A 57671-nucleotide genomic window follows, 5' to 3' on the forward strand; every position below is an offset into this window, starting at 1 on the left:
ACCCGGCGCAGCCCCGCGTAGCCATTGGGATTGTCGGCAAGCCGTTTGCTGAAATCGCCGAACTCCCTGGAGTTGCCCAGGAGCCCCGGATTGATAAAATCGAACAGGCTCCAGAGGTCGGACAGCCTGTTTTCCACCGGGGTACCGGTCATGACGATCCGGTTGCGGGCGGAAATCTTTTTCACCGCCCTGGTCTGCCTGGCGCCGGGATTTTTGATGGCCTGGGCTTCATCGAGAATAACGTAATTCCAGGTATTCTGCTGAAGCCAATCAATCCTCTGCGCCAGGGCATAGGTGGTGATGACCAGATCCAGCCCGGCCAGCCGGTCCTGCGAGAGCGCCGGGACCGAGCCGGGTCGGTGAAAGTCGGGATGGGCGACAAAAAATGAAAGACCCGGGGCAAAATTCTCGATTTCGCCGACCCAGTTGGCAAGAAGCGAGGCCGGAATGATGAGAAGCGACGCGCCTGCCTTTTCGCCTTTTCTTTCTCCGGCCTTGAGCGCGTCAAGAAAGGCCAGGATCTGGACGGTCTTGCCCAGGCCCATGTCATCGGCGAGACAAGCGCCGAGTCCTATCCGGTGCAGATAAAAAAGCCAGTTCAGGCCATCCTGCTGATAATGCCGCAGTCTTGCCGCAAACGCCCGGCTGGTTTTGACCTTGGCCATTTTCCCGGGCCGCTCAAGTCGCGCGAACACCGTCCGCAGCCATTCACCGTGGGAGATGCCGGCAACAACCGCGGCCGCATTGCCGAGCAGTTTCTGCGGATTCATGGAAAAACGCAGGGCATCAAGAAGCGTGATCCCCTCTTCCGGGTTCAGTTCGCCGGCTTTTTCAAACGCCTCCAGGGTCTGCCGCAGTTTTTCCGGATCCACGGCCACCCACTTGTTTTTCAAAAAAGCCAGACCTTCCGATTCGCTCAGCAGCCGGCGGGCCTCTTCCGCCGATATTTCCGTGTCGCCGAGCATCAGCCGGGGCGAGAAATCGAGCAGGGCATCCATGCCGACCATGGAGGGAGGCTTTTCGCCGATGCGGACCTGGATGGTGATGGCGGCGGTCTTTTTCTTCCACCAGTTGGGGATGCGGCAGAGGATGCCGGCCTCTTCGTAAATCGGAATCTCCCGCAGAAAGACAAAGGCCTCCCGCGCGGACCAGGCCAGGGGGTAAAACAACTCGCCGCTGTCACGCAGAGAGGCCACCAGTTCGCTTTTCAGGGCCGCGTCATCAACGGTGACCAGAAGTTGCAAAAGTTTTTCGTTGTCGCCTTTATACTCCTCAAGCGCATACTTCAAAGGCAGGTGCCTGGATTCTCCCGCCTCGTTCAGCCGGGTGGAATAGGTGGCGAGAAAGGCAAACGGCGCTTCATGATCCTTGTTTTCAACCAGATGGAAGTAGATGCGGCCGGCGAGGTGGACATCGGGGCTGTATTGACTGAAAAAATCCGCGACCGATCCGGCAAAGGCCTCGATCTGCCCGTAAAAAATCTCGTGGAGCGCCGCCCACAGTTCCGTCAGCGTTTCCGCGGCGAGATATTCGCCGCCCGGCATCGGGGGAGCGGATTCCAGCAGTTGGGAACGCTCGTCGTCGGCAAAGGGGATGACAACATTGGCGCGCAGATTCTCCAACTCGGGAGTGAGTTTCAGTTTTTGAATAAAAAGAGTGGAAAATGCGCGCCAGAAGGTGAGCGATGGCGACAGGGGAACATTTTTTGCGCAGAACCCCAGAAAAAAGAGCCAGCCCTCCGGTTCCTCGGTGGAGCGCGCGAAGATTTCATCCTGCATCGCCTGGCTTGAACGATTGAGTCCATCGGCAAGAGGCGAAGTCCACTCAAGCTGAATGGAACCATCCGGCATCAATATGGCGGCAAGTTCGGCGTTCTGCTGCATTGTCAGTATCCTGGAGTCGATGCCGGGGCGGGTGACGGGCCGTTACGTACCACAAATCGATCCTGCTTCTGGCTCATCGGGTCAGGGCCTTCAAATTATTTGGATTATGCCGAACCTTACAGCACCTTGCTGTAATTTCTAGGTAAAAGTTTCACAAAAAGAAATAATAACGGCCGCCTGAAGGATCGTATATGGCCCTCAAGAAATCCGAACTCTATAGCTCCCTCTGGAAGTCCTGCGACGAGCTGCGGGGCGGCATGGACGCCAGTCAGTACAAGGACTACATCCTCGTCCTCCTGTTCGGCAAATATGTCTCCGACAAGTATGCCGGCGACCCTGACGCCTTGCTTGAAGTTCCCAAGGGCGGCAGTTTTGCCGACATGGTGGCGGTCAAGGGCGACAAGGAGATCGGCGACCGGCTCAACAAGATCATCGGCCGCCTGGCGGATGCCAACGTTACCCTTTTCACGCTATAAGTAGATGGAACTTCATAGAAACGAGGCGAGCATGGGTAAGCCCCCCGGGGGGGACGGAGCCGTACCATACCAGCGATATGGCAGAAACCTTGAGGGTGATCCTCGCGGGTGTGGAAAAGGTTGACACCTGATTATACAGAGTTTATCATAGATTAACAAATTTTGATAACCTATGAATATTTTGGTATAACCATGGACCCCAGAAACAATCCTTACGCCCCGGGCGCCGGCACCCCGCCCCCTGAACTCGCCGGCCGTGACGACATCATCGAACGGGCCAACGTGGCGCTCTACCGCATCGGCGCCGGCCGGGCGGCGCGTAGCGTCATTCTCTACGGCTTGCGCGGCGTCGGCAAGACCGTCCTCCTGCAACAGATCCGCCTGGCCGCCGAGGAGGAACATTTTTTCCCGGTGGTCGTCGAGGCACCTGAGGAGCGATCGCTGCCTGCCACCCTTGGCCCGGCCCTCAGGGCCACGCTCATCAGGATGAGCAAGGGGGAGGCGGCCAAGTCCGCGATGCGGAAGGCGCTGAGCGCCCTGGCCGGTTTTGCCCGGGCCGTCAAAATCAAATACGACGACGTGGAGTTCAGCGTCGATTACAGCCCTGAGCCGGGCGTGGCGGACAGCGGCGATCTGGAAACCGACATCACCGACCTCCTGGTCTGTGTCGGCGAGACAGCGGCCGAAAGCAAAACGGCGGTGGTCCTGTTCATCGACGAGCTGCAATATATCCCCGAGGCACAACTCGCCGCCCTCATCACCGCCCTGCACCGCGCAAGTCAGAAGCAGCTGCCCATCACCCTGGTGGCGGCAGGTCTGCCGCAGTTGCTGGGACAGATGGGCCGGGCCAAGTCCTATGCCGAACGGTTGTTCGAGTTCATTCCCATCGGCCCACTGGAGCAGGATGCCGCCCGCCAGGCGCTTTGTGTGCCGGCCGAACACGAGGGGGTGGAATATACTGCGGATGCAGTCGCGGAAATCCTCGCCCGTACGCAGGGCTATCCGTACTTTCTCCAGGAGTGGGGCAAGCACGCCTGGAGCGAGGCAACCGCCTCACCCATCACTTTGGCCGATGTGCAAAGGGCAAACGAGGTCGCTGTGGCGGAATTGGATGCGAGTTTCTTCAGGGTCCGCTTCGATCGCTTGACGCCGGCGGAAAAACGGTACATGCGGGCCATGGCGGAACTGGGACCAGGCCCCCACCGGTCCGGCGACATTGCCGACATCCTGGGCAGGAAAAACACGGCGGTCGCCCCGGTCCGTGCCCGCCTGATCGAAAAGGGCATGGTATACAGCCCTTCCCATGGCGACACAGCATTCACCGTGCCCTTGTTCGACGGTTTCATGAAACGGATCATGCCGGCACTCTCATAAGGCGGCAAGCAGATGACCGACAGATGGGGTTGCCGTCATTGCCGGTGAAACTTGGCGCAATCCTGGTCGCGACCCTTCCTGTCATAGGGATTTTTGGGGAGACTGAGGCCAAATGCCCCTATAGATACCCCCAAAAATTTCTCATTTCAATGCGCCAGGACAAACATTTCCGGACAAGCAAAAAAGAAAAAGCCTTGATTTCTCAAGGCTTTTCGGATGAAACCGGACGTTGCCGGATTATGATCTGGTGGCGATGCAGGGACTTGAACCCCGGACACTACGGATATGAGCCGTATGCTCTAACCAGCTGAGCTACATCGCCATGAAAAAGAAAGTCCTTATATTCAAGATTTTGCGGCAATTGTCAACTCAAAAATAAATGCCCCGGGTCTCACTTGCTGGAAACCCGGGGCAGATACCGTAAAATCGTGCGGTTCGGGCCGTATTACATCATGCCGCCCATGCCGCCCATGCCACCCATGCCGCCCATGCCCGCGGGCATGCCGCCGCCGGCCTTTTCCTCTTCAGGATGCTCGGCGATCATGCACTCGGTGGTGAGCAGAAGTCCGGAAACACTGGCCGCATTCTGCAAAGCAAAGCGGGTTACCTTGGCAGGATCGATAACACCGGCCTCAAGCAGGTCCTCGAACTTCTCGGTGTCGGCGTTGAAGCCCTTGGAGCCTTTCATGTTCTTCACATGCTCGACAATGACGGAGCCCTCAAGGCCGGCGTTATTGGCGATCTGACGAACCGGCTCTTCCAGGGCGCGGGCAACGATCTGTTTGCCGAGATCCAGCTCGGGGGTGAGCTTCAGGTTCTTCAAGGCGCCAAGGCAGCGCAGGTAAGCAACACCGCCGCCGGGAACAATGCCTTCCTCAACGGCCGCGCGGGTGGCGTTCAATGCATCTTCCACGCGCGCCTTCTTCTCCTTCATCTCGATCTCGGTGGCGGCACCGACGTTGATCACCGCCACGCCGCCGATCAGCTTGGCCAGGCGCTCCTGGAGCTTCTCGCGGTCGTAATCGGAGGTTGAGGCGTCGATCTGGGCACGGATCTGCTTGACACGGCCTTCGAGCTTGGCCTTGTCGCCGGCGCCGTCCACGATGGTGGTGTTGTCCTTGTCCATGACAATGCGCTTGGCAGAACCAAGATCATTGATGGTGACGTTCTCCAGCTTGATGCCGAGGTCTTCGGTGATCACCTGACCACCGGTGAGGGTGGCGATGTCTTCCAGCATTGCCTTGCGGCGGTCGCCGAAGCCGGGGGCCTTGACGGCGGCCACGCTCAGGGTGCCGCGCAGTTTGTTGACCACCAGGGTGGCCAGGGCCTCGCCGTCCACGTCCTCGGCGATGATGCACAGGGGCCGGCCCATCTTGGCGATCTGCTCAAGGATGGGAAGCAGGTCCTTCATGTTGCTGACCTTTTTCTCGTTGATCAGGATGAAGGGCTCTTCCAGGTTTACTTCCATCTTCTCGGCATCGGTGACAAAGTACGGGGAGAGATAGCCGCGGTCGAACTGCATGCCCTCGACCACGTCCAGGGTGGTCTCCATGCCCTTGGCCTCTTCCACGGTGATAACGCCTTCCTTGCCGACCTTGTCCATGGCCTCGGCAATGATGTTGCCGATGGTGGCGTCGTTGTTGGCGGAGATGGTGCCGACCTGGGCGATTTCCTTCTGCTCCTTGGTGGGCTTGGCGATGTTCTTGAGCTCGGCCACGACCGCCTCAACTGCCTTGTCGATACCGCGCTTGATGTCCATGGGATTGTTGCCGGCGGCAACCAGCTTGGAGCCTTCGGAGTAGATGGCCTGGGCGAGGATGGTGGCGGTGGTGGTGCCGTCGCCGGCCACGTCGGAAGTCTTGGAGGCAACCTCCTTGACCATCTGGGCGCCCATGTTCTCGAACTTGTCCTTGACCTCGATCTCCTTGGCCACGGAAACGCCGTCCTTGGTGATGATGGGCGCGCCGAAGGATTTCTCGATCAGCACATTGCGGCCCTTGGGGCCGAGGGTAACCTTTACGGCATTGGCCAGAGTGTTTACGCCATTGAGAATGGACTCCCGGGCTTTTACGCCATATTTGATATCTTTCGCAGCCATAGTGATAATTCTCCTTTCCGTCTTATCAGAAAAAATTACAAACCATTGCGGAATTACAAATCAAGAAACCGACTTCGCGTCAATCAGCCTTCAACAACGCCAAGAACGTCGTCTTCGCGCATGATCAGGTAGTCTTCGCCATCGATCTTGACATCGGTCCCGCCATACTTGGAAAAGAGCACGCGATCGCCAGCCTTGAGCTCCACCGGCACCCGCTCGCCTTTGTCGTTATGACGGCCCTTGCCAACGGCAATGACCTTGCCCTCGGCCGGTTTTTCCTTGGCGCTGTCGGGAATGATGATGCCTCCCTTGGTTTTTTCCTCTTCCTCCAGTCTTTTGACCAGGATGCGATCATTCAACGGACGAATCTTCATGTAATGCCTCCATCTCGTTTGATAATTATTTTTGATTCACTGACAAGGGGTGAGCAACAGTTGCTCGAAGCGTTTCCCAAATCCTTAAATGAAGCGGCAGGGAAGGCCGTGAATCACGGCACTTTCCTGCCTTGTGCGCCAAACAATATGTATCTGGGTTTAAAAAATCAAGAGAGGACCATGATTTTTTTTATTTATAAAAATCAGGATGTTACAAAAAAAATGATTCTGAAAAATCTTTTTCCGGACCATCCCCTGGCCCGGAACGCATCACAACTTCAGCACCCAGCCGTGGGGATCCGCTTTCTGGCCGTACTGGATGGCCTGAATCTCGTCGAAAAGCTGCTGGGAAAGCGCGCCGGTCCTGCCGCCGTTGATCAGGCAGTCCTGCCCCTTGTAGTGCAAGGAACCGACAGGGGAGATCACCGCGGCAGTGCCGGTGCCGAAGATCTCGGCAAGCGTACCCGCTTCCTTGGCCGCCAGAACCTCATCGATGGAGATCCTGCGCTCCACCACCTTCCGCCCCATGTCCCTGGCGACCCGGATCACCGAATCCCGGGTGACTCCGGGGAGGATGCTGCCGGAAAGCGGCGGGGTGATCACCTCATCGCCAATGACGAAGAAGATGTTCATGGTGCCGACTTCTTCCACATACTTCCGCTCAACCCCATCGAGCCAGAGCACCTGGGTGAACCCTGCCCGTTGCGCTTCCACGGCGGCCATGATGCTCGCCGCATAGTTGCCGGCGGTTTTCGCCTCCCCGACTCCGCCGGGAACCGCGCGGACATACTTGTCGGTGACGTAGATTCTGACCGGGTTGAAGCCTTCCGGATAATAGGCGCCAACCGGGCTCAGGATGACAAAGAAAAGGTACTCCTTGGCCGGACGCACTCCCAAGGCCGCCTCGGTGGCGATCATGGTCGGTCGGATATAGAGGCTTGCGCCCTTGGCGGAAGGAATCCAATCCTGATCGACGAGGATGAGCTGCCTGAGGGCCTCAAGGACATCCGCCTCCGGCAGTTGCGGCATGCACAACCGGGCGGCGGAACGGTTTAGCCGCTCGATATTGGCCGTGGGCCGGAAGAGGTAGATTCCGTTGTCCTTGCCCCGGTACGCCTTGAGCCCTTCGAAGATGGCCTGGCCGTAATGCAGAACCATGGCCGCCGGATCGAGGGAAAAATTCCGGTATTTGGAGATCGAGGCATCATGCCAGCCCTTGCCCTCGGTGTAAGGGATGACCAGCATATGATCGGTGAAATATCTGCCAAATCCCAGGGCGTTTTCGTCGGGTTTGGGTTTTGCCTCATTGCCGCTTATTTTTTCCAGCCGGATATCCATGCGCGTTCCTCGGATAAGGACCCTGTTCTTTACCTTACACTTATGCATCTGCCGAAATCAGCCGCGGCCTTTTGCCATCTCCGCCAAAAACCGCTTGTTTTCACAACAGTAAAGCCAAACACTATAAATGATAATGCGCATATTTCAAACAACTTATTGCCGGCAGCGCAAAAAGCCACCCTGCCCAGAGGGCGATGGTCCGGCGTTATCCCCTTTCCATTGAACCAGCAACTTCTTGATGCCGACATGGGCAACTTGTGTATATTATGAAAAAAAGTCATGCCGCAATCCGCGGCAAGCAGCGCTCCCTGGTGAACCCATGCAAGAAGCCCCGCCCAGCCCCATGGTATTACGTTACTTCCTGGTCATCTTTCTTGTGGTTATCCTGTTGCTGGGCCGGCTGCTCTGGCCGTTTCTCGCCATCCTCATCCTTTCCTACCTCCTGGCCTCTCTTTTTCGGCCGGTATACACCTTTTTCAACAAAAAAATCTCCGCCAGTCTCGCCTCGCTCCTGACCTGCACCCTCATCGTCCTGCTGGTCTTCGTTCCCCTGGTCTTTTTTGTGCTCTCCCTCTCCCAGGAGGCGCTCAACCTTTACCAGTCAGGCAAGGCAGCGAGCCTGGCCATGAAGATCAAGGATCTGCAGAACAGCGACGCCATGGCGCGCCTCCTGGATATTCTCGCCTCCTTCGGCATCGCCCTGGAGCCGGAGTCGGTCAGCAACACGGCCTCCGAACTCATCAAGATGACCGGCCTTTATCTGTACAACCAGATCAGCGGCTGGGCCGCCAATATCCTGCTCTTTATCTTCAACTTTTTCATGATGATCCTCACCATCTTCTTCCTGCTCATCGACAGCGACAAGCTGGTCTCCTACGTCCTCACCCTTTCACCCCTTCCCGATGATCAGGAACGCCGCCTGATAAAAAAATTCGAGGAGATCGCCGGCGCCATCCTCATCGGCAACGGGATCTGCGGCCTGATCCAGGGGGTGCTGGGCGGAGCGCTCTTTGCCATCCTGGAACTGGGGCCGGCCGTGCTCTGGGGCGGGGTGATGGGAGTGCTCGCCTTTCTGCCGATCTTCGGCATCGGCCTGGTCCTGATCCCCACCGGCCTCATCCTGCTCATCAAGGGCGACATGTCGACCGGCATGGCGGTGCTGCTCTTTTACCTGCTGCTCTCCTTTTCAGTGGAATACATCCTCAAACCCAAAATGGTCGGCAAGCAGGTGCACATGCACACCCTGCTCGTCTTCCTCGGGATCATGGGGGGATTGAGCGTTTTCGGCTTCATGGGGATTATCTACGGACCGCTCGTTGTCACGGCCTTTCTGACCATGGCGGACATCTACATGACCAGCTACGACAAATACGTCAAGGTGGGATTCGACAAGTAGAAAAAGCAGCGGCTAACGAGAAGAAACCTCCTGCCCCTCGCCTCACCTGGCCACCGCATCATCAGCGGTCCGGCCGCCGTCGTTACGGCCCGACGCCGCCGCCAAGAACCTTATACAAGGTCACCAGATTCAGCAGCCGGGTCAAACGGGTGGCGATCAGCTCCTGTTGGGCGGCATAGAGCGCACGCTGGGAGTCGAGCACGGCCAGATAGCTGTCCACCCCCTTTTCGTACCGGACCCGGGAGAGCCGGTGGCTGGTGGCGGTGGCCTCGGTGAGCGACTGCTGCGCCACCAGCTGCCCATCGATGGTTCCCTGCTGGGCCAGGGCGTCTGCCACCTCCCTAAAGGCGGTCTGGATCGCCTTTTCATAACGGGCCAGGGCGATATCCCGGTCCGCCTCGGCCACCTTCAGGCTGGCCCAACGTGAACCAGCGTCAAAGATCGGCAGCACAATTTCCGGGGCAAAGGCCCAGGCGCCCGAGCCGGAGGTAAAGAGACCGGAAAGCTCGTCGCTGCCGAAACCCACTGAGCCGGTGAGGGTGATGCGCGGAAAAAAGGCGGCCCGGGCCGCGCCGATATTGGCGTTCATGCCCTTGAGCTGATTCTCGGCCGCCAGGATATCGGGGCGCCTGAGCAGCACCTCGGAAGACAGGCCGGAGGAGAGGGCCCGTACCGTGGTCAAGGTCGCGGCAAGATCCCTGGGGAGCAACTCGGCCGGCACCGTGGCGCCGACCACCAGATTGAGTGCGTTTTCATCCTGGGCCGCCAGGGTGGTGTAGCGGGCGATGTCCACCCGTGCCGCATCCAGCCGGGTTTGCGCCTGCCGGAGATCGAGCTCGGAGGAAGCCCCCAGCTCGAAGCGGCGCTGAATCAGCGCATGGGTGGCCTGCTGGGATGCGAGGGTATCCTGGGCCAGGCGCAGCCGCTCGCGATCGGCGGCCAGAGTCAGGAAATTGGTCGCCACCTCGGCCACCAGACTGATCTGCACCGTGCTGCGCGCCTGTTCGCTGGCGAGATACTGCGCCAGGGCCTGCTCCTTCAGGCTTTGCACCCGGCCGAAGAGGTCGAGCTCATAGGCGCTGACACCGAGGCCGACGCTGTACTGCTCCACGGTTTCGGCCTGTCCGCTGGAGGAGAGGGTTTCCGGAATTCGCTGCTTGCTGCCGCTGCCGCTGGCGTCGAGCTGCGGAAAGAGCTTGGCGCGCTCTATCCGATACTGGGCCCGGGACCGCTCGATGTTCAAGGCGGCGATGCGCAGGTCACGGTTATTGGTGAGGGCCAGGGCGATCAGCTTCCGCAATTGCTGATCGGCAAAAAACTCCTGCCAGGGCGGAGCGGCAGCCTCCTGCCCGGCTTGGCCGCCCGTCTGCTCCTGATAGGCAGGACCGCTCGGCCAGGCGACCGGCACCGGCGCCTCGGGCCGGCTGTAGCTGGGGGCCATGGTGCAGCCGGCCAGAAAAAGCACTGCCGCTCCGGACAGCCACAGGGCTGGACTCTTCCGTTTCATCTCAGCGCACCTCCGGAAGGTTGACGGCCGGGCTCTGTCCCGCCGGCCGCCTCTTGACAAAATACCTGGACACCAGAACAAAGAAAAACGGGATGAAGATCAGATCGATGAAGGTGGCCGAGAGCAGGCCGCCGGTCACCGCGGTGCCGATGGCGTTCTGCGCCCCGGCGCCCGCCCCGCGGGTCAGGGCCATGGGCAGAGTGCCGAAAAAGAAGGCCAGGGAGGTCATGATGACCGGCCGCAGCCTGATCTTCACCGCCGCGAGCGTCGCCGCCACCAGTTCATGGCCCTGCTGCAGCTGCTCCTTGATGAACTGGATGATCAGGATGGCGTTTTTCGTCGAAAGCCCCACGGTGGTCAAAAGGCCGATCTGCAGATAGATGTCGTTGGGCAACCCCCGCATGGTGACCGCGGTCACCGCGCCCACCAGCCCCAGCGGCAGCATCAGCATGTTGACAAAGGGGATGGACCAGCTCTCGTAGAGGGCCGCCACGGCCAGAAAGACCACCAGCAGCGAGATGGCGTACAGGGCAGGGGCCTGGGCGCCGGCCTGTTTTTCCTCGTAGGAGAGACCGCTCCATTCAAAACCGAAGCCGGGTGGCAGCTGGGAGGCCATCTTCTCCATCTCGGCCATGGCCTCGCCGGTGCTCACCCCTGGAGCTGCCTGGCCCATGATCTGCACGGAGGGGATGCCGTTATAGCGCTCCAGGCGGGGCGAGCCATACTGCCAATGCGCGGTGGCAAAGGCCGAAAAGGGCACCATCGCGCCTTTGCCGTTGCGAACATGCCAACGGTTGATATCCTCCGGCAGCATCCGGTACCTGGCATCGGCCTGGACATAGACCTTCTTGACCCGGCCGTTCTCGATGAAGTCGTTCACATAGGAGCTGCTCCAGGCGGTGGCCAGCACGGAATTGATCTCCGCCAGCGGAATCCCCAGGGCTCCGGCCCGCACGTCATCGATGTCGAGCTTGAACTGCGGAGTGTCGTCCTGGCCGTTGGGGCGGACGGCAATGAGCCGGGGATTCTGCATGGCCATGCCCAGCAACTGGTTGCGCGCCTCCATCAATTTTTCGTGTCCCAGGCCGCCACGGTCCTGCAGCTGAAAGTCAAAACCGTTGGCCTGGCCCAGCTCGATCACCGCAGGCGGCGAAAAGGCAAAGGCCATGCCGTCCCTGATCTGGGAGAAAGCCCGCATGGCGCGGCCGGCCACGGCCGGCGCCTTCAGGTCCTTGCTCTTGCGCAGCTTCCAGTCCTTGAGCCGTACAAAGGCCAGGCCCATGTTCTGGCCGCGGCCGGCGAAACTGAAGCCGGTGATGGTGATGATCGCCTCCACCGCTTCTTTCTCGTTTTCGAGAAAATGGTGCTCCAGCTGCTCGATCACCTTCAGGGTCCGCGTCTGGGTGGCGCCGGCCGGCAGCTGCACCTGGCAGATGATGAAGCCCTGATCCTCATCGGGCAGAAAAGCGGTGGGCAGCCGCAGGAAAAGAAAAACCATGGCCGCGACAATGAGGCCGTACACCAGAAGATAGCGTACCGGCTTGCCGAAGGAGCGGCCGACCAGCCGTTCATACTGGGCCCGGCGGCGGTCGAACCACTTGTTGAACCAGCGGAAGAACGGGCAGTACCAGCCGCTTTCGCACGGCTCGTGCCCCTTGGTCACTGGTTTGAGCAGGGTGGCGCACAGGGCCGGGGTGAGGATCATGGCCACCAGCACCGAAAGGATCATGGAGGAGACGATGGTGATGGAGAACTGGCGGTAGATGACGCCGGTGGAGCCGCCGAAAAAGGCCATGGGCACGAAGACCGCGGTGAGCACGGTGGCGATGCCCCAGAGGGCGCCGGTGATCTGGCCCATGGATTTGATGGTCGCCTCACGGGGCGGCAGGCCCTCCTCGGCCATGATCCGCTCCACGTTCTCCACCACCACGATGGCGTCGTCCACCAGCAGGCCGATGGAGATGACCAGGGCGAACATGGTCAGGGTGTTGATGGAAAAACCGCTGGCCGCCAGAACCCCGAGGGTGCCCAGGAGCACCACCGGCACGGCGATGGTGGGAATCAGGGTTGCCCGGAAGTTCTGAAGGAAGAGGAACATGATGATGAAGACCAGGCAGACCGCCTCGATCAGGGTCTGGACCACCTCTTCCATGGAGATTTTGACAAAAGGGGTGGTGTCGTAGGGATAGACCACCTTCATGCCGGGGGGAAAAAACTTTTCCAGCTCCGCCATCTTGGCCTTGACCCGTTCCCCGGTATCCAGGGCGTTGGCCCCGGCGGCGAGCCGGATCGCCATGCCGCCAATGGGCTTGCCCTTGTAGCGCGACTGGATATCGTAATTTTCGGTGCCGATCCTGCATTCGGCCACATCCTTGAGCCGGACCGTGGAGCCGTCGGCATTGGTGCGCAGGACAATGGCCCCGAACTGTTCCGTGGTCTGCAGCAGGGTGCGGGCGGTGATGGTGGCGTTCAGCTGCTGCCCTTCCACGGCCGGCGCGGCGCCGAACTGGCCGGCCGAGACCTGGGCGTTCTGGGCCTGCAGCGCCGCGATGACGTCGGCCGGGGTCAGGCGGAAGTTTTTCAGCCTGTCCGGGTTGAGCCAGATGCGCATGGCGTTCTGGGAACCGAAGAGCTGCAGCTCGCCCACCCCTTCCAGCCGGCTGACGATGTCCTGGACATTGGAAACCATGTAGTCGCTCAGCGCATTGCGGTCCATGGAGCCGTCTTCCGAAACCAGACCGATGATGAGCAGGAAGTTCCTGGTGGATTTAACCACCGAGATCCCCTGGCGCTGCACCACCTGGGGCAGGAGCGGGGTAGCCAGCTGCAGCTTGTTCTGCACCTGCACCTGGGCGATGTTGGGATCGGTGCCTGCCCTGAAGGTGAGGTTGATGGCCACCGCCCCGGCGGAATCGCTGGTGGAGGACATGTAGATCAGGTTGTCGATGCCGTTCAGTTTCTGTTCGATGACCTGGGTGACGGTATCCTGCACGGTCCGGGCCGAAGCGCCCGGATACATGGCGTTGATCGTGATCTGGGGCGGCGCGATGGGCGGGTACTGCGAAACCGGCAGGGTCTTGATCGCGAGCAACCCGGCCAGCATGACCATGATCGCGATGACCCAGGCAAAGATCGGGCGGTTGATGAAAAAACGGGGCATGGGAAGACTCCTTTACTTTTTAACCGCCTGAGACTGCCCTTGACCGGCAGGGGAGGGTTCCGGCGCAGCCCCGAACGGTACCGCCTTGACCCGGGTGCCGGGACGCGCCTTCTGGATCCCCTCCAGGATCACCCTGTCGCCCGCCTTGAGCCCTTCGCTGACCAGCCAGTTGTCGCCAACCGTCCGCGAAACCTTGATGAGACGCGGCTCCACCTTTTCCTCGGCGCCGACCACCATGACCATGGCCTCGCCCTTGGGATTCCGGCTCACCCCGCGCTGCGGCACCAGAATCGCCTGTTCGCTGACCCCTTCCTGCACAATGGCGCGGACAAACATGCCCGGCAGCAGGAGCTGCTCCGGATTGGGAAAGAGCGCCCGCAGGGTCACCGAGCCGGTCGCCTCCTCCACGCTCACCTCGCTGAATTTCATGGTCCCGGCCAGGGGATAGGGGGTGCCGTCTTCCAGCAGCAGGGCGACCCGTGTCTGGCTGGCCGCATCCTCCCTGAGGGCGCCGGCGGCCAGGTCACGTTTCAGACGCAACAGTTCGGCGCTGGACTGGCTCACATCCACATAGACCGGATCGAGCTGCTGGATGGTGGCCAACGCCGGGGCCTGATTCGCGGTCACCAGGGCGCCGGGGGTCACGGCGGATCGGCCGATCCGCCCGGAGATCGGCGCGGTGATACGGGCATAGTCCAGATTGATGCGCGCGCTATCAACGGCCGCCCGGGCGGCAGCCACCTCAGCCTCGGCCTGCGCGGCCATGGCGCTGGCGTCATCGTATTCCTGCTGACTCACGGCCTTGACCGCCACCAGTTCCCGGAACCGCTCCTCCTTGAGCCGGGCCGGAACGAGATTGGCCTCGGCTTTGGCCAGAGCCGCCCCGGCGCTGGCATAAGCGGCCTGATAGGTGGCGGCGTCGATCTGGTAGAGCACCTGCCCCGCCTTCACCTCTGCCCCTTCGCTGAACAGCCGTTGCTGGACAATCCCCCCCACCTGGGGCCGCACTTCGGCGAGCAGGTACGCGTTGACCCGCCCCGGCAGCTCCATGCTGACCGGAACGCGCTGCGTATTCACCACCACCACCGCGACTTCCGGCGGCCCGCCCTGGGGAGATGCCTTGGCGCCCTGGTCTCTGCCGCAACCGGCCGCCAGCAGCCCGCAGGCCAGTACTCCGGCAATGACGATCATTCCTGTTGTTTGCGTAATGTTTTTCATGGTCAACTCTCCGGCCAAGGCCCAAACGAGTGAATATTCATTCCGACAAAGGAGATTGCCTATCTCCTGATGCCGTCCCAGCACGCCTCGATGGTCTTTGCGATCAAGACATCATCCATCCTGGTGAAATCAAGGATATGATCCCGCGCCACGACAAAAACAGGGCCAAAGGCCAGGGCACAGAGGACGGTGACGGGAAGATCCTTCATCACCTGTTGCGAGATCCCTTCCTCGAAAAGCTCGCGGAACACGTCGCGATCCGCGTTTTCCCCCAACAGCCTGGCCCTGCGGAGCGCTGCGCCGTAAGGCGAGTTGTGGAACTGCTCCACATAGCGGAAATCAAGGGGATTCTCAAGGAAATAGCGCAACAGGGCCGCGCCAAGCTGAAGAAACCGCTCCCGGATGGGGCGCGCTGGTTCGTACCCCTGCAGGATAAAGGGATAGAGCCGATCCTCTATCTCCCGATAGAGCGCGGAAATGAGGATCTCCTTGTTTTCAAAATACCGGTAAATCGTGCCGGCGCCAACCCCTGCCCGACTGGCGATCATGGCTATGGGCGCCCCGTGAAACCCGTGCTCGGCAATGATTTCGAGCGCGGCCCGGACAATCTCGTCGCGTTTTTCCATCTTCAGCATGCTTTTCCCAATTACCCAAAGGAGTGAACGTTCACTCCACACTAGCCCTAAACCGCCCAGCGGTCAAGAGTGATCGCTTGGGGCCAGAATTTTCCTCACCGCACCGCACACTTATGCCTTCATCCAGGTGCTTGATGAGCGGATAGATAAAAAATTCGATGATCCGCCGCCTGCCCACCTTGATTTCCGCGGTGACGCTCATCCCCGTCGTTGAGCCTGCAGAAAAACTCAACTCATTGTAATTTCGACTTTATTTGTGTGCGTGATCACTGTGCAATGACTGCGATATCCCGGAACACAACCGCTTAACATTTTCGTGCCCGGTACAGCATGCGTGTAGCCATCGCGGAGCCGCCCTTTGCCAACATCTGCCACATCATGTGGCCTGGACCGTTTTACCCTACGGGGAAAGAGAAAGGTGAACATCCAGTGGAACCTGTTCTGCATTGTCCACAACCTGAAAAAAGTGGCGAGATACGGGCCGAATATGGCGTAATAGGCGGTAACAAGCTGAAACTGTTTGACAACAAAGCGGATTCTGGCAAAGTAATGGAGCCGGAGGGCAGGAGCAGGCAAGAAAGAAGCTGGAAACAGAACAGATAAACCGGGAAGCCAAATCGGAAGCGGTAAAAAAATCAATCCGCCATTAGAGGGCGAACCATTTGAAATCGGGTTTTTCTACAGACTCGTTAGCTGTTGAAATTGCATCAGTCAGGTGTTTGACAAGGAGACAAAATGAAATCATCTGAAGTATTTACGCCTGGGAAATTTCCGGTACACACATTTGTGAACGATCACCTTCAGGAAAAGAAACAACAACTTCTTGATACCCTTGAGGCTGGGGCAATGTTGATCTCAATCTCCGGCCCATCGAAATCTGGGAAGACTGTATTTATCGAGGAATGCCTTGGCCGTACAAGCCTGATTCAGATAACAGGCGCTGGAGTAAACCAGCCATCTGACTTGTGGATGCGGGTGTTTGACATCATTGGCACGGAGCTTCCCGCTTCAATTTCAAGAGCAACCAGTAGCGGAAGCAAAGTTGGAGGGAAAGGATCGATTGAAGGTAACGCGTTTTTTGTAAAAGGAAAGGGCGAAGTTTCAATAGACAAAACCAGAACAGAAAATGAATCGTTATCAGCATCTTTGTCGTCAGATTGCTTACAGCTGTTGATTCGAGAGTTGAGTGGAACAGATCTGGTCATTTTTATAGATGATTTTCACTATATACCGCAGAGCGTACAGGCTGAGTTGGCGCAGCAGATCAAGGAGGCGATAAGGAATAATGTCAAGTTCGTTTGTGCGTCAGTGCCATACCGTGCCGACGATGTTATCCGTAGTAATCCTGATTTACGAGGTCGAGTATTTTCAATCGACTTTGAATACTGGGGCGCTGAAACTCTGAAGAAAATTGCATTTAAGGGCTTCGATGCACTCGGTATTGGATATAGAAATACGGCTATCGAGCAGCTTGTATCAGAAGCTGCTGGATCGCCCCAATTAATGCAATACCTCTGCCTGAACGCATGCTTCGAACTTGGAGTAAGAGAAAAGACTGATCAGGAGGTTGAGCTTCTGCACGAACCTCAACTTCACGCAAATATCTGCAGACGAACTGTGCAATCCACCGACTACGGGTCCGTAGTCGAACTCATGAAGGAAGGCCCAAAGACTCGTGGCTCAGATAGGAATATGCATGCAACCCGATTTGGGTGGCAAGGGGATGTCTATCGCTTGCTTGTCAAAGCGCTTTCCGTCGACCCTCCAACACTAACTTTTCGTTACAAACCACTGAGCGAAAGGATTCTTGGAATATGCATTGATGGTGGCCCCAGCGGGTCAAGCATTACAAGTGCATGCTCACATTCAGCAAAAATTGTAAATGATGCTGTAGGGACCAGGGTTGTGGAGTGGGATGGTGAGCATGATGTCTTTGACATACGTGATCCGTATTTCTTGTTTTATATAAGGTGGTCTGAGGCAGTGGATAGCTAATCGGGTAAGGAGGAGGTTCTCCCTCCCCCTCCCCACACCACCTAGCAAGCGGGTCCGCACTAGGCTTGGAGGGTGTAAAAAGGATTGTGTAAATGGCCATTCCGGGGGTAGAAAAGTTCGCCCCCAACCAAGGCAAGGTCGCTGTCGGTGAAATGGAAAAGTTCCGGAGCCAAGGCGGAGAGCTCTCCGGGAGAGTATGTAAGTTCGAGATAGTCGACAAGCTCGTCGCGAATCGACTCTTTTGCGGAATTGGCAAAGGGCGCCTGATCGAAGGTCACTGCCTTTTCATCGAAAAACAGCCCCAGAAGGGCCGCCAGGCCGCCGCCCAGGGAGTGGCCGGTGAAGGTGTATGTGATATTGGTATTATCCTGGTTTGCTTTTTTGATCTCCAGGTAATAGGCCGCTGCCTCCTTCAACTGCTCGGCGCAGGCCAGGCCGGTGGCCAGGTTGATATTTGCAAGCCAGTCCGGGTCGAACATCTCCGGGTTGGTGCCAGCAAAGGAGATGACGATTTCGTTGCCTCGTTGGAACGAGACCGCCTCAAAGCCGCTGGGCATGGTAACATGGGATAATGGTATTTCCGTCCATTCGGCTGGGACAGGGAATCGGTTGATCAGATCACGAGTTGAGCGATAAGCCACTCCCGCCATCAAAGCACAATCAATATCAAATTGTGTAGTCATGTATTTCCCCTCTGTCTACGTCAACACGTTTGGTTACTTTGAAATTCTATCTATCATGCGTCTTCCAATAGAGTCACCAGGGCCGATCCAAGCTCCCTTGTAAAACACCAATTCTTCGCAATTCACATTCGATCTCGTCTTCTTCGAATCAAGTGGTTTTCTGGTAAAAACACGGAGATATTGCACATCAGGGTTCTTTGCTTCAGTATTTATTTTTTTGACCTCCTCGGCTGGAACCGGCCCGGGATATTGGGTCAAACGTTGTTCGAATCGCCTTACCAAGCCGCTGATAACGAGATTCGCCTCTTTAAATTCAGCCGGTAATTCCTCCAATGGTATTCGTTGCCAACTCAGACCATCGTATTTGAAACACACATAGGGTGGATTCGGTCGGCCCCATTTGTTATACGCTATGCAACCGGCTGCGGTGGTCATGAGGTAAACCGTGTTATTTTCGATATATAATCCCAAGGGCAACAGGCTTGAATCTTCCATTGTGTTGCCGTAAGTGCTTTCCCATGTGATGGCCTGCCCGGTGGCCGGATGCACGAAAGAGACGATGTGCTCCGCCACGGGCGAGTCTTGACCGATCTCATGGCGACCGCCCCGGGTCTGCGACCGCTTCACGATGATCTTGCCGCCGTCATGGAGCAGCACTTCTTCCTTCCAGCTTGCCCCAAGACTAAACGGGAAATCTCCGACCAAGGCACAACCCGCCAGGGTGGCGACCAGAACCATGAACACGACACCTTTGACTATCCCAACCATCAGCCTCTTTTTCATGCCGCCAACCTCCATGCAATCTCATGTCGTCCAGAAAACTGTCGCTGATAGTTGTTTTCGTGTTGTGTAACCAGGTATCTATTGTCGGAACTCTGCATAATCCCCCCTCAAGGATTTGAATGTGAATGATCTCTGTCGGATGATGCTTGATGATGTCAGGCAACAAGTTTTGTAAATGAATGGATGCTCAGTGTCAAGGTTGATGGGTGATTATTTTGTCAGGCGGCTTTTCGGAAGTGCGTCGCGTCATTATCCCCGCCCCCGAAAATGGCATTACCCTCTCCGCCGGTAAGCAGATCGTCGCCCTGGTCATTTGTTGCCGTCAGGAAGAAACCGGCGTTGTATACGCCTGCATGGCACAGGCGATGAGCGCATGGGTGATGGAGGTCGGTGCATTGTCAATGTGAGAGCTCATGGTCAGGCCGCCGGACTGGGCGATCAGTTGCAGATCAGCGGTGAAGCGGTCGACCATTCCGTCTCCACCAGCCTGATGCTGGATCAGGCCTTCGAGAAAGTTGAGTTTGTCGGTTTCTGTTTTATTGGCAAACAACAACTCATCGAAGCTCATCTTCACCACATCAGGCAGCTTTTCCGTGACCCGCCGGAACTCGTCGTTCATGAAAAACGCTGTGAGCAGGGCCTGGGAGTGGAGGGCTTTCCGCAGATCAAGATTCTCCGGCGCAGCCCCTTGATTAATCATGGCCTGGTCGCCGATGGTCGAGAAAGGGTCAAGTATGGGAGTAGTCGAGAGGATCGCTCCCCCCACATAAAAACCGCTGATCTTCTCCTGCCGGGCGGCAAGGGCTCTGTCGGTGAAGGAGAGCAACTTCGGCGCCAGCTCAGATGGTCACCGATCCGTTATTTATTGGATTTCATTTGCGATATCATGAGACAGCAGTGAAGCGACAGCATATGTTGGAAGACAGAATGACAAAGCCCGGGAAAACCTTTTTCCTTGACCGTCTCAGGACATAGTGCTAATAAACACCTTTCCTGAAAACCCCCGTGTCGGGGCGTAGCGCAGTCTGGTTAGCGCGCCTGCCTTGGGAGCAGGAGGCCGGAGGTTCGAATCCTCTCGCCCCGACCAGTAATCGCAGTAGCTTGTCAAGCTGCTCCCCCTTATTGCATTTCATGGTATGAGTATGCAAGACAATCCCGGTGTGTTTGACACTGAAGGGGGAGTATTTTCCATCTGTTTTCGCTAAGACTGTATTTTGCCTGCCCGATAGTACATTTGTCCTCAAAAGTATTGACGCCTTGTTTTGCACTTGCTATATTGCCGGCGTTCATTTGGATACCGATCCCGGGTAGCTCAGTCGGTAGAGCAGGTGACTGTTAATCACCCTGTCGGGGGTTCGAATCCCTCCCCGGGAGCCAATATCTTGTTAGGCCGTCCTTCTTGGGGCGGCCTTTTTTTGTCTTCCGCAGGCCAGTTCTCCCGCCCCCAAAAGCCGCCTTCACTCGGTCCCTCCTGCCGGCAAAACCTTTTTCTCTGCCGGAACTTCGGGAACCCTGTATGCCAATCCCCGCCTCTGGAAAGAGGGAGGAAGCCCGAATGGCTTTCCGGCGACAATCCCCACCGATTTGAGACGTACCCGGCAGGACTCTTCCTCTGCCGGAATCTCCTCTCCCTCAAGGCCCATTTCCCAGAACCCGTCGCCCTGCCCCTCGACAGCCACCCGCTCCGGCAAAAGAGGCTCCGCACGGGCAGCATTATCTGCCTCCGCCTCCCTGCCGGCCAGGCTTGAGACGGAACCTCCGTTTCGCCCCAACTCCATGGCAACAATACCTTCGGCTGAAGCCGCCTGAACCCAGGAAGCCCCCATGAGCAGAAGAAGCAGGCAGCAGCCAGGAGTTACTGAAAAATCATGCCGGGCCTGGCGTTCTGGCCCTGTTGCCGTGGTCGCCGCAACCATTTGGCCGGGATTCTTTTTTTTCGATACCGCTCGCTTGTGGAATGGCATACAATGACTCCCGTGTCCTCAAGTTCCTGAAGAGGCTGCCCATGGCAGACGCTCGTTTACGGTCTCTTCGGTCATTACGCAGAAATACATTACCATTCAATACGATAGCAAAGAGGAGGCGTGGATGTTCGATTTTGTCTTTCACAACCCGACCAAGATCATTTTCGGCAAGGACAAGGAGGCCCTGATCGGCTCCGAGCTCAAGGCGGCCGGCCACGGCAAGGTGTTGCTCGTCTACGGACGGAAATCGGTGCAGAAAAGCGGCCTGCTGGACCGCGTCCGCCGGAGCCTGGCAGAGTCCGGGATTAGCGCGGTCGAATTCGGCGGGGTGGTCTCGAACCCCGTTCTTTCCCACACCAGGAAAGGGGTGGAATTGGCCAAACAGGAACAGGTTTCGGCCATTCTTGCCGTGGGTGGAGGCTCGGTCCTCGATGAGGGCAAGGCCATCGCGGTGGGCGCTCTGGCCAGTGAGGATGTCTGGCAATTTTATCTCGGCAAGACCGAGGTCAAAAAAGCCCTGCCGCTCTTCACCATCCTCACCATCGCCGCCACCGGCAGCGAGATGAACGGCAATTCCGTCATCACCAACGAGGAAAGCAAGCAGAAGTACAACATCGGTTCCCCCCACGTCTATCCGCAGGTGTCCATCTTAAACCCGGAACTGACCCATACGGTGCCGGCGGACTACACGGCCTACAGCGCCGTGGACGCCATCGCCCACGTCATCGAGGGGTACTTTACCAAGGAGCCCGGCACCCGCCTGCAGGACCGGCTGGTGGCGGCGATTGTCCGGACCGTCATGGAAACAACCGATCTCATCCTGGCCGAGCCGAACCACGCCCAGGCGCGGGCCTCCTTCATGTGGACGGCCACCCTGGCCTTGAACGGCCTGACCCCGGCCGGCATCGGCCTCTATTCCTTTCCGAACCACATGATCGAGCACTCCCTCTCCGCCCTCTACAACATCCCCCATGGCGCCGGCCTCTCCATCGTGATTCCGGCCTGGCTGAAGTGGTATCATTATAAAAACCCCATCCAGTTCGAGCTGTTCGCCAAAGAGGTGTTCGGGCTGGACTCGGGCACGGCCGGTATTGAGGCGCTGGAAAACTGGTTCGCCTCCATCAAGTCGCCCGTCCGCCTGCACGAGGCGCGGATCCCGGCGGAGGATATCGATATGATCGCGGAAAACGCCCATGGTCTTGCGACCCTCTGGGGTATTGCGGAGCTGTACACCAGGGAAAATATCAGCGAGATTTTGCGCCTTGCGCTCTAAGGCTGACGAGACAGGGAAAGGAGGAAGGGTTCTGCCGGAGAAGAGCGGGGGAAAAGCGGCAAAGTCATTCTGCCGCTTCCTTCGTTGAAAAAGGCCAGGGAAATCCTTTCTCACCCTCCTGCGCATGGCCGCCCCGGCCATGACGAACCAGAAAATCCCTGATCAACTCCCGGCGACTCAAGAGGGAGAGGCGGAAATAGATCGGGCTCAGCATCAAAATCCGTATTGCTTCACGTTTGCTCATTGGCCATGTCTCCCGGTGCGTTCTGCGCCGGGAGGTGTCCATCACCACCCGCCTGCACTGCGCTCCACATGTTGCCGCCGGAAAATGCAAAATGGATGCCGGAACCCCTGAAGTAAAATACTCTTTTCATTTCAGAATATTAGAGATCCGCCCTGTCGCTGGTTGGCCAAGATCTGTTCGTTTTCGACCAGAATCTGGCCGGTCCCATGTGCCAGTTTCTTGAAAAACGGCCTGTCAAAGCAAAAAAAGAATACTCTCCTGTTGCCTGCTCAGGCAACCGCCTTTTTCCTCGGGCAAAAAACAGACATACCCGTCGGCAGAGCCGTCCGCAAGGCCGACGGCCGCCAGCAGCGCTCCGGAGAACCGGGAGAAGGTTCCGCGCTTAAAAAATTCGTTCCGGTTGATGGCGGTGAAATGAGGCGGGCTGTTTTCCGGCAGGCTCCGCCAGAGAAAATCCCTGCTGGCCTTGAGGGGCTCGCCTTCAAGGTAGGACGGCAGCACCCGCTGACCGCTGAGCAGCCAGTCGAAGCGCAGGATCTCGACAAAAAGATCCCGGTCCTGCCGTTCGTTGGCAAGAGCATGGAGCATTCTGCCCAGCAGCTCCTGGGTTTTGGCAAAAGAAAAAAAATCCCTCCCCAGGCAGAGGTCGAGCAGAGTCTCGAAAAAGGCGAAGGGCTCTTCGCCCTTGGCTCTGAGGTATCTGAACACATTCCGGAAATACCGGTTGTTGTAGAAGGCCTCCAGACACTCGCCCAGCAGGTAGAGGCGCTGCAGACTCCGGGGCGGCAGCCAGCGGGTTGCAAGCACCGGGTAGGGGGGCGCCAGGGAGCGGATGATGCCGAACTCCTCCTGTCGCAGGCTGATCGGGGTGCCGGGCAGGATTTTCAGCAGGCCCATCTGGATGTGATGGGGGACCATGGCGAAGACCTCGTTCACCGAGGCGCGGAAGCTCTCTTCGCTTTCAAAGGGCAGGCCCAGGATCAGATCAAGATGCAGGTGGATGTTGTCGGAGGCCGCCAGCCTGCCGACATTTTCCCGGGCAAGGCCAAGGTCCATCCGCCGGTTCACCGCGGCCAGGGTTGCCGGATTGGTTGATTGCAGGCCGATCTCGAACTGGAACCGGCCCGGCGGCACCTCTTTTAAAAAGGCCAGCATCTCTTCGCTGAAGCGATCCGGGGCGATCTCGAAATGAAAGCGCGTCTCTCCGCCCTGGGCCAGAAGAAATCGCCAGATGGCCAGGGCCCGTTCCGGACTGGCGTTGAAGGTGCGGTCCACAAAGCGGATAATCTTCGGCCCATGGCTGAGAATCCCGGCGAGCTCCTCCCGCACCTGGACCAGATCGAGGTTCCGCACCCCCCGCGAAACCGAGGAGAGGCAGTAACTGCAGGCAAACGGGCAGCCCCGGCAGGACTCGTAGTAGATATTGCGGTTGGCCAGATGCAGGGGAAAATCTTCTTGCCGGTATGGCATGGCAAAGGCGGCGCCGGCCTCGGACCGGTACTCCGGCTGCAGGCTGTTTGCGACGAGGTCGCTGAAAAAGCGGGCCGGCAACCCCTCCACCTCGCCCCGCACCAGGGTGCAGCCGGCGGGCAGTTCCTCCTGCGCCATGAAGCTTGCCTCGGGGCCGCCAAGAATAATGGGAACCGTGGGCAGAATCCGGCGCAGATCGGCGATGAGCATCACGCTCACCGTCCTGTTCCAGACGGAAACGGAAAAACAGATCACCTCCGGCTCTTCAGCGGCGATGGCCACCAGGGTGGCGTAAAAGGGGTCGTTGATGGTGAGCTGATGCAGGGAAATCACGCTTTGCGGCATCGCCTCGGCAAAGACATTGCGCACATGAAAAAGCGCCGGGCAGGAGTGGGTATAGCGGGCGTTTAAGGCGATGAGGGATATTTTCATGGGCAAGTAAACAAGTGACAAGTGGTGAGGAACAGGATAAGAATAACGGATAATACAGGGTTGCCGCCCTTTTGTCACCCGTGCCGCCATCCTTTAAAAATTTTTCATTCTCCATTACGTCATCATGCTTCCCTATCCCGATATCGATCCTGTCATCTTCCAGCTCGGCCCCCTGCAGGTCCGCTGGTACGGCCTCATGTATGTCCTGGGCTTTCTCGCCTCCTACACCCTGGTGAGGCATCAGATCAGGAAATACGCCCTCGCGCCCCTGGCCAGCCATTTTGAAAATCTCAATCTGGTCCTCATCATCAGCCTGGTGCTGGGCGCGCGCCTGGGCTACGTGCTCTTTTACAACTTCAGCTACTATCTGGAGAATCCCCAGGATATCCTGGCCACCTGGCAGGGGGGAATGTCCTTCCACGGGGCGCTGGTCGGCCTGCTGCTCGGCGGCTTTCTCTTCTGCCGGATAACCGGGCTGCCGTTCTGGCAGAGCGCCGATGTCTATATCGTCACCACCCCCATCGGCCTTGGCTTCGGACGCCTCGGCAACTTCATCAATGGCGAGCTTTTCGGCCGGATCAGCGATCTTCCCTGGGCCATGGTTTTCCCCCAGGGCGGGCCGCTGCCCCGCCATCCCTCCCAGCTCTACGAAGCCTTTCTGGAAGGGGTGGTGCTCTTCGCCCTGCTCTGGACCCTCAAAAACCGCTACTGGCGGCAGGGTTGGCCGGCAGGCTCCCTGCTCGCCCTGTTCCTGATCCTCTATGGGCTCTTCCGCTCGCTGGTCGAACTGTTCCGCGAACCCGACGCCCAGATCGGCTTTCTCTTCGGAAGCGTCACCATGGGCCAATTGCTGAGCAGCCTGATGATCGGGGCAGGGCTCCTGATCCTTGTCGCCAGACGAAAACCCATCCTGCGGCCATGATCTCTTGACGCGACAACGCCTCATGTTTACACTACGGAATCAGTCTTGTTGCCCCATTGTCTTCCGCCCTTTCCGTTAACCCCAGCCAAGGGATCATGATGAGCACCAGTTGCACACCTCCGGCTGCCTTCCGCAGCCCGGCCCCCAGGCGCAAAGTCGAGCAAATACAGACAAGGCTTTGCGGATTCTTTCTCCTTCTTCTCACTCTTGCGCTGATAACCATGACTTTCACACAACTCGCCCACGCTTTAGAGATCGCTCCCCATCTGCACAAAACCAAGCTCGACAACGGCCTGACCGTGATGGTCAAGGAGACCCCGGGCACCAAGGTGGCCACCGTCCAGATCTGGGTCAAGGCCGGCTCCATTTACGAGGAGAAGCACGAGGCCGGGATCACCCACCTCATCGAACACATGATCTTCAAGGGCACCCCGACCCACGGTCCCGGCGAGGTTGCCGGCGCCATCGAGGCGATGGGCGGCCGAATCAATGCCTACACCTCCTACGAATACACGGTCTACCATGCAACCCTCTCCTCCCGGCACTGGGCAGAGGCCATGGAGGTGCTCTCCGATGCCGTCCTCCACTCGGTTTTCGATGCCGAGGAGCTTGAACGGGAAAAAATCGTGGTCCTGGAAGAGATCCGCATGCGCAAGGACCGGGCCAATATCAATCTCTACGAGGAGATGATGGCCCACGCCTACACCACCCATCCATACCGCCTGCCCATCAGCGGCACGGATGCGAGTGTTTCCGCCATCAGCCGCGACGACATCCTGGCCTACCTGAAAAAGCATTACCACCCGGACAACTTCACCGTGGTGGTGGTCGGCGATGTCCGGGTGCAGCAGGTGATGGCCAAGGTGAACGAACTGCTGGCAGGGCTTGCGCGCAGCGACTACCAGCAGCCGGCCATTCCCAGGGAGCCGGCCCAGCAGCAGACCCGCCTCTTCGCGCTCACCGACGACATCAACCAGACCCACCTGGCCTTGGCCTTTCCCGGCTCCGCCTTCAAGAACCCGGACACCGCGGCCCTGGACGTGATGACCCATATCCTGGCCCATGGCGAAACCTCCCGCCTTTACAGCCAGCTGCGCAATAAAAAGGGCCTGGTCTACCGCATCGACGGCTCGGCCTTTACCCCCAAGGACCCGGGCCTGCTGGAGTTCACCGCCACCCTGGAGCCGGACAAGGTGCTGCCCGCTCTGCAGGAGGCGCTCGGCGAAATATTCCGGATGAAGTACAGCAAGGTCAGCGATGAAGAACTTGACCGCGCGAAACGAAACCTGGAAAGCGACTTTGTCTTCAACCTGGAACGGGCCGAGGGCCAGGCCCGGGTTCTGGGTTCCTTCGAATTTCTGACCGGCGACCCGCGCGAAGACAAGTATCTGGAAGCGGTGCGGGCCGTGAGCAAGGAGGATATCCTGCGCGTCGCCTCATTCTACCTCAAAGACACCCACCTCACCGTGGGCACCATGGCCCCCGCCGGCACCGACTTCGGCCTTGACCAGGCTAAACTTGCCGCCCTGGTCGCCCAGGCCGAAAAAGACGCGAAACAGAAAATTCCCTCCTCCCAGGTGAGCGACTCCTATCTGCCCAATGTCCACAGTTTTCAGCTGAAAAACGGCATCCGCCTCCTGGTGCGGGAAGAGCATGGGGTGCCCACCGTCTCCATCCGGGCCGTGTTCCCGGGCGGTCTGCGCAGTGAAAAGGAAACAAACAACGGCGCCTTCGCCTTTATCAGCGAACTGCTGCCCAAGGGCACGGAGAAGCTCAACGCCCAGGCCCTGGCCCGGGAAGTCGCCAACATGGCCGGCTCCCTGGGCGGTTTCAACGGCAAGAACACTTTCGGGGTGAAGGGCGACTTTTTGTCCCGCTTCACCAGCGAAGGCCTCACCCTGGTGCGGGATGTCATCATCACCCCGGCCTTTTCCAGGGAGGAGGCGGAAAAAATCAGGCCCGAGATTCTCTCCCAGCTGAAGAATCAGGAGGATGCCCTGCCCGCCCTGGCCTTCCGGGAGTTCAACAAAAACCTTTTCCAGGGACATCCCTACGGCTTAAACTCCATCGGCAACGAGACGGCCATCCGCAGCTTCAGCGCCAGCGAACTCAAACGTATCTACGAAGAGCATGCCCGGCCGGAGTCCTTGGTCCTGGCCGTGGCCGGCGATGTCGATGCCGGGATGGTCCGGGAAACGGCGGAAGCGCTCTTCGGCTCCTGGCGGAAAAAACCGGCCAAGGAAGCCTTTGCCGAGGAGAGCGCCCTGCCTCCGGACGTGCCTGCCGCCCCGATCATCGTCAACATCCCCCGGGACAAGCAGCAGGTGCATATCATCATCGGTTTTGTCGGCACCACCCTGAGCGGCACGGACCGCTATGGGCTGGAGGTTCTCGATACGGCGCTCTCCGGCCAGAGCGGCCGCCTGTTCACCGAGCTGCGGGACAAGCAGAGCCTGGCCTACAGCCTCTCCTCCTTCTCCCTTCTCGGCCTTGACACCGGCTCCTTCGGCATTTATATCGGCACCAGCCCGGACAAGAAGGAGGAGGCCATCAAGGCGATCTGGCAGCAGCTCTACCGGGTGCAGAATGAGGAAATCAGCCCAGAGGAGCTTGCCAAGGCAAAAAACATCCTGATCAGCAACTATGAGCTTGGCCTGCAAACCCACAGCTCACAGGCCATGGAGATGGCCCTCAACGAGACTTACAGCCTGGGCCAGGACTTCGGCAACCGTTACGTGCAAGCCATCGAAGCGGTGGATGCCCGGACCGTTCTCGCCATGGCGAGAAAGTATATCCAGCCGCACAACTACGTGCTGGTGACCGTCGGGGCCGCCGCTCCCCTTGCCCAGGCCCCTGAGCCCGCGGCAGTACCGGAAAACCAGGAACAACCCGCGCAGGCAGCGGCAAAGGAGCCAGAGGCGGCCCCTGCCGCGACAAGCGACTCAACAGCCACAACAGACAAGACCGGTGAATAAGATGCAGCATACCATGATCGCCCCTTCCATCCTTTCCGCGGATTTCGCCAGGCTCGGCGAGGAAATCAACGCCGTGGCCAAGGCCGGCGCCGATGTTATCCATATTGACGTCATGGATGGCCATTTTGTCCCCAATATCACCATCGGCCCCCTGGTGGTGGACGCGGTGCGCAAGATCACGGATCTGCCCCTTGATGTGCATCTGATGATCGAAAACGCCGATCGCTATGTCGAGGATTTCGCCAAGGCGGGGGCGGACTGGATCACCGTGCATGTGGAAACCGGCTATCACCTGCACCGCACCATCCATAAGATCAAGGAACTGGGCAAAAAAGCCGGCGCGGTGCTCAACCCGGCAACCCCGCTTGCGAGCCTGGAATATATCCTGCAGGATCTCGATCTGGTCATGCTGATGACCGTCAACCCGGGATTCGGCGGCCAATCCTTTATTCAGGAATCCCTGGCCAAGATCAGGGCGCTGAAGGCCATGATCGACGAACGCGGCCTTGCGGCGGGAATCGAGGTGGACGGCGGGGTGAGCCCCAAGACCATCGGGGCCATTGCCGAGGCCGGAGCCAACATCTTCGTGGCCGGCTCCGCCGTCTTCGGCAAGCCGGATTACACCAAGGCCATTGCCGACCTCAAGGCCGCCCGCGGCTGAGGAAATCTCCCCCTACTGACGTTTGCCGTCCGCCTGTTCCAGCCTGAGCCTTTCCAGATCCGGCCGCGTAAAAAAGTATGAGGTGTTGCAGTAATGGCAGGACACCTCCAGGGGAAACGGCCCCTTGCTCAAGAGCTCGGCCAGATCCGCCGGCGGCAGGGTAAGCAGCAGGGCGCTGATGGCCTCCCCGTTGCAGGGACAGTGAAAACTGACCTCCCCCCTGGCGAGCACCTCCGGCCGAAAGTCGGCAAACCGTTCGCCCAGCACCCCCCCAAGCTCTCCGCCTTGCGCCAGATAGCGCCCCAGGGAAGGAAAATCCTTGAGCCGCGCCGTCAGCCCTTTCATGAGGGCAGGTTCGGCGTTGGGCATGGCCTGCAGGAAAAGACCGCCTGCCCCGGCCACCTCCCCGGCCTGGTTGAACTGGATGCTCAGCGCGGTGGCGGTGGGAATCTGCTCCGAGGTGAGGTAATAATTGCTGAGATCCTGGGCAAGATTGCCGTACTCCAGCATGATTTTCCCGGTAAAAGGCCGCCTGGCGTCCTCCAGGTAGCGGGAAACAGAGAGAAACCCTGCCCCGAAAAAGGGGGCGAGATCAAAGGAGGTCGGCTCACTTTCCACCGGGATGGGTACGGCCTGCAGATAGCCGCGTACCTCGCCGGCGCCGTTCACCTCGACCAGAAGCCCCTTGATCGGCCCGGAACACTCGACCTGGAGACGGAGACGCTCCTTTTTGCTCTTCAGGGTGGTGGAGAGCAGGGCCGCGCCCAGATAGGCATGGCCGAGAACCAGGGTTTCCAGAATGCCCAGGCCATGGTTCAGGCGCATTTCGTTGACCAGGCGGGTGCCGCGCACCACCACGCCGCGCACCGCCTGGTCGGCGAGAAAAAAGCGGAGCAAGGCATCCGGATTCTCTCCGACCAGCTTTTCCGGAAGGATTTTCTTCTGCATAAGGCACCGCCAGGCAATGGTTTTCCGCTCGCGCGCTTTTCTTGACGGTAATGCCTCGGAAGCGGCGGGCGGTCAAGGAGAAAAAAAGCTGGTTTCGTAAAAAGAAACAAGGCCGCCGGCGTCACGCCGGCGGCCTTGTTTGTCCTGCCGCGAATCGAGATAAGACCTTCTAGCGCAATGCCCCTCCCGACCCGGAAAACGAATCTCCATTGTCAAAGCCCCAGAGCGCCGATTTCCGCCGGGAAACCGTGGCAATCTCCAGATCCTTGCCCGAACGCTGGCCGCTTTGATCGATGGCCGTCACCCGGATCACGATCTTGGGCATGTCGGGCCGATAAAAGGTGGAGGGAACCACAAAGGAGATGGAGGAGGCCTCGTCGTTGAGCGCCTCCATCTGCACCGGCACCCCGGAAACCTGCTCCCAGCTGAAGACCAGGGTTTCCGGGGAATCATCCCTGGTCGCCCCGGCGTCAAGCACCACGCTGTCCCCGACGCTGTACGCCTTGGCAAGGGGCCTGAGCCGCAACTCCGGCGGAAAATCTCCCAGGGCCACCTTGAGGACCAGTTCGCGCACCTTGGAGCGGATGCCTGCCTGGTTGAAGCGGTAGCGGATAACCTCCCTGCCGGCAAAATGCCTGTCCGGCACATAGCGGTGCCGGCTCTGATCGAGGCGGCTTAAAGTCCCCCGCAGCTCCTTGCCGACGATTTCCACGGACACCTTGGAGGTAAAGGGGCCCCTGTTGGCCCGGGCCCAGGCTTTTTTCCAATCGATGACAAGCGGCTCGGTGCTCAGGATATTGAGCTGGATGTTCTTTGCCTCGACCGTGGGCCGCCTGGGCCCGATCTCTTTGGGTTTTTCCGCCACCATCTGCTCCGGCGGCTTTTCCGGACCCACGATGGAAACCTTGGCGGGGTTGCTGGTGTGCCGGCCGTCCGAAACGCGGAACTCAAAGCTGTCTTCGCCGGGAAAATCCTTGTTCGGCAGATAGGTGAGATGCGGCACATCGCCGGAGAGCCGACCATATTTGGGCATGGTGACGATTTCAAACTGCAGGGGATCCTTGTCCTCATCCACGGCGGTCAGTTCGATGGGCACCGCCTCGCCGGTCTGGGCCATGCGCAGCTGGGAATCGACCACCATGGGTGGCACGTTGGGAGCCGGTTCCGGCACCGGTTGACCAACCGGCCGGCCGGCAAGCTGTTGATCCTGCAAGGAAAGCGGAACCGCCGGCTCCTGTTTTTTTTCCCGCAGGAAAAAATATCCCCCGCCGGCGACAAAAAGAACGAGACAGAGCGCGGTAATGATCATTATTTTTTTGTTCATATCGACTGGCAGCGCAAAGGGCATTCCCTTCTTGCCGGCCCCTCCTGACACATCCTGGGTGATGTCTGCCGTGGCTTCAGTAAGAAAATCGGGCAAATCCTTGCCGGCTGCCTTGCTGGGGGAAAAAATATCCTCTCCGCCCAACTCCTGCTGTTTTGCCGTGCCAACCGTGCTTTCGTCCGGGATATCGGGCAGGTCGCCGAAATCAAACTCATCGTCGTCAAAGCCGGAATCATCGGGCAGACCGAAGGTTCCCTCCTCCTCTTCCGCCGAACCGGCCGCCTCGGTGCTGACCACATCGGAAAAATTGACCGTTTCAGCCCCGCCGGACTCCTCGCCGAGATCCGAAAAGAGCTGATCGACATCGTCCTGGCTGGGCGCGGCTCCCCCGGCATCGGAGGCCGGTGGAGCCGCTTTGCCGCCGTCATCGGTGGAGGCGGCGAAAAGATCGTCGATGTCCGACTGGTCCAGATCGATATCCGCGGGCGCTGCCGCAGGGGTGCCGGTGGCTGCCCCGCCGGAGAGAAGAGAATCGATGTCGGATTGATCCAGTTCGGCCAACCCTTCCTCTGCGCCGCCGGCTGCGGCGGGTGCGGCCGCTGCAGGTGCGGCCGCGGCAGGTTTCGGGGCGGCTTCCTTGCCGCCAGCGGAAAACAGGGCGTCGATGTCGGATTGGTCCAGATCGCCCGCCCCACCGGCCGGGGCTTCCGCCCCTCCCCCGAGGAGGGCGTCGATGTCCGACTGGTCCAGATCGCCCAGGGGCTCTTCTGCCTGGGATCCGGACTTGTCTTCTTCCAGATCATCCAGCCAGTCGTCTATATCGAGGCCGTTTTTTTCTTCTGCCATAGTTTCACCCGATGTTCAACGCTTCCCGCACCCCCCTCAGGGAATGATGACATAGCTGTGCAGGGCCCGATAAATAGGTTCGCTCATTTCCACGCTGACCACATAGGCCCGCCGCTCGCCCCGGGTGTTGACGGCCGTGATATGGACCCGCAGGTAGCCGTCCACCTCCTGCAGCAGCCCGGATACCCGCTGCTCATGCTCTCCCTTCGTCGCCGGCCGCCACACGGCGAGGGAGCCGTTGCTCACTTCCGCGGCCATTTGATCGGCAAGGGTCGCCCCCAGCATGGAGATTCTCTGCTTACGCGTAAATTCGTCGAGCACGACAAAGGGTTCGATGGTCACCGGCGAAACATCAAAAAAATCCTGCAGCTGGGCCATGGCGTCATGGCCGATCATGGCCACCAGACTGGTGAGGGAAGAATAATTTCGCAGAGAAATGGATTCCGCTGCCTCTTCCGCCGGCTGCGCCTTCTCTTCGGCGGGCTTTTCCGTGGCCCAGGCCGGCGAAAAGGCCGGGCCGCCGACAAGGATCAGGAACAGCGCCGCGCACCGCACGAAACTTCCGTCTATTTTCATTGCTGTCTTCATCTCGATCATCCTCCCTCAGCGGCCCATGCCCTTGACGGCAATCTTGTAGGGGGATTCCGTCGCCTGGAAGAGCCCGAGGAGTTCCCGGTTCAACGGCATGCCATAGCGCCAGGTCGCCTTCACCAACCCGTCTTTGAGGCGGATTAAACGCCCCTGCACGATAAGCGTTTTCCGGGTATTGGTAAAAGTTGAAACCACCACGTAATCGAGTTCGGGGGCGTTATTGGCCAACTCGCCGATGTTTCTGGAGAGGATGAATTCGCCGGTCTGGGGCAGAATATTGATTTCCTTGCCCATGCGCAGTTCGGTGACCCTGAGGCCGCGGTCCGCCATATCGGTGAGCAGGTACTCCCCCAAGACCCGGCCGAACTCGGTTTCCCGCTTGAGATCGGAAAGGGGTACCGCGTTGACCACGGCCACCTTGGCCGTGAAATTATTTTCGCCTTCCTCCTTCAGCTCATAATAGACCTTGCCGGCGACCTCCTTGGATATCTCGGAAAGCAGGATCTCCGTGCCCAGGGATTGGGAGGTGTCGGGCATGTACTGATAGACATTATACTTGGTCGGCACCCTTCTCACTTCGCCGAGCCTTGCTTCGCCCTTTTTTTCCGCAGCGGGGGCGGCAGGAGGGGCGGCCCCGCTCTCCTTCCGGTTCACCTGCACCACATTCACCTCCAGAGTCGGGGTATTGGCGCTTGCCGTGTCCGCAACCTCTTCCGCCGCCGCGCTCCTTTCCATGGCCTTGCCTTCGGCCGAGTACCGCGCCTGCCCTTCCGCCGGCGACGCCGCCTTCTGCGTCGCGCTCTTTGTCGCGCAGGAGACGGTGCCGACCAGCACCAGTCCCAGGCAACAGATGGTCATCTGCAAACCCTTTTTCATACACTCCTCCCTGAACCCTTTTACGCTTTCTATATAAAGATCCGTCTTTATCGTGGTGAAGACAAGTTTATTCTATCACAACTCCAGCCGTTTCAAATACATGGGCTCGGCGGTTTTCGTTTTCGCGGTGGCGCTGTCCGCCAGCAGTTGTTCAGCCAGTTGATTCCTGGGGATGATGGCCGTTGCCGCGGCCAGAAGCCTGGCGCTGCGGTTGTCGATGATCCTGGCGTTGATGATGACGCTGTCCTTGGACTGGACATAGGTCCCGGTGAGCATGGCGCCGGCGGCAACGCTATCGCCCAGCTCGTCAGGATCGCGGGAAAGCCCGTACTCTCCGCGTTTTTCCTGGACCATGACCGCCCGGCTCTTGCGAAGCTCAAGAACCGTGTAGCGGCGCTGCTGCATTTCGCTCATCAGCTGCTCCGCCACATATCGGCCCAGGGAGGAGGTGCGGTACATTTTCTTGAGATCCACGAAGGTGCAGACAAAAATGCCGTCGGCCAGATCCCCGTTCTCGGGGTCCGGATCTGCCAGGTTGCGAAACAAGGTATCTGCCATTATCTTGAGTTCGCCATGCAGGGCAGCCGCCTCCTGCACCTGCCCCGCCCTGGCCGGATCGGGGGAAGGGGAGGCGTCGCCTTGCCGGCGCGCCACCTGTTGCTGTTCCGGCGCAAAGGGCCAAAAGGCCTCGGCTTCCGCCGGCAAGAGGAGAAGGGCCGGAAAAAGGGAGGGGGAGAGGGCAAAAAGGCACACCGCCAGCCTGGGCCAGAATCGTCGAGGGGGAAATTGCATATGTCTCCTTTCTCCTTTATGATGTGCGCATTCACTTCGCTGCCGAAAAACCGCGTTCCCGCAACGCGCACCGGCCACGGCAGGAAGATGCCATGCCGGTTTGTCCTTATGATCGGACCGACGGCAAATTCTCTTTAATAAAAAATGTGTTTTAAATTGAGAGGATAGCCGCTTCGCCATGGGCGGTTTTCCGCAACGCGCGACCAGGATGGCAAAAAACAACTACCTGTGGTGTGAGCAAGACGGCAAATCTCTACCTGTTGCGGCTGATCCTCAGACGTGCCAGGCGGAAAAATTTTATCGCCCTGCCAGTTGCCAGGATGAAGAAATGAACAGCAAGGAAGACTTTTTAGCGGAAGAAGCCATCATTGTCAGAAATTCCGGGGAAATCCCGGAAATCGCCTTTCATGGCTCCATCTATTATCTGAGCGAAGACCCGGACGGGCCGCAACTCGAGTTGAACGAGCATGATTTCGCCCTGTTGCGCTCTCAGGCGGTTGCGCGTTATTGCGAGATCATCCTCCGGGATCTGACCCCTGAAAACCGCGACAAATCGATCTATCGAGGCATCAGGCGCTCCATCTGCAACTGGGAACGGCTCGGCAAATTCTGCCAACGCCAGGACATCGCGCTGGAAAAGCGTCTCCGCCAGGAATTCGGCAAAGCCCTCGGCAGCTTTCTCCGCCAGGAGGAGGCAGAGGTGCGCGAAGGTCTGCGGGCCTCCTGCCTCAACTGCACCGAGGCGGAACTGCGGCGGTTTGCCCTGGATCTGGGCCTGACTCCCGCGGAGTTGCCCGGGGGGCTCGCCTGCCTCTGCCAGCAGAAAGAAGCGCCGGCACCTGTTATTTTTTCACCGCGCCCTGACGCGTCTTCTTAAAATAGGCCACCCAGCACTGCCAGGGCAAGGTCTCCATGGTGCAGGCCTTGGGGCACTGGACCTTTTCCGCCGCCATGGGGCACTTCCCGCACTTCATCGTACAGATGTATTTGGCCGCCTTTTCCAAGGCGGCATCGCCTGCGCATATCGACTTTTTTTCCGCCATAATCCCCCCTTTGCCGGAAAACAGAGGTCCGGCCGCTGAAAACAGGATGGTAACCGGAAATTGTTAGGGAATCATGAGAACAGGAATAATTATCGATAACGCATCAGAAGGAGCGGATCTTGGCAAGCAGGGCGGTGGTGGAATGGTTTTCCACCAGGGGAATGGAGAGGACCCGGCCCCCGGCCGCCAGCACCTCCGCCGCGCCGACGATCTTTTCCACCGGCCAGTCGCCGCCCTTCACCAGCACATCGGGCATCAGGGTGGTGATGAGCCTCTGCGGCGTATCCTCGTCAAAAACAACCACGTGATCAACGCAACCCAGGGCGGCCAGCAGCCGGGCCCGGCTCAGCTCGCGGTTCACCGGCCGGTCTTGCCCCTTGCCCAGCCGCCGCACCGAAGCATCGCTGTTCACGCCGACGATCAGGCAGTCTCCCTCCTTCCGGGCCGCCTCCAGATAGGTGACATGCCCCTCGTGCAGGATATCGAAACAGCCGTTGGTGAAAACGACCTTGCGGCCGACCGTCCGGTAACGACCCACCAGACCGGCAAGTTCCTCCAGCGCCAGGATCTTGTCCTGGTCGTTGAAGCGGTAAGGCGCGGGCCCCACCGTATTGAAGCGCTGCCGCGCCGCCGCCATGGCGGCGGGCGCGATGGCGAGAAACGCGGCTTCCGTCCCGCTGCCCCCTTCGGCGAGCAGGGAGCCGTCCGGCCCGATCAGCAGCGAATGGCCGCCGAACTCGGTGCCCCCGGTAACCCCGCAACGGTTGCAGGCCGCGACAAAGAGCTGATTTTCGATGGCCCGGGCGACAAGGAGGCTGCGCCAATGCTCCCGCCGGGCCGCCGGCCACTGCCCGCTCACCACCAGCAGCCCGGCCCCCTGCCCGGCCTGGGCCCGGGCCAGTTCCGGAAACCGCAGATCATAGCAGACCAGGGCGCCGACAATGCCGAGATCCGTGACAACGGCCTGGGGATTGTCGCCCGCGCTGAAATACCGATCTTCCGCCATGGGGGCGAAGAGCTGCTGCTTGCGGAAACGGCCGACAACGCCCTTGGGTCCCACGAGAAAAAGGGTATTGTAGATGGTGGAATCAACCTCGGTGAGCAGTTCTTCGGGAAGCGAGCCGGCCAGATGGATTTGGTAGCGGCCGCACAGCTCCTGGAGAGCGGCAAGCACCTCCGTGCTCGCCAGGGCATGCTGCTGAAGCCCCGCATAGGCAAAGCCGCAGCTGAACAGCTCGGGCAGGACGATCAGCCCCGGCCCTTTTGGCGCCAGCTTGGCCAGGCCGTCACGGATGGCGGCCAGATTGGCTTCCGGCTCCCCCAGCTTGACATCGAACTGAAGAAAGCCCAGCGAACAGGGGGTAAGCAGGTTTGTCAGCGAATTTTCCATTGCTCCAAATTACCCGCCATGGCGCTTTTGTCAATGCCGAGTTCTTCCCCCTGCCGTCGGCTGCCAGGGTCCGCAGCCCCCCTGCCCCTTCCCAGCCGCCGCAGGCTGCCCGGCAGGCGGCAAAGCGGGCTTGGTCGCAAACCCTATCAGTCCATCCCCGGCGTTTCAACCATCGGCCGGCCAAATCGGGAGCCCCGTCGGGACCAGCTGCCTCACCCACCGGCCAGGGCCCGGTGCACCGCGGCGGCAAGCTGGCGGATGTCGAATGGCTTCATGAGAAATTCCCGCACCCCGAGCGACTTGGCCTTTGCCTCATCGATGACCGAGCTGTAGCCGGTGCAGAGGATGATGGGGAGATCGGCCCTGACCTTCCGCAACTCGGTGACCAGAACCGTGCCCGGCAACACGGGCATGGTCTGGTCGGTGATGACCAGGTCGAATTCCGCGCTCCGCTCTCTGAAAAGGACGAGGAGTTCGACGCTGCTCGTGGTGGCGGTGACGGTGTAGCCCAGGGATTCGAGCATCTCCTTCTCCATGACCACCACCGCCTCCTCGTCATCCACCAGCAGCACACGGCCGCGCCCGGAAACCGGCGGGCTGGTGTCCGGGGCAACGACGGAGGCGCGACTCTCCACGATGGGGAAAAAGACATGAAAAGAGCACCCCCGGCCGGGGGTGCTCTCCACCGTGATTTTCCCGTCATGGCTCTGGACAATGCCGTGCACCACCGAAAGCCCCAGGCCGGTGCCCTTGCCTTTTTCCTTGGTGGTATAAAAGGGCTCGAAAATCCGTTCCCGGATACTTGCCGGAATCCCCTTGCCGGTATCATGCACGGAGAGGCGCACCCAGGCCCGCGCGCCCTCCGCCCCGGTTTCCGGCGGCATCTTCCCTTCGTAATTGCAGAGTTCCACGGTGAGAATGCCGCCATTCTTTTCCATGGCATCGGCGGCATTGGCGCAGAGATTGAGCAGGATCTGGTGGATTTGGGTCGGGTCCGCCAGGATGGTGCCCAACCCCTCGCAGATATTCTGCCGGATCTCGATGGTGGTCGGCAGGGAGGCGCGCAGCAGCTTGAGCACCTCCTTCACCACCGGGCTGATCTCGATGGGCTTGCGAGACTGCTCCGCCTGCCGGCTGAAGGCAAGGATCTGCTTGACCAGATCCCTGGCCCGGACCCCGGCCTTGCCCACGGCCTGCAGATGTTCGAGCACCGGGCTGTCCTTCGGCAGCAGATGGGCGGCCAGATCGGTGTAGCCGAGGATGGCGGTGAGAATATTGTTAAAATCATGGGCGATGCCGCCGGCCAGGGTGCCGATGGCCTCCATCTTCTGGGACTGCCGCAATTGGGATTCCAGGAGCTGTTTTTCCGCCTCCGCCCGTTTCCGTTCGCCGATGTCGCGCACCACCCCGAAGATATGCGGTTTACCCTGATAGGCAAAAGGCGAGATGCGAATATCCACCTCAAAAAAGCTGCCATCCTTCCGGACATGACAACCCTCCAGGTAAAAGGGATTGCCCCGGTTGAGTTCCTTGAGCATGATGGGAAAAAACTTGCGGAAATCGGGGTGGACCACCTCCAGGGGATTCATGGTCAGAAGCTCTTCCCGACTGTAGCCGTGCTGCCGGCAGAGCGCCGAATTCACCTCGATCACCTGCCCGGCCAGGGACATGATGAAAAAACCATCCTGGGCCGCCTCGAAAATACTCCGATACTGCTCCTCGCTGGCACGCAGGGCATCCTCGGCTTTAACCCTGGCCGTGATGTCCCGGCCTGCGGGAACCAGATACGCCACCCGCCCGGCAGGGTCGAGGAGAGGCTTGATCGAGACATCGATGTAATGCAGCTCCCCGGCCTTATCGTAATGGGTGCTGATGAATTTGGCGGTTTGTCCCTTGGCGGCCAGCCCCAGGGCGTAGCGCAGCTGCCCCTGCACCTCTCCGGAATGGGTCCACCAGGGAGTTTCCCAGAAAGGCCTGCCCACCACCTCCTGCTCGGAGATGCCGGCAAAATCCAGGGCCTGCCGATTGGCCATGACCACGGTGCCCTCCGGGGTGAGAATCCCGGCAAGCTGAAAGGCCTGGTCAAAAATGGCCCGGAACTTCAGCTCGCTCTCGGCCAGGGCCTGCTGGGTCTTGACGGCATCGGTGATGTCCCGCCCCTCGGGGATGAGCAGGATCACCTCGCCTGCGCTGTTTTTGACCGGTTTGATGGAAAAATCGACATGATGGATGCCGCCGTCCGCGGCCGAATGGGTCGCCTGAAAACGGTAAAACCGCCCGGCGGCCGCCTCGGCAACGGCCTGTCGCAGCCGGGCCCGCATCTCGGGAGAATGCCTCCACCAGGGGGTTTCCCAGAAAGGGCGTCCCACGGCCTCCTCCCGCCTTACCCCGGCAAAATCCAGGGCGGTCTGGTTTGCTTCCAGGAGGATGCCTTCCGGGGAAAGGAGGCCGATGAACTGATAGGTCTGATCAAAAATGGCCCGGAAACGCTGCTCGCTCTCGGCCAAGTCCTGCTCCGCCTTCTTGCGGGCCGAGATATCGGTGGCGATCTCCAGCCGGACAAGACGGCCGTCCGCCCATTCGATGGCCTTGTCATGGATATAAAACCACTGCCCGGTCCTGGTGTTCCGGAACTCCCAGACATGGGTGCCGCAGGGCCTACCGGCCGCATTGAGCAGCTTGTCGTTGGTGCAGAATGGGCAAGGCCCTGTCTGGCCCGCCTGGAGGGATTGCCAGCAGATCTTGCCGGTGATGTCACCGAAGAGATTTTTTGCGTAGGTGTTCAGGAAGAGCAGTTCGTAGCTCCGCATGTCCGCCACGTAGACAATGGCATCCAGGCTGTCGAGGATGGCCAGCAGGCGCAGGTGGGCATCCCGCGCCTGCCGGTCGCCGGCCCGGCAGACGCGCAATTCTTCGGCAAGCCGCGCGGCCATTGCTTCCAGCTCTTCGTAGGAAGGTCGTTGTTCCACGCCATCTCCATTGGCGGTACATCCTTGTTCTCTGGCCGGAAAACGCCCCCACGCTCGACCGCATCTGGAAAAGATAACACCATTATATAGAACATATATAACGAACCGGGCCCGGAGGTGTAAACAGCTATCCTCTGCAAAAAAAAGTCCGGCGTCCGAGACGGAACAGGACGCATTGGTCCCCCGCCGGCATGATTGCCCGATCTTTTCCGCGCGGAAAGGATGCTTGACAAGCACCGCCTTCCTGCTATCTTTGTGGAAATTGTTACTCAGCAGGACCGCAACCCATTCTCCGGAGACAGAGGTCGATGAAAAAAAAGGTCACATTCCTGCCCGACAACCTCACCATCGAGGTGGAGGAGGGGGAAAATCTCCTTGCCGCCGCAGCCGCGGCCGGCCTCTATATCCATGCCGCCTGCGGCGGCGACGGTGTCTGCGGCAAGTGCAAGGTCAAGATCGAGCAGGGGGATGTTGCCGCCACCAAGGCCATGCAGCTGAAAGCCGATGAGCATGCCGCCGGCTTCCGCCTGGCGTGCCAGTCTTCGCTGAACCAGGACGTGGTGGTCTCGATCCCTGCCGCCACCAGCAAGGACGGCAAGGCCCTTGCCGCCAAGCCGAAAACCACCCGCGCCATCTCGGCCCGCTCGCTGGACCATCTGATCGGCTCCTGGCAGGTGGCGCCGCCGGTGGAGAAACGGTTCCTCAAGCTCGATCCCCCGACCCTGGAAGACAATGTGCCGGACCTGCAGCGCCTGATGCGGGCCATCAAAAAGAAATGCCACGATTGTGAAGAGCCGACCTACGACCACCCGGAGCTGCTCATGGAGCTGCCCTTTACCCTGCGCGAATCCGCCTGGGAGGTGACGGTCATCCTCCTGCGCGGCAAGCGCAGCGAGGAACCGGACCGTATCATCGCCCTGGAACCGGGCGACACCACGGGCAATCTCTACGGCCTTGCCGTGGATATCGGCACCACCACGGTCTGCGGAGTGCTGATCAACCTGAACAACGGCGAGGTGATCGCCGAGGCCTCCTCCTACAACGATCAGATCAGTTGCGGGGAAGACGTCATTTCCCGCATCATCTATTCCCAGCGGCCCGGCGGCCTCAGAACCCTGCAGGAGAAGGTGGTCCGCACCATCAATTCGGTGATCGACGCCGTGTGCAAGAAGGTGATCATCAACCCCAGCGACATCAGCTACATCATGGCCGCCGGCAACACCATCATGAGCCACATGCTCCTGGGCTTGAACCCAAAATATCTGCGCGAAGCGCCCTATGTGCCGGTTTGCAGCCATTTCCCGCTGACCCGCGCGGCATCCCTGGGCATCCATGCCCACCCCTCGGTGCGTCTCTTCCTCTACCCATCGGTGGCGAGCTACGTGGGCGGCGATATCATTTCCGGCGTGCATGCCTGTCAGATGTACAAAAGCCCAGCCCTCACCCTCTTCATCGACATCGGCACCAACGGCGAAATAGTGGTGGGCAACGAGGAATGGATGGTCTGCGCCGCCTGTTCGGCCGGGCCCGCCTTTGAGGGCGGCGGCATCAAGCACGGCATGCGGGCCAACTCCGGGGCCATTGAAAATTTCAGCATCCATCCGCAGACCCTGGAGCCGATGATCATCACCATCGACCGCATCAAACCCTGCGGCATCTGCGGCTCGGGCCTGATCTCCATCGTCTCCGAACTGCTGGAGGCCGGGGTCATCGATCAGCAGGGCAAATTCGACCGCGCCCTCAGCCATCCCCGCATCCGGGAAGGGGCGGACGGTTACGAGTATGTGCTGGCCTGGGGTAAGGACGCGCTCATGGGCGAGGATATCGCCATCACCGAGGTGGATCTCGACAACCTGATCCGGGCCAAAGGCGCCATGTACGCCGGCTACCTCACCCTCCTCGAATCGGTGGGCATGACCTTTGCTGATCTGGACCGGGTGATCATGGCGGGGAACTTCGGCGCCTACATCGATCTGGAGCGGGCCATCTGCATCGGCCTGCTGCCGGACATCCCCCGGGAGAAGTTTTATTATCTGGGCAACGGCTCCATGCTCGGCTGCCAGATCAGCCTCACCGACCATGTCCGCTTCCGGGAACGCATGGTGGTCAGTTCGCTGATCACCAACCTGGAGCTCTCCGAGAGCCCGCAGTTCATGAACCACTACATGGCCTCGCTCTTCCTGCCCCATACCGACATGAGCCTTTTTCCGACGGTGAAGGAAAAGCTGCCGCGCAAGTAGTCCGGCTCTTCAGGGCCGAGGGGGACCATGGAAATCCAACCCGATCTTTCGCTCTGCCTGCTCCTTCGCCCTGGACATGGCGCCGGGTTGTCCGGCTTTCTGGAGTCGCTCTATACCCATGCCGATCCGGTGAGCTTCGAGGTCATCGTGGTCGCCAATGCGGGGGACGGCCAGGGGCTTAGCGAACTCGAACGGGAATTTCCCGACATCACCATCCTGGAAAACCCTGATCCGGACCCGGCGCCCAAGGCGATCAACCATGCCCTCCGCCTGGCCCGTGGCCGCTATCTCTCCCTCTGGGACGATGCCCTGCGCTTCCGTGCGGGCAGCCTCCTGACCCTGCTCACTTTTCTGGAAGAAACCCCGGAAGCCGGGATCGTTGCCCCGAGAATCGTGGCGGCCAACGGTCTGGTCGTGCCTTCGGTCCGCACCGCGCCTGGGCTTGCCACCCTCTGCCTGCTGCACACCCCGCTGCGGCACGTCCTGCCGCCAGGCCGGCATCTTGCGCGGCACGTGTTAAGCGAACAGGACCATCTGCAAAGTTTCGAGGCGGAGTGGCTCCTGGCCTCCGCCCTTGTTCTTCGCCGGGAGGCGCTGGAGGAGATCGGTCTTCTGGACGAGGGCTTTGCCGGTTTCTATGCCGATGCCGACTATTGCCTGCGGGCCAGGCGCGCCGGCTGGCGCCTTTACTATCTGGCCGGCGCCGTGGTCAGCTCGACGCGGCAATCCCTTGCCCCCTGGCCGGAAGCCGGCGTCGACCCGGCCAGAATCCTGGGCGACTGCACCCGCTTTCTCCTGAAAAAATGGCTGCGGCCGGCCCGGTTGCCCGGGGCGTAAGAGCGAAAAAAGGCCCGTATTCCCCTTGCGGAACACAGGCCCATCTTCAGGAGTCTGCCTGCTTCAGAGCTACACGCGCTCAAACTCATCATCAAGATGATCGTTCCCGCTTTTTTGGTGTCCACCCATGCCAAGCTGCAGCACAGTGCCTTTTTTCGGTTCCTTCCACCCCCTGCCGGGTCTTTTCCCTTCCGTTTTCCCGGCATGCCCCTTCTTGACCGCCTGCCGGCCCTCCTGCACTTCAATGAGGGATGCGATCAGGCTCTGCAGCTCCTCGGACTGGGCGGACAGCTCCTCGGCGGTGGCTGCCATCTCTTCGGAAACGGAAGAGTTCTGCTGAACCACGGTATCGAGCTGCTGCATGCCCTGGTTGATCTGTTCGGTGCCGGCATTCTGCTCGACACTGGCGGCGCTGATCTCCTGCACCAGGGTGGCGGTTTTCTGGATATCCGGCAAAATCTTGGCCAGCATCTCCCCGGCCTTGTCCGCCACGTCAACGCTGGAGCGGGAAAGTTCGCTGATTTCCGCGGCGGCGTTCTGGCTGCGCTCGGCAAGCTTGCGCACCTCGGAGGCCACCACGGCAAAGCCCTTGCCGTGCTCGCCGGCCCTGGCCGCCTCGATGGCGGCATTCAAGGCCAGCAGGTTGGTCTGGCGGGCGATTTCCTCGATGATGGAAATCTTGGCGGCAATATGCCGCATGGCCTCAACGGTGGATTTCACCGCCTGCCCGGACTCCTGGGCATCCCTGGCCGTGCTCATGGCGATGCGTTCGGTCTGCTGGGCGTTTTCCGTGTTCTGCTTGATGGTGGCGCTCATCTCCTCCACCGAGGCGGAAGATTCCTCCACCGCCGCGGCCTGCTCGCTGGCGCCCTGGGAAACCTCTTCCGCCGTGGAGCTGAGTTGCAGGCTTGCCGCCGCCACATTGTCGGCAATGGTCCGGACATTGCCGAGGGCCAGAGCGATGCTCTTGTTGACCATCAACCCCAGGGCGAGGCCGGCGAGGACGGCCACGGCGGTGCAGACGAGAATAAGGTTCAAGCCCGCCTTCTGGTCATGCTCCGCCCGCTGGGCCGCTGCGGCCGTGAAGCGCTCCACCTCCTCCATGAGGGCCTTGATGGCCTGGTCCACCTCCTCGGTTTCAAGCTCTACCTTTTTGCCGAGCGCATCCGCCTCATGGATTTTCCCGGCCGCCAGCAGCGCGAAAATTTCAACATAGTGCTCCTCGACCTGCTCATGTTCCTTCTCAATCCCCTTGAGCTTGCCAAGCACCATCTCAAACTCCCGCCGGTCTTCATCGGTCTCGGCCGCCCGCATCCCTTCCTCGGCCAGCTTTTCCGCCTTGTCGACAACCTCGCCCACGGCGTCGCCATTTTTCCCGATCGCTTTCAAGGCTTCCTGCATCCCGGCGGCATCGCCATTTTCACCATGCCGGAAGCCACGCTCAAACCACTGCCCCATCTCCAACTGGTAGACGGCAATCTCTGAGAGATACTGGGAGAGCGGAATGTCGTCCTCCGCGATCCGCTGGAGTTCCTTGCCGATATTGGCCATCTTGCTGATCCCCACCCCGGCGACGAGAAGAAGCAGGGCGATGAGCACCGAAATGATCAGGCCGATGCGCGTCCCCACCTTCATTCGATGCAAAAACCCGAGAGAGCCTCCCTTGACAACCGCGACCGCAACCAGGGCAACAATGATCACCCCCGCACCAATGAGCCAGATATTCATCTTCATTCCTCCGAAATTTATGACAGACCCGGATCCGCACCACAAAAACAGGTTAGGCAGAAAGGGAAATCCTTGTCAACTGATTCCCGACCCGGCGGCAACCTGCCGCCGGGGTTGTGGAAAAATTGTTGACAACCTGTTGCTTCCCTGTTGACCAGTTGTTGATCGCGCGGCAAAGCATGGCGTAATCGCGACACATTTCTCCCCTTTTGTCTTTCCGACCAGGGATGTTGAAAACCTCGCCGGTTTCACGTGAAACAGCAGGCTTTCCATGCCTGCCGCATTGTCAGGACAATGCGTCTCGCGATCCCATTTTTCACTCCTGCCAGGCGCGAAACATTCCCGCATAAAAAATATCCAGCCACGCCGGCCAGGCTGAGTAATAATTCCACAGAGCGGCGAGGCTCCGCCCTTGCCGCGGTCGGCTGAAAAATTTTTTTCTTTGTTTTTACGCTCTTTTTTTAAGATGATAAAAAATCAGGCACACTTCGTGGATTATTCAATGCCGTTTGCGCCCGTTATGAACACCACAATGGAGGAACAACCATGAAGACAAAAAAGATTATGCTGGCAGCCCTTGCCCTTACCCTGCTTGGCGGCACCCCGGTCCTTGCCGCCACCGACTATTCCGCCATGACCAATGAGGAGCTGGCGGCGAAACGGGGCAGCATGAAAGAAGCCACGGTGGAAGAGCGCAACGCCTTCCAGAACGAATGGCAGAACCGGGTCCAGAAAATGAGCCCGGAGGAACGGCAAAAAGCCGTGGGACAGCCGGAGAATGCCCCGCGTGACGGCTCCGGCCAGAAAAACGGCAGGAAGCAAGGCATGGGCGGCTCCGGTGGCGGCATGGGCGGAATGGGCGGAATGGGCGGTGGCGGCCGCAGATAGGCGCGCCATATATTTTCCGGGGCCGGCCGCCACGGACGGCCCTTTTCTTTGCCCAACACACTAAGGAAGACGCCATGTCGCTTGTAGAAGCCAAACGACTTGAAAAAACATATGTGTCCGGAGAGGTCGCGGTACAGGCAATCCGTGGAGTCGATTTCACCATTGCGCCGGGCTCGTTCGTCTCCTTTGTCGGCCCCTCAGGCAGCGGCAAATCGACCCTGCTCAACATGATCGGTTGCCTGGATCCGCCCACGGCCGGCATGCTTTCCGTTGCCGGCACGGATGTCTCCACGCTTTCCCGCAAGGAGGGCGCCCGTTTCCGGGGAGAGCATATCGGTTTTGTTTTCCAGGACTTCAACCTGATCCCGGTCCTCACCGTGTATGAAAACATCGAGTATCCCCTGCTCATGGTGCAGAGCTGGCCGCAGGCGGAACGGAAAAAACGCATCGCCCAGGTGCTCGCCGCGGTGGGCATGGCGGACCAGGCGCACAAATACCCAGGCCAGATCTCCGGCGGCCAGAAACAGCGGGTTGCCGTGGCCAGGGCCCTGATCACCAACCCGAAGCTGGTGCTGGCCGACGAGCCCACCGCCAATCTGGACCGCGAAACAGCCAACAGGATCATTGCCCTGATGAAGGAAATGCGCGACGAATTCGGCACGACCTTCATCTTTTCCACCCATGACCCGAAGGTGGTGAAAAATGCCGAAACCATCTTCACCCTGGAAGACGGCGCGCTGAAACAGACCGACACCGGAGGAATCTATGCGTAACATCGTGAAAATCGCCGCCAAAAACCTCCTGCGCTACAAACGGAGAACCCTGCTGACCACGGCCCTGATCGCCCTCGGCGTGGTCTCGGTTCTTCTTTTCATCGCCGTGTCCGGCTCCTTCAAAAGCCTGATGATCGGCCAGATCACCGATTCGGTCATGGGCCATGTGCAGATTCACCGCAAGGGCTATGTGGCCTCCATCGACAGCCTGCCGCTCAATCGCAACCTCAACGCCAAGCAGATGGCAAAGGTCGAGGAGGTTCTCCGCGCCGAACCGGCGGTGGAATCCTTCACCCTCCGTCTCAAGCTGGGGGCCATGTTCAGCAACTTCACCGAAACGACCAACATCCGCCTCAACGCCGTGGTTCCGGAGGACGAATTCAGGGCCATGCCGCTGCTGGCTTCCCGCGTCTCGGAGAAAAAAGCGGGCGAGGAGCTGCTGGTTCCGGGCGGCGTCCTGATTCCGACGCTGCTGGCCAAGGGCATGCAGGTTACGGTGGGGGACACGGTGGTGCTGGTGGCCACCAACCGGGACGGTTCGGTCAACGGCAAGCCCTTTGCGGTGCACGGCGTTCTTGATGGCATTTCCGGGCCCGGCGGCCGGGATGGCACCATCCACCTCGACGATGCCAAGGAGCTGCTGCGGATCAGCGGGGTGGAAATCAGCGAGATCGCGGTGCGCCTCAAGGACATCGACGACCTGCCCGCCGTGACCGCGCGCCTCGAACAGCAGCTCGGAGGGCTCACCAACAAGGAGGGCATGCCGGTCTTCGAGGTGCACTCCTGGGAAAAACTCTCGCCCTTTTACAATATCGCCAGGATGATCGACCTGATGACCCTCTTCATCAAGGTCATGCTGGTGGCCATCGTTCTGGTCAGCATCATGAACGTGATGATCATGGCGGTCTACGAGCGGATCGGCGAAATCGGCACCATCGCGGCCATAGGGACCACGCCCGGCAAGATCCTGGCCCTGTTTCTTGCCGAGGGATTCCTGCTGGCCATTGTCGGCACGGCAACAGGCACGGTCATCAGCCTGCTGGCCATTGCCGCACTGAACAGCGCGGCAATCACCTTCAATTTCGGCATGCAGACCGGGCTGCTCCTGCAGCCGGCCATCTCGGTCGGCCAGATTGCGCCCATCCTGGCCATGGTCATCTTCATCTCCGTGCTGGCCAGTCTGCAGCCCGCCTGGAAAGCGGCGAAAATGGACCCCATTGCCGCGCTCAGGCATGTATAACCGCACAAACAAATAACCCCTTTTTTCAAGGAGAACGATCATGTGGTGTACCCCCTTTTTTTTCAGCCCGTTCTTTTTCTGGTTCAAGCCGTTTTTCGGCCTCATCCTCTTTGCCCTGCTGGCCTTGCTGCTTTTTCGCCTGCTGCGCCGGCATGATTCCCGCAATTGTCCGCAGCAGGAGTTGGCGGCCCTGCGCGAGGAGGTTCGCGCCCTGCGGCAGAGCATGAAGGAGCCGGGGCAATGAACGCACCGATTAGGCTGCTGCCCGCGTTCCTCCTGCTGCTGCTGACCCTGGCCGCCCCAGCCCTGGCCCTGGACGGCAACGCCATCCTTGCCAAGGTGGACCGCAACCTGCAGCCCCAATCCTATGAAATGTACCGGAAGCTGATCAATATCGAACCGGACGGCGCCAAGAAGGAGTTTGTCCTCTACAGCCTCAAGAAAGGCGACGACAAGGTGGTGGCCCTGTTTCTCTCTCCGGCCAGCGACAAGGGCCGCGCCACCCTGCGCCTGGGCGACAACATGTGGCTCCACATCCCCAATGTGGGCAAGCCCCTGCGCATCACCAGCCTGCAATCGGTGGTGGGCGGGGTTTTCAACAATGCCGACATCCTGCGCCTTGATTACGCCACGGAATACTCGGTGGAAAAGACCGTGGAGCAGGGCGAGAACTACCTCCTGACCCTCAAGGCCAAAAGCGGGGCCGTGGCCTACGATACAATCGAGATGCTGGTGAACAAAAAAGCCCTGGTGCCTACCTCCGTCGCTTGCTACGCGGTGAGCGGCATGCTGATCAAGACCCTGCACTACAAGGAGCTCAAGGATTTCGGCGACGGCCTGAAGCGCCCCTCGGTGATAGAAACGGACAGCCCCCTCTACAAGGGCTACAAGTCGGTCATGATCTATGCCAAGATCCGGAAAAAAGAGATGGCCGACGAGATATTCACCCTCAACGCCCTGCCCCGGATCGAGGAGCTGCGGTGATAAAAACGCCCAGCGGGCAAACCCTTGCCGCCCTGCTCGGACTCCTCTCCCTTGCCGCCTTCCCCGCCTTCCCCGCCTTGGCCGCAGCGGAAGAGGAATACGGCTTCGACCTGGAGGAGTTCGAGAAAAAAGACCGGGCGTGGGGAGGGTATGTGGAGGCCAGATGGGACCGCAGCGATATCAACCAGGACGGAGCCCTCTCGGCCCTCAATTTGTACAAAGACCCGCGTTCCTCCCTGGAGAGCCTGAGTTCAACCCTGCAGCTTGACGGCAGCGTGGGCCGGGGGATGACAACCTTCAACTGGGTTCTGCAGGCAACCGGCGCGCAGGACGATCTTGCCTGGAGCGACCGGGCGGATGTTTTTGAAGGGTATGCCAGCCTCAAGGCGACCCCGAACCTCACCCTCGATCTGGGCAAAAAGGTTTTCAAATGGGGCAAGGGATACGCCTGGAATCCGGTGGGCTTCATCGACCGGGCCAAGGACCCCAATAATCCGGAAGAAGCCATGGAAGGGTATCTCGGGGCGGGCTTTGATCTGATCAAGAGCCACGGCGGCGAGTTGCGGACCGTGGCCCTCACCGGCGTGGCCCTGCCGGTCTGGCAAGGGGTGAACGAGGATTTCGGCGAACGGGAGAATGTGAATCTGGCGGCCAAGCTCTACCTTCTCTACAGGGATACGGACATCGATCTGCTCTGGTACGGCGGCAACAGCCGGACCACCCGCCATGGGGTGGATTTTTCCAAAAACCTGGCCGCCAACCTTGAGGTGCATGGCGAACTGGCCCATATCCCCAAACAGCGGTACAAGGTGCTCAGCGGGGATACCCTTGTCCTGCGGGAAACCAGCGACACCAGCTATCTCCTCGGCGCCCGCTACCTGACGGAAACCGACCTCACCGCCATTGTCGAGTTCTATCACAATGACGACGGCTACACCGAGCAGGAAACGGATCGCTTTTTCCAGCTCGTTGCCGACGGCTACAGCCAGTTTCTGATAACGGGGAACGACGCCCTGCTCCAGCTGGCCGAGGCCGCCTCCGAGTCGGGATACGACAGGGCGCAAAGCGGCCGCAACTATCTCTATGTGCGCCTGAGCCAGAAGGAGCCCTTCGACCTGCTCTACTTCTCCCCGGGCCTCACCGCCATCGCCAACCTCGACGACCAGAGCTGGTCGCTCTCCCCCGAGGCGGTCTACACCGGCTTCACCAACTGGGAGCTGCGCCTGCGCCTGATGGCGCTCCACGGCGCCGCCAGCACCGAATACGGCGACAAACAGAACAGCGGCAAGGTGGAAGTACGGCTCCGTTATTTTTTTTAGCCGCCTTGGGAAAGATGCCGGCAGGCAGAGGACAAGAATTTAATTTACTGTTTTACTTGACGCAACCCCGCCGCCTTGGGCAAGATGGGAGTCACGTCCTTGCCCAAAGGCATTGCAATCAGCTGCTCCCGGTAAAACTTGCGCCGATGCCTGGGTTCCCGCCGGGCCCCGTCCCGAAGCTGGCCGACGCGGAGCGGAATCGCGAAACAAGGGGCTACGATGCTGGACTGGATCCTTCGCCATGCTGGCGGCCTGCTGGATTGGCTTGCCGTTTTTCTGTCGGTCTTTGTTTTCGTGCTGGTCATCCAGTATGTCCTCGATTTCTTGAAAAACTCGCCGGACCGGGATGGGTGAGCCGGCCGGCAAACCTCTTCTGGCTCTGCGCGAAGGACGGAATTTCAGAAAACAGACAGGTGAATCGCCATGCCGGACTCCATGGATCAGGCCAAGATTTTTCAGATCATCAAACAGAATCTGCCGGTCGGCTATCTTGCCGTCAACCGGCAGGGCCTTGTTGTCGAGTTCAATGCCGCCGCTGAAAAAATAACCGGTTACAGCCAGGCGGATGTTCTCGGCAAACCGCATCACGGCTTGCTGCACAACAGTCCGGATGCGCATACCTGTCCGCTGCTCGAGCATGCCTTTGCCAAACGGCAGGGCGCGGTGAACAGCGAGGCAAAAATTGTCGGAAAGGATGATCGCGAAGTGGATATCTCGGTGACCACCTTTCCGCTTCTCGACGAAAAGGGCGTTTTTCATGGCGGGGTCGCGTTCTTCCGCGATATTACCGCTCTGAAAAAGCTGCAACGGGAGCGGGCAAACATGCTTTCCATGTTTGCCCATGACATGAAAAGCCCCATCGTCTCGGCGGCCGGGTTCATCGAAAGAATATTGCTGGGAAAGGCCGGGTCGGTTCCCGATAAACAACGGCAATACCTGGAAATCATACAGAATAATCTCAAAAACCTGGAAGGGCTCATCTCCGGCTTTCTCGATTATTCCCGCCTGGAGCAAAAGGAATGCACTCCCAACCCCGTGCATCTTGATCTGGCCGAGCTGGCCCGCACGGTCATCAGGTCGCTGGAAATCGAGATCCGAAAAAAGAAGATCCGCTGCATCTTCGATCCCGGCCAGGAAGGGCCATTTCCGGTATATGCGGACAGACTCATGATGGAGCGCGTGGTGGCAAACCTGATCGGCAACGCCATCCAGTACAGCGGGATGGGGGGCAACATCCACGTCTCCCTCCATCATGAGGGGGAAGGCCACGTGACCCTCCGGGTTGCCGACGACGGGCCGGGAATTGCCGGCGAACATCTTGCCAGTATCTTTGAACCGTTCCAGCGCGGCAATCACGATTCAAAGGGCTCGGGACTCGGTCTGGCCATAACCAGGAGCATCCTGGCCTGCCATGACGGCAAAATCAGGGTTGACAGCAGTCCCGGCCAGGGAGCCGTCTTTTACGCAACCCTGCCGAGCGCGGGCCCGCGCCAGGAATAAAGAGGCCGTTGCCGTTCATCTCTTGCGGCGGATTCCCGGCCCTGTGGAGAGGAAAATCATCTTGCCCCCCATGTGTCGTCATGGTATTTATAGGTGTAAATACCTACCGACGGTTTAGGGAGACTGCCATCGGTCCTGTGCTTCCACAATACCGACCAAGAGGCCGCCATGTCTTCCTCCCCCTCCCTGCAGCACCTCGATATCCCCCTTGAGCGCGATCTGTTTCTGCGCACCCTCATCCGTGAACTGGCCGGCACCCTGGAAGACGTTGTCGGCCATGAGGAAGCCGCGGGCTACATCGGCCTGGTGGGTCAGAACATCGGCCGCTGGCTCAATGATATTTACCGCAAAACACTTGCCGTACAGCAACTCTCCCCGGCGCAGGTAGCCATGGTCCTGGTCGATCTCAAACAACGGATTCAAGGAGATTTCTTTCTTGTTTCCCAGGATGCGGAAAAAATCGTTCTGGGCAGCAACAGCTGTCCTTTTGCGGACAAGGTCATCGACCGGCCCTCCATGTGCATGATGACCTCCAGTGTTTTCGGGGTAATAAGCGCGGAAAATCTCGGCTATGCCAGGGTTGCCCTTGAAGAGACCATTGCCGGCCGCGATCCGCGCTGCAAGGTGACGGTCTACCTCAAGCCGAGCCAGGAAGCGGGCATGACGCAAGGCCGCGAATATTTTCGGACCTGAAGGAAGACCTGTGCCGGCCGACACCTCCGCCATCCTCGACTGTTTCCACGCCTTTACAGAAGCGCAGAAGGATGCCTGCTTTCTCCTGGACCATTCCGGCAAGGTGCAAGGCGCCAATGGTGCGGCCATGCGCTTCCTCGGCCAGCCGGAAGATTCTCTCATCGGCAAAAATATCGCCGACCTTGCCGCACCCCCCCGGGAAACAATAGCCGATTACCTGAAAAAGTGCGCCAGAACGAACAGTCCGACCCCGGGTTCGCTGATCTGGCATACCCCCTCGGCCATGCAGCGGAAAACCCCCTGCCGCGGCTTTCGTCTGCACCTGCCCTTTGCCCTGCGGAACAGCCATCTCGTCCTCCAGGCCGTAATCCAGGAACAACCCGGCGACAGATTCATCGCCTTGAACCGCACCCTTGAGGAACTGCGTACCTCACGCCACACGCTGCTGAGCAAATCCCGGCAACTCGAAGAAGAAATCCGGGAACGCATAACCGCTGAAGGGGCGCTGAAAACCTCGCACGCCAGACTCACCACCATCCTGGACAGCATTGAAGCCCTTGTTTACGTGGCCGACATGCAGACCTACGAAGTGCTGTTCATCAACAGATACAGCCGCGACCTGCTGGGGGAGATCACCGGCGCCACCTGCTGGCGGACGATCCAGGCCGGCCAGACCGGCCCCTGCCCATTCTGCACCAACAAGCTGCTGCTGAAAAGCGACGGCAGCCCGGCTTCGCCCCATGTCTGGGAACTCCGGAACACCCGGACCAACCGCTGGTTCCACATCGTCGACCGCGCCATCCGCTGGGTCGATGACCGCATCGTTCGCCTGGAGATCGCCACGGACATTACGGAACGGAAGCTGAACGAGGAAAAACTCCTCCTGGACGAGGCGCGCACCGAGGCCCTCTTCAACCTCACCCAGCTCCAGTGGGCATCCAGGGAGGAACTGGCCGAGTATGCCCTGGAGGAGGCCGTGCGCCTGACCGCAAGCACGGTGGGCTACCTGCATTTCATGAATCCGGACCAGGAGACCATCGAGCTTTTTTCCTGGTCACAAAAGGTGCATGATGAATGCTCGGCCGCCAAGAATACCCATTATCCCTTGAGCCGGGCCGGCATCTGGGCCGACTGCGCCCGCGAGCGTCGCCCCGTCATCCACAACGACTACCCCAGCCAGCCAGGCCGCAAGGGGTATCCGGAGGGTCATTTCCCGGTGCGTCGTCACCTGAGTGTGCCGGTCATGGCCGGCGATGCCATCGTCGCCATCTGCGGGGTCGGGAACAAGGAGAACCCTTACGACGAATCGGATGTCCGCCAGCTTTCCCTCTATATGAACAGCATGTGGAACATTCTGCGGCAGAAGCAGAGCGAACTGCTGATCCGCAAGGCCAAGGAGGAATGGGAGCAGACCTTTAACGCCATCGACGAAGTGGTCACCATCCACGACACCACAATGACCGTGCTCAGAGCCAACCGGGCCGCCGGCAAGCTCTTCGGGGTTGAATCCTCGACCCTGGTCGGGCAAAGGTGCCATGAAATCTTCCGGGGTTCTCCCGAGCCGTGCGCCGGCTGCCCGGAACTCCTGGCCCAGGCGGACGGCAAGCCGCACAGCGGCGAACTCCACCATCCCTCCCTCAAGAAAACCTTTGCGGTCTCCTCGGCGCCGCTCTTCAACGAGGAGGGAGCGATCCGCGGCTTCGTCCACATCGCCAAGGACATCACCGCGCAGACCATGCTCCAGGACCAGCTCCGCCAGTCCCAGAAGATGGAGGCGGTGGGAACCCTGGCCGGCGGCATCGCCCACGATTTCAACAACATTCTTTCCCCCATCATCGGCTACACGGAACTGGCGCTCCATAAACTCGGCCCGGCCAGCGCCGTTGCCCCCGATCTTGACGAAGTCCTGCGGGCAAGCACGCGGGCCAAGGATCTGGTCAGGCAGATTCTTGCCTTCAGCCGGCAAAGCGGACATGAACGCAAGCCGCTGCACATGGAACACCTCGTCAAGGAGGATCTCAAACTCCTCCGCGCCTCTCTTCCCAGTTCCATCGAGATCCGGCAGAACATTGCCGCCGATTGCGGGGCCGTCATGGGCGACCCCACCGAGATCCACCAGATCATCATGAACCTCTGCACCAATGCCTTCCATGCCATGAAAAACTCCCAGACCGGCACCCTGGCCGTTTCCCTGCAGCGGTTCACCATCGAGGAGACTGACGCCAAAACCACGATGCTGGGTCTTGCCCCCGGGCCGTATGTCAAACTGGTAATCAGCGACACCGGCTGCGGCATGGACCAGGCTACCAGGGAAAAGGCATTTGAACCCTATTTCACCACCAAACCCAAAGGAGAAGGAACCGGCCTGGGACTGGCCGTGGTGCATGGCATAGTGTCCTCGTACGGCGGTCGTATTTCCCTGTACAGTGAACCGGGCAAGGGAACGACCTTCAACATCCTTTTCCCCGCCGGCAAGGAAAAACCGCTCTTCAGCGAAAACATCCTGAAAACCGCCCTGCCGAAAGGAAACGGGGAAAGAATCCTGGTGGTGGATGATGAACAGGCCATTGTCAACATGAATACCCTGATCCTCGAAGGGCTGGGGTACCGGGTAACCGGCTTCACCAACTGCGAAGAAGCGGTGAAAGCGATCCGGACCCGCGCGGAAGATTTCGACATCGTCATCACCGACATGACCATGCCGAAGATGAGCGGCATAGACCTGACCCGGGAAATCCACGCCCTGCGCCCCGGGTTGCCGGTCATCCTCTGCACCGGCTACAGCGAACTGATCAACGACGACTCCGCCGTTGGGTACGGGATCTGCAAGTACCTCATGAAACCGGTGTCCACCCGGGATCTCGCCACCGCCATCAGGGAGGCGCTCACCGCGAAATAGCCCAGCCTCCGGCTTCCCCCCCCAAAAATAAAAGCCCGGCGGAGCAGGCTCCGTCGGGCTTTTATTGGCTTTCTTCACGAACAGGTTCAGCTCGCTTTTCTTCTCCGCCGCGCCGCGGCAAGGCTGGCAAGACCGGTGCCGAACAAAACCATGGTGGCCGGTTCGGGAACTTCGTTGTTGTCATCGTCGCCGCCGGAGGTGTCGCCGCCCTCATAGCCGGCGGTGACGATGGTCACCGCCCAACCGGGATGGCTGCCGGCGTCGTTGATGGAGGTGTAGCCGGGCATGGTCTTGTCGAAGCCGGCATGGGCGGAGGTGCCCCAGTTGGACAGAGAGGCGGTGGTCAGCCCCTCGTTGACCGGAAAGGTCTCCATGCCGCTGGGAATGACCACGCTCTCTTCCTGGAAATACGAGACATAGCCGTCAAGCTCAGCCTTCAGGAAGGAATCGTCATCCAGCCACCACATGCTCCCCGAGCCTGACCAGCCGTCGGTCATGGAGACAATGCCGAGTCCGGTGCCGCTGGCCGCCCAGTTGATGGCGTCGATGACGAAGCCCACCGCGCCGGGCTCGCTGTATTGGGCATGCCAGTCGGCATCCTGGCCGCTCAGGAAGGTGCGGGACCCGCGGGCGGAGCTGATGGCATCCTTGCTGGCCAGGAGGCGAGCGGGATCCATGCCGGTACTAAAGCCATAATCCGGAGAACCGATGACGAACACGTCGTACTGGCTGAAATCCGGGGTGGCATCGCCCGCGTTCCAGAAGCTCATGTTCCAGCTCAGATTGCCGTCGCCCCAAGGGTCATAGGTGGCGGCGACGCCGGACAGCCCGGCCATGGAGGTGTTATAGGATGAGCTGCCGCCGTACCACAACACCTCTATGGCGCCGGCCTGGGATGCGCCGGCCAGCACCAGAAATAACGAAACAAAGAATCCCGTGATTTTTTTCATAATAAGAAACCTCCCTCCTGACTTGTGTTTATTCGAAAAATGATTGCAGACGCCCTCTCTCTTCCGCGCTACCTCACAAAAATTCATATTTTTTCCATCGGCATGATTGCGACATGGGCTTTCCTCCCTTTTCTCATTTTTTAGGAACACCTTTCCGCGGCATTTCCGAAAAACAATACTGCTCACCGCTGCCGGATCATACTTTTCAAGTATTATCAGTATGTTACAAAAAGCATGCGCCCAAATCGTCTTCAGTGGGTATAGATGAGCAAATTTCATGCCTAGCGAATAAAAGGAAAACAACCTGTTGTTATTCCTTGTTTTGTGCGGCAAACGCGCCTTGCGCGCCCCTGCTGTTTCGCTCCGTTTTTACGGAAAACAGGAAAAACGCTTCCGTGACCTGCCCGGGAGCCGCCTAGGTAAATTCACCTATTTGCTTGCGTATTCGACTTTTTTTGCGCCGCCGCGAGCGGTTGAGTGTTGACAACCTCTCTTTTTAACGCTATTTTCCCAACTTCCACGTTGAGAACGCCCCCGGGAACATCACGGTTTTCCACCGGAAAACTGAAAAAAAGATATGGAAACCAAAGAAAGGAGAAACCAATGTCCAAGGTATTAGCCATTGCGGAGAGCATCAACATCATGGGGAAAAGAAGCGGCACCGCCATGAAGGAGAGAAACCCCGGCCCTGTTCAGGAGATGGCCAAGGAAGAATCGGCGGCCGGCGCGTCCTATCTTGATCTCAACATTGGCCCGGCCCGTAAGGACGGCATCGAGCTGATGCCCTGGGTTGTGCAGACCGTGGAAGCGGTGAGCAACGTGCCCCTCTGCCTCGACACCACCAATACCGACGCCATGGCCGCCGGTTTCGCGGTGGTGAAGAACAAGGAAGCCGCGATCATGAATTCCATCTCCGCCCAACCGGAGCGCATGCAGAAGCTGATCCCGGTTGCCGCCGAGGCCGGCTGCAACGTCATCGCCCTGCTCTGGGGTCCGGACGGCATGCCCCGCGACTCCAACGAGCGCGCCGCCATGGCCGTTGACCTGATGATGGCCCTGGCCGAGGCCGGCATCCCCAACGAGAAGATGATCTTCGACCCCATCGCCACCCCCATCACCCTGGGCGCCGACCAGATCGCTTCCGGCCTGGAATTTTTGAGCATGCTGCAGGAAATCGCCCCGGGCGCCGGCTCCACCGTGGGTCTTTCCAACGTGAGCAACGGCGTGGCCGAGCACCTGCGCAAGTATCTTGACCGCACCTACCTGATCATGCTCATGAAGTACGGCATCACCACCGCCATCGTCAATGCCTACGATGCCGAGCTGATGGCCATCTGCAAGGGCGAGCGGCAGGCGCACGTGGACATGGTCCACGCCATGATGGACGGCAACGATCCGGATCCCGCAAGCCTCTCCGGGGTGGCCCTGGAGCACTACAAGACCTATAAGGCGCTTTCCGGCCAGACCGTGTTTTCCGAGTCCTGGCTTACGCTGTAAAAGGCGGCTCACGGACATATCGGCCGCCTGGATGCTCAGGCGGCCTTTTGCAAAGAGGAGGCCGCGGTCTCCTCTTTTTTTGTTTACGCTCTCCGCGTGGAAGCGAGGAAAACATGGCTCCGCGGCAGCGGATCGATTACCGTAACATGGTAACGCAGGCGCGGGGGGGCGGCGTTTCCCTCCCCTTGTGCCGGCGGCGGTAAAAGCCTTGATTGCAACGGTTTGGAGACACGCCATGGCAGACATCCCTTCCCACCACATGATCTACGGCAGCCTCGCCGACTTTGTCACCGGAGAACCGGTGGTGGACACCGACGACGAACGCTACCGGCAGAAGCTGGCCCGTCTGCTCGTTCTCGAAAAAGGGTTTGCCAAAAGCGATCTTGTCATGCGGCGCACCATTGAAACCCTGTTCGCCGGTCAGTTTGTGGTTTCCAAAATCGATATCGTCGTCTCGCTCGCCGGGAAAAAGGTCATGGTGGT

General features: G+C 59.5%; 46 protein-coding genes, 3 tRNA genes and 2 pseudogenes (2 of these 51 running past the window's edge). 26 read left to right on the forward strand and 25 right to left on the reverse strand.

The genetic code is table 11. The features are described 5' to 3' along the window. A protein-coding gene (locus ACUUL3_RS13880; protein WP_448552295.1) for a DEAD/DEAH box helicase crosses the window boundary here: on the reverse strand, positions 1 to 1883 show its 5' portion. 844 nt of this gene lie to the left of the window's left edge; only the first 1883 of its 2727 coding nucleotides appear in the window; it begins with the start codon at positions 1881 to 1883; the stop codon falls past the left edge of the window. Between the two features lie 191 nt (positions 1884 to 2074). Between ACUUL3_RS13880 and ACUUL3_RS13885 the strand changes: the two are divergent. Continuing rightward, positions 2075 to 2338: pseudogene (locus ACUUL3_RS13885) on the forward strand (type I restriction-modification system subunit M N-terminal domain-containing protein); the annotation flags it as partial. Between the two features lie 213 nt (positions 2339 to 2551). Next, a complete protein-coding gene (locus ACUUL3_RS13890) occupies positions 2552 to 3733 on the forward strand; it encodes an AAA family ATPase (protein WP_448552297.1) in 1182 nt (393 codons plus the stop codon). Positions 3734 to 3978: 245 nt separating this feature from the next. Here the strand turns inward: ACUUL3_RS13890 and ACUUL3_RS13895 are convergent. From ACUUL3_RS13895 to ACUUL3_RS13910, 4 genes are all read right to left on the reverse strand, one after another. After that, positions 3979 to 4055, reverse strand: a tRNA-Met gene (locus ACUUL3_RS13895). Between the two features lie 123 nt (positions 4056 to 4178). Continuing rightward, entirely contained in the window at positions 4179 to 5831 is a 1653-nt protein-coding gene (gene groL, locus ACUUL3_RS13900) for a chaperonin GroEL (protein ID WP_448552299.1), read from the reverse strand. An 83-nt stretch (positions 5832 to 5914) separates the two neighbouring features. Beyond that, positions 5915 to 6205 (reverse strand): co-chaperone GroES, encoded by a 291-nt coding sequence (gene groES / locus ACUUL3_RS13905; RefSeq protein WP_448552301.1) that lies wholly within the window; start codon positions 6203 to 6205, stop codon positions 5915 to 5917. 270 nt (positions 6206 to 6475) lie between these two features. After that, entirely contained in the window at positions 6476 to 7543 is a 1068-nt protein-coding gene (locus tag ACUUL3_RS13910) for a branched-chain amino acid aminotransferase (RefSeq protein WP_448552303.1), read from the reverse strand. A gap of 319 nt (positions 7544 to 7862) precedes the next feature. Between ACUUL3_RS13910 and ACUUL3_RS13915 the strand changes: the two genes are divergently transcribed. Then, positions 7863 to 8939, forward strand: a complete 1077-nt coding sequence (locus ACUUL3_RS13915; protein ID WP_448552305.1) for an AI-2E family transporter — start codon at positions 7863 to 7865, stop codon at positions 8937 to 8939. A gap of 82 nt (positions 8940 to 9021) precedes the next feature. Here ACUUL3_RS13915 and ACUUL3_RS13920 read toward each other — a convergent pair whose 3' ends face one another. Genes ACUUL3_RS13920 through ACUUL3_RS13935 form a run of 4 tightly spaced genes read right to left on the reverse strand, consistent with a single transcriptional unit; the run spans position 9022 to position 15459 of the window. Next, positions 9022 to 10446, reverse strand: coding sequence for an efflux transporter outer membrane subunit (locus tag ACUUL3_RS13920; protein WP_448552307.1), 1425 nt, complete (start codon positions 10444 to 10446; stop codon positions 9022 to 9024). A gap of 1 nt (position 10447) precedes the next feature. Next, entirely contained in the window at positions 10448 to 13606 is a 3159-nt protein-coding gene (locus tag ACUUL3_RS13925) for an efflux RND transporter permease subunit (protein WP_448552309.1), read from the reverse strand. 12 nt (positions 13607 to 13618) lie between these two features. Then, positions 13619 to 14824, reverse strand: coding sequence for an efflux RND transporter periplasmic adaptor subunit (locus ACUUL3_RS13930; protein WP_448552311.1), 1206 nt, complete (start codon positions 14822 to 14824; stop codon positions 13619 to 13621). A gap of 59 nt (positions 14825 to 14883) precedes the next feature. Next, entirely contained in the window at positions 14884 to 15459 is a 576-nt protein-coding gene (locus tag ACUUL3_RS13935; RefSeq protein WP_448552313.1) for a TetR/AcrR family transcriptional regulator, read from the reverse strand. 324 nt (positions 15460 to 15783) lie between these two features. On the opposite strand from ACUUL3_RS13935, the pseudogene ACUUL3_RS13940 reads away from it, so the two are divergent. Beyond that, positions 15784 to 15955 (forward strand): annotated as a pseudogene (locus tag ACUUL3_RS13940) (transposase); the annotation flags it as partial. Positions 15956 to 16194: 239 nt separating this feature from the next. Further along, positions 16195 to 17454, forward strand: coding sequence for a hypothetical protein (locus tag ACUUL3_RS13945; RefSeq protein WP_448552315.1), 1260 nt, complete (start codon positions 16195 to 16197; stop codon positions 17452 to 17454). Between the two features lie 59 nt (positions 17455 to 17513). Here the strand turns inward: ACUUL3_RS13945 and ACUUL3_RS13950 are convergent, their stop codons facing one another. From ACUUL3_RS13950 to ACUUL3_RS13960, 3 genes are all read right to left on the reverse strand, one after another. Then, positions 17514 to 18011 carry a lipase family protein gene (locus ACUUL3_RS13950; protein WP_448552317.1) on the reverse strand — a complete coding sequence of 166 codons (498 nt, stop codon included), beginning with the start codon at positions 18009 to 18011 and terminating at the stop codon, positions 17514 to 17516. Between the two features lie 159 nt (positions 18012 to 18170). Continuing rightward, a complete protein-coding gene (locus tag ACUUL3_RS13955; protein WP_448552319.1) occupies positions 18171 to 18920 on the reverse strand; it encodes a hypothetical protein in 750 nt (249 codons plus the stop codon). Between the two features lie 322 nt (positions 18921 to 19242). Continuing rightward, entirely contained in the window at positions 19243 to 19746 is a 504-nt protein-coding gene (locus ACUUL3_RS13960; RefSeq protein ID WP_448552321.1) for a hypothetical protein, read from the reverse strand. A 183-nt stretch (positions 19747 to 19929) separates the two neighbouring features. On the opposite strand from ACUUL3_RS13960, the gene ACUUL3_RS13965 reads away from it, so the two are divergent. Together ACUUL3_RS13965 and ACUUL3_RS13970 are read left to right on the forward strand one after the other, a co-directional pair. Beyond that, positions 19930 to 20007 (forward strand) — tRNA-Pro (locus tag ACUUL3_RS13965). Positions 20008 to 20221: 214 nt separating this feature from the next. Further along, positions 20222 to 20297: transfer RNA gene (locus ACUUL3_RS13970), tRNA-Asn, on the forward strand. 80 nt (positions 20298 to 20377) lie between these two features. Here ACUUL3_RS13970 and ACUUL3_RS13975 read toward each other — a convergent pair. Then, positions 20378 to 20884 carry a hypothetical protein gene (locus ACUUL3_RS13975; RefSeq protein WP_448552322.1) on the reverse strand — a complete coding sequence of 169 codons (507 nt, stop codon included), beginning with the start codon at positions 20882 to 20884 and terminating at the stop codon, positions 20378 to 20380. 124 nt (positions 20885 to 21008) lie between these two features. Between ACUUL3_RS13975 and ACUUL3_RS13980 the strand changes: the two genes are divergently transcribed. Then, positions 21009 to 22157 carry an iron-containing alcohol dehydrogenase gene (locus ACUUL3_RS13980; RefSeq protein ID WP_448552324.1) on the forward strand — a complete coding sequence of 383 codons (1149 nt, stop codon included), beginning with the start codon at positions 21009 to 21011 and terminating at the stop codon, positions 22155 to 22157. Between the two features lie 64 nt (positions 22158 to 22221). On the opposite strand, the gene ACUUL3_RS13985 is transcribed toward ACUUL3_RS13980, so the two are convergent. Then, a complete protein-coding gene (locus ACUUL3_RS13985; RefSeq protein ID WP_448552326.1) occupies positions 22222 to 22401 on the reverse strand; it encodes a hypothetical protein in 180 nt (59 codons plus the stop codon). Positions 22402 to 22635: 234 nt separating this feature from the next. Continuing rightward, positions 22636 to 24303, reverse strand: a complete 1668-nt coding sequence (locus tag ACUUL3_RS13990; RefSeq protein ID WP_448552328.1) for a DUF4080 domain-containing protein — start codon at positions 24301 to 24303, stop codon at positions 22636 to 22638. Positions 24304 to 24427: 124 nt separating this feature from the next. Between ACUUL3_RS13990 and lgt the strand changes: the two genes are divergently transcribed. The 3 genes from lgt (at position 24428) to rpe (ending at position 28861) form a co-directional block, all read left to right on the forward strand. Next, positions 24428 to 25225, forward strand: coding sequence for a prolipoprotein diacylglyceryl transferase (gene lgt / locus ACUUL3_RS13995; protein WP_448552330.1), 798 nt, complete (start codon positions 24428 to 24430; stop codon positions 25223 to 25225). A 221-nt stretch (positions 25226 to 25446) separates the two neighbouring features. Further along, on the forward strand, positions 25447 to 28200 hold the full coding sequence (locus ACUUL3_RS14000) for a M16 family metallopeptidase (protein WP_448552332.1): 2754 nt from the start codon (positions 25447 to 25449) through the stop codon (positions 28198 to 28200). Between the two features lies 1 nt (position 28201). Then, positions 28202 to 28861, forward strand: a complete 660-nt coding sequence (rpe, locus tag ACUUL3_RS14005) for a ribulose-phosphate 3-epimerase (protein ID WP_448552334.1) — start codon at positions 28202 to 28204, stop codon at positions 28859 to 28861. 12 nt (positions 28862 to 28873) lie between these two features. Here rpe and ACUUL3_RS14010 read toward each other — a convergent pair whose 3' ends face one another. From ACUUL3_RS14010 to ACUUL3_RS14030, 5 genes are all read right to left on the reverse strand, one after another. Beyond that, on the reverse strand, positions 28874 to 29809 hold the full coding sequence (locus ACUUL3_RS14010) for an Hsp33 family molecular chaperone HslO (RefSeq protein WP_448552336.1): 936 nt from the start codon (positions 29807 to 29809) through the stop codon (positions 28874 to 28876). Positions 29810 to 29978: 169 nt separating this feature from the next. Next, positions 29979 to 31979: an Ig-like domain-containing protein gene (locus ACUUL3_RS14015; protein WP_448552338.1), complete on the reverse strand. Its 2001-nt coding sequence runs from the start codon at positions 31977 to 31979 to the stop codon at positions 29979 to 29981. 36 nt (positions 31980 to 32015) lie between these two features. Then, positions 32016 to 32567, reverse strand: a complete 552-nt coding sequence (locus tag ACUUL3_RS14020) for a hypothetical protein (protein WP_448552340.1) — start codon at positions 32565 to 32567, stop codon at positions 32016 to 32018. A gap of 15 nt (positions 32568 to 32582) precedes the next feature. Then, on the reverse strand, positions 32583 to 33446 hold the full coding sequence (locus ACUUL3_RS14025; RefSeq protein ID WP_448552342.1) for a FlgO family outer membrane protein: 864 nt from the start codon (positions 33444 to 33446) through the stop codon (positions 32583 to 32585). A 75-nt stretch (positions 33447 to 33521) separates the two neighbouring features. Next, positions 33522 to 34238, reverse strand: a complete 717-nt coding sequence (locus tag ACUUL3_RS14030) for a FlgO family outer membrane protein (RefSeq protein ID WP_448552344.1) — start codon at positions 34236 to 34238, stop codon at positions 33522 to 33524. A gap of 328 nt (positions 34239 to 34566) precedes the next feature. Between ACUUL3_RS14030 and ACUUL3_RS14035 the strand changes: the two genes are divergently transcribed. Then, positions 34567 to 35115, forward strand: coding sequence for a hypothetical protein (locus ACUUL3_RS14035; RefSeq protein WP_448552346.1), 549 nt, complete (start codon positions 34567 to 34569; stop codon positions 35113 to 35115). On the opposite strand, the gene ACUUL3_RS14040 is transcribed toward ACUUL3_RS14035, so the two are convergent. The 3 genes from ACUUL3_RS14040 to ACUUL3_RS14050 form a co-directional block, all read right to left on the reverse strand. Continuing rightward, a complete protein-coding gene (locus tag ACUUL3_RS14040) occupies positions 35081 to 35281 on the reverse strand; it encodes a hypothetical protein (RefSeq protein WP_448552348.1) in 201 nt (66 codons plus the stop codon). The genes ACUUL3_RS14035 and ACUUL3_RS14040 overlap by 35 nt on opposite strands. A 103-nt stretch (positions 35282 to 35384) precedes the next feature. Next, a complete protein-coding gene (rfaE2, locus tag ACUUL3_RS14045) occupies positions 35385 to 36671 on the reverse strand; it encodes a D-glycero-beta-D-manno-heptose 1-phosphate adenylyltransferase (protein ID WP_448552349.1) in 1287 nt (428 codons plus the stop codon). Between the two features lie 212 nt (positions 36672 to 36883). Beyond that, the gene (locus ACUUL3_RS14050; RefSeq protein WP_448552351.1) at positions 36884 to 39640 is read right to left on the reverse strand and encodes a PAS domain-containing hybrid sensor histidine kinase/response regulator; all 2757 of its coding nucleotides are present in this window, start codon (positions 39638 to 39640) and stop codon (positions 36884 to 36886) included. 308 nt (positions 39641 to 39948) lie between these two features. Between ACUUL3_RS14050 and ACUUL3_RS14055 the strand changes: the two genes are divergently transcribed. Continuing rightward, a complete protein-coding gene (locus ACUUL3_RS14055) occupies positions 39949 to 41880 on the forward strand; it encodes an ASKHA domain-containing protein (RefSeq protein WP_448552354.1) in 1932 nt (643 codons plus the stop codon). Between the two features lie 27 nt (positions 41881 to 41907). Further along, the gene (locus ACUUL3_RS14060; protein ID WP_448552356.1) at positions 41908 to 42717 is read left to right on the forward strand and encodes a glycosyltransferase; all 810 of its coding nucleotides are present in this window, start codon (positions 41908 to 41910) and stop codon (positions 42715 to 42717) included. A gap of 69 nt (positions 42718 to 42786) precedes the next feature. Here ACUUL3_RS14060 and ACUUL3_RS14065 read toward each other — a convergent pair whose 3' ends face one another. Then, positions 42787 to 44445: a methyl-accepting chemotaxis protein gene (locus ACUUL3_RS14065; RefSeq protein WP_448552358.1), complete on the reverse strand. Its 1659-nt coding sequence runs from the start codon at positions 44443 to 44445 to the stop codon at positions 42787 to 42789. Between the two features lie 546 nt (positions 44446 to 44991). Between ACUUL3_RS14065 and ACUUL3_RS14070 the strand changes: the two genes are divergently transcribed. The 10 genes from ACUUL3_RS14070 to ACUUL3_RS14115 all read left to right on the forward strand — a co-directional run bounded on the left by ACUUL3_RS14070 (position 44992) and on the right by ACUUL3_RS14115 (position 54741). Beyond that, on the forward strand, positions 44992 to 45333 hold the full coding sequence (locus ACUUL3_RS14070) for a DUF1104 domain-containing protein (protein WP_448552360.1): 342 nt from the start codon (positions 44992 to 44994) through the stop codon (positions 45331 to 45333). 74 nt (positions 45334 to 45407) lie between these two features. Continuing rightward, entirely contained in the window at positions 45408 to 46106 is a 699-nt protein-coding gene (locus ACUUL3_RS14075) for an ABC transporter ATP-binding protein (protein WP_448552362.1), read from the forward strand. Beyond that, entirely contained in the window at positions 46099 to 47346 is a 1248-nt protein-coding gene (locus ACUUL3_RS14080; protein WP_448552364.1) for an ABC transporter permease, read from the forward strand. Before ACUUL3_RS14075 ends, ACUUL3_RS14080 begins: the two co-directional genes overlap by 8 nt. 40 nt (positions 47347 to 47386) lie before the next feature. Then, complete coding sequence (locus ACUUL3_RS14085; protein ID WP_448552366.1) at positions 47387 to 47590, forward strand: hypothetical protein; 204 nt, start codon at positions 47387 to 47389, stop codon at positions 47588 to 47590. Next, positions 47587 to 48330 carry an outer membrane lipoprotein-sorting protein gene (locus ACUUL3_RS14090; RefSeq protein ID WP_448552368.1) on the forward strand — a complete coding sequence of 248 codons (744 nt, stop codon included), beginning with the start codon at positions 47587 to 47589 and terminating at the stop codon, positions 48328 to 48330. The genes ACUUL3_RS14085 and ACUUL3_RS14090 overlap by 4 nt, the downstream gene beginning before the upstream one ends. Continuing rightward, positions 48327 to 49649: a hypothetical protein gene (locus ACUUL3_RS14095; protein WP_448552370.1), complete on the forward strand. Its 1323-nt coding sequence runs from the start codon at positions 48327 to 48329 to the stop codon at positions 49647 to 49649. Before ACUUL3_RS14090 ends, ACUUL3_RS14095 begins: the two co-directional genes overlap by 4 nt. Positions 49650 to 49868: 219 nt before the next feature. Continuing rightward, positions 49869 to 50003, forward strand: a complete 135-nt coding sequence (locus tag ACUUL3_RS14100) for a hypothetical protein (protein WP_448552372.1) — start codon at positions 49869 to 49871, stop codon at positions 50001 to 50003. Positions 50004 to 50072: 69 nt separating this feature from the next. Next, positions 50073 to 51149, forward strand: a complete 1077-nt coding sequence (locus ACUUL3_RS14105; protein ID WP_448552374.1) for a PAS domain-containing sensor histidine kinase — start codon at positions 50073 to 50075, stop codon at positions 51147 to 51149. 168 nt (positions 51150 to 51317) lie between these two features. Next, complete coding sequence (locus tag ACUUL3_RS14110; RefSeq protein ID WP_448552376.1) at positions 51318 to 51842, forward strand: methanogen output domain 1-containing protein; 525 nt, start codon at positions 51318 to 51320, stop codon at positions 51840 to 51842. Positions 51843 to 51852: 10 nt separating this feature from the next. Beyond that, complete coding sequence (locus ACUUL3_RS14115; protein WP_448552378.1) at positions 51853 to 54741, forward strand: GAF domain-containing protein; 2889 nt, start codon at positions 51853 to 51855, stop codon at positions 54739 to 54741. Between the two features lie 86 nt (positions 54742 to 54827). Here the strand turns inward: ACUUL3_RS14115 and ACUUL3_RS14120 are convergent, their stop codons facing one another. Further along, entirely contained in the window at positions 54828 to 55691 is an 864-nt protein-coding gene (locus ACUUL3_RS14120; protein ID WP_448552380.1) for a PEP-CTERM sorting domain-containing protein, read from the reverse strand. A gap of 603 nt (positions 55692 to 56294) precedes the next feature. Here ACUUL3_RS14120 and ACUUL3_RS14125 point away from each other — a divergent pair. Beyond that, positions 56295 to 57188 carry a dihydropteroate synthase gene (locus ACUUL3_RS14125; protein ID WP_448552382.1) on the forward strand — a complete coding sequence of 298 codons (894 nt, stop codon included), beginning with the start codon at positions 56295 to 56297 and terminating at the stop codon, positions 57186 to 57188. Between the two features lie 235 nt (positions 57189 to 57423). Continuing rightward, a protein-coding gene (locus ACUUL3_RS14130; protein WP_448552384.1) for a type I restriction enzyme HsdR N-terminal domain-containing protein crosses the window boundary here: on the forward strand, positions 57424 to 57671 show its beginning. Its footprint extends 328 nt past the window's final position; 248 of the gene's 576 nt are visible here — the first part of the coding sequence; the start codon lies at positions 57424 to 57426; its stop codon lies beyond the right edge, outside the window.

This window comes from Thiovibrio sp. JS02 (assembly GCF_053485635.1).

What these genes read in the sequence shown, in the direction of transcription:
- ACUUL3_RS13890 (WP_448552297.1), top strand. Translation starts at nt 2,552, where the DNA reads ATGGACCCCAGAAACAATCCTTACGCCCCGGGCGCCGGCACCCCGCCC.
- groL (WP_448552299.1), bottom strand. Translation starts at nt 5,831, where the DNA reads ATGGCTGCGAAAGATATCAAATATGGCGTAAAAGCCCGGGAGTCCATT.
- groES (WP_448552301.1), bottom strand. Translation starts at nt 6,205, where the DNA reads ATGAAGATTCGTCCGTTGAATGATCGCATCCTGGTCAAAAGACTGGAG.
- ACUUL3_RS13910 (WP_448552303.1), bottom strand. Translation starts at nt 7,543, where the DNA reads ATGGATATCCGGCTGGAAAAAATAAGCGGCAATGAGGCAAAACCCAAA.
- ACUUL3_RS13915 (WP_448552305.1), top strand. Translation starts at nt 7,863, where the DNA reads ATGCAAGAAGCCCCGCCCAGCCCCATGGTATTACGTTACTTCCTGGTC.
- ACUUL3_RS13920 (WP_448552307.1), bottom strand. Translation starts at nt 10,446, where the DNA reads ATGAAACGGAAGAGTCCAGCCCTGTGGCTGTCCGGAGCGGCAGTGCTT.
- ACUUL3_RS13925 (WP_448552309.1), bottom strand. Translation starts at nt 13,606, where the DNA reads ATGCCCCGTTTTTTCATCAACCGCCCGATCTTTGCCTGGGTCATCGCG.
- ACUUL3_RS13930 (WP_448552311.1), bottom strand. Translation starts at nt 14,824, where the DNA reads ATGAAAAACATTACGCAAACAACAGGAATGATCGTCATTGCCGGAGTA.
- ACUUL3_RS13935 (WP_448552313.1), bottom strand. Translation starts at nt 15,459, where the DNA reads ATGCTGAAGATGGAAAAACGCGACGAGATTGTCCGGGCCGCGCTCGAA.
- ACUUL3_RS13945 (WP_448552315.1), top strand. Translation starts at nt 16,195, where the DNA reads ATGAAATCATCTGAAGTATTTACGCCTGGGAAATTTCCGGTACACACA.
- ACUUL3_RS13950 (WP_448552317.1), bottom strand. Translation starts at nt 18,011, where the DNA reads ATGCCCAGCGGCTTTGAGGCGGTCTCGTTCCAACGAGGCAACGAAATC.
- ACUUL3_RS13955 (WP_448552319.1), bottom strand. Translation starts at nt 18,920, where the DNA reads ATGAAAAAGAGGCTGATGGTTGGGATAGTCAAAGGTGTCGTGTTCATG.
- ACUUL3_RS13975 (WP_448552322.1), bottom strand. Translation starts at nt 20,884, where the DNA reads ATGCCATTCCACAAGCGAGCGGTATCGAAAAAAAAGAATCCCGGCCAA.
- ACUUL3_RS13980 (WP_448552324.1), top strand. Translation starts at nt 21,009, where the DNA reads ATGTTCGATTTTGTCTTTCACAACCCGACCAAGATCATTTTCGGCAAG.
- ACUUL3_RS13985 (WP_448552326.1), bottom strand. Translation starts at nt 22,401, where the DNA reads ATGAGCAAACGTGAAGCAATACGGATTTTGATGCTGAGCCCGATCTAT.
- ACUUL3_RS13990 (WP_448552328.1), bottom strand. Translation starts at nt 24,303, where the DNA reads ATGAAAATATCCCTCATCGCCTTAAACGCCCGCTATACCCACTCCTGC.
- lgt (WP_448552330.1), top strand. Translation starts at nt 24,428, where the DNA reads ATGCTTCCCTATCCCGATATCGATCCTGTCATCTTCCAGCTCGGCCCC.
- ACUUL3_RS14000 (WP_448552332.1), top strand. Translation starts at nt 25,447, where the DNA reads ATGACTTTCACACAACTCGCCCACGCTTTAGAGATCGCTCCCCATCTG.
- rpe (WP_448552334.1), top strand. Translation starts at nt 28,202, where the DNA reads ATGCAGCATACCATGATCGCCCCTTCCATCCTTTCCGCGGATTTCGCC.
- ACUUL3_RS14010 (WP_448552336.1), bottom strand. Translation starts at nt 29,809, where the DNA reads ATGCAGAAGAAAATCCTTCCGGAAAAGCTGGTCGGAGAGAATCCGGAT.
- ACUUL3_RS14015 (WP_448552338.1), bottom strand. Translation starts at nt 31,979, where the DNA reads ATGGCAGAAGAAAAAAACGGCCTCGATATAGACGACTGGCTGGATGAT.
- ACUUL3_RS14020 (WP_448552340.1), bottom strand. Translation starts at nt 32,567, where the DNA reads ATGAAGACAGCAATGAAAATAGACGGAAGTTTCGTGCGGTGCGCGGCG.
- ACUUL3_RS14025 (WP_448552342.1), bottom strand. Translation starts at nt 33,446, where the DNA reads ATGAAAAAGGGTTTGCAGATGACCATCTGTTGCCTGGGACTGGTGCTG.
- ACUUL3_RS14030 (WP_448552344.1), bottom strand. Translation starts at nt 34,238, where the DNA reads ATGCAATTTCCCCCTCGACGATTCTGGCCCAGGCTGGCGGTGTGCCTT.
- ACUUL3_RS14035 (WP_448552346.1), top strand. Translation starts at nt 34,567, where the DNA reads ATGAACAGCAAGGAAGACTTTTTAGCGGAAGAAGCCATCATTGTCAGA.
- ACUUL3_RS14040 (WP_448552348.1), bottom strand. Translation starts at nt 35,281, where the DNA reads ATGGCGGAAAAAAAGTCGATATGCGCAGGCGATGCCGCCTTGGAAAAG.
- rfaE2 (WP_448552349.1), bottom strand. Translation starts at nt 36,671, where the DNA reads ATGGAAAATTCGCTGACAAACCTGCTTACCCCCTGTTCGCTGGGCTTT.
- ACUUL3_RS14055 (WP_448552354.1), top strand. Translation starts at nt 39,949, where the DNA reads ATGAAAAAAAAGGTCACATTCCTGCCCGACAACCTCACCATCGAGGTG.
- ACUUL3_RS14060 (WP_448552356.1), top strand. Translation starts at nt 41,908, where the DNA reads ATGGAAATCCAACCCGATCTTTCGCTCTGCCTGCTCCTTCGCCCTGGA.
- ACUUL3_RS14065 (WP_448552358.1), bottom strand. Translation starts at nt 44,445, where the DNA reads ATGAATATCTGGCTCATTGGTGCGGGGGTGATCATTGTTGCCCTGGTT.
- ACUUL3_RS14070 (WP_448552360.1), top strand. Translation starts at nt 44,992, where the DNA reads ATGAAGACAAAAAAGATTATGCTGGCAGCCCTTGCCCTTACCCTGCTT.
- ACUUL3_RS14075 (WP_448552362.1), top strand. Translation starts at nt 45,408, where the DNA reads ATGTCGCTTGTAGAAGCCAAACGACTTGAAAAAACATATGTGTCCGGA.
- ACUUL3_RS14080 (WP_448552364.1), top strand. Translation starts at nt 46,099, where the DNA reads ATGCGTAACATCGTGAAAATCGCCGCCAAAAACCTCCTGCGCTACAAA.
- ACUUL3_RS14085 (WP_448552366.1), top strand. Translation starts at nt 47,387, where the DNA reads ATGTGGTGTACCCCCTTTTTTTTCAGCCCGTTCTTTTTCTGGTTCAAG.
- ACUUL3_RS14090 (WP_448552368.1), top strand. Translation starts at nt 47,587, where the DNA reads ATGAACGCACCGATTAGGCTGCTGCCCGCGTTCCTCCTGCTGCTGCTG.
- ACUUL3_RS14100 (WP_448552372.1), top strand. Translation starts at nt 49,869, where the DNA reads ATGCTGGACTGGATCCTTCGCCATGCTGGCGGCCTGCTGGATTGGCTT.
- ACUUL3_RS14105 (WP_448552374.1), top strand. Translation starts at nt 50,073, where the DNA reads ATGCCGGACTCCATGGATCAGGCCAAGATTTTTCAGATCATCAAACAG.
- ACUUL3_RS14110 (WP_448552376.1), top strand. Translation starts at nt 51,318, where the DNA reads ATGTCTTCCTCCCCCTCCCTGCAGCACCTCGATATCCCCCTTGAGCGC.
- ACUUL3_RS14120 (WP_448552380.1), bottom strand. Translation starts at nt 55,691, where the DNA reads ATGAAAAAAATCACGGGATTCTTTGTTTCGTTATTTCTGGTGCTGGCC.
- ACUUL3_RS14125 (WP_448552382.1), top strand. Translation starts at nt 56,295, where the DNA reads ATGTCCAAGGTATTAGCCATTGCGGAGAGCATCAACATCATGGGGAAA.